The sequence below is a fragment of the Emticicia agri genome (genome assembly GCF_004168285.1).
GTDB classification, from domain to species: domain Bacteria; phylum Bacteroidota; class Bacteroidia; order Cytophagales; family Spirosomataceae; genus Emticicia; species Emticicia agri.
This window is the reverse complement of record NZ_SEWF01000011.1, coordinates 1-57,671: the sequence shown is the minus strand read 5'-3', so window position 1 is coordinate 57,671 and position 57,671 is coordinate 1. Positions and strand designations below refer to the sequence as shown.

The 57,671-nt window shown below is 38.6% G+C and carries 49 protein-coding genes and 2 pseudogenes (1 of these 51 running past the window's edge); 14 read left to right on the top strand and 37 right to left on the bottom strand.

All coding sequences use genetic code 11. The features are described 5' to 3' along the window. The 5 genes from EWM59_RS09565 to EWM59_RS09545 all read right to left on the bottom strand — a co-directional run. Nucleotides 1-548: the 5' portion of a TerD family protein gene (locus EWM59_RS09565; RefSeq protein WP_130020743.1), read on the bottom strand. 10 nt of this gene lie to the left of the window's left edge; 548 of the gene's 558 nt are visible here — the first part of the coding sequence; it begins with the start codon at nucleotides 546-548; its stop codon lies off the left edge, out of view. Between the two features lie 14 nt (nucleotides 549-562). Beyond that, the gene (locus tag EWM59_RS09560; protein WP_130020742.1) at nucleotides 563-1,372 is read right to left on the bottom strand and encodes a PspA/IM30 family protein; all 810 of its coding nucleotides are present in this window, start codon (nucleotides 1,370-1,372) and stop codon (nucleotides 563-565) included. 418 nt (nucleotides 1,373-1,790) lie between these two features. Next, a complete protein-coding gene (gene recA, locus EWM59_RS09555) occupies nucleotides 1,791-2,858 on the bottom strand; it encodes a recombinase RecA (protein ID WP_130020741.1) in 1,068 nt (355 codons plus the stop codon). Nucleotides 2,859-2,905: 47 nt separating this feature from the next. Next, the gene (locus EWM59_RS09550) at nucleotides 2,906-3,127 is read right to left on the bottom strand and encodes a hypothetical protein (RefSeq protein WP_130020740.1); all 222 of its coding nucleotides are present in this window, start codon (nucleotides 3,125-3,127) and stop codon (nucleotides 2,906-2,908) included. An 8-nt stretch (nucleotides 3,128-3,135) separates the two neighbouring features. Then, complete coding sequence (locus tag EWM59_RS09545; protein WP_130020739.1) at nucleotides 3,136-3,675, bottom strand: SRPBCC family protein; 540 nt, start codon at nucleotides 3,673-3,675, stop codon at nucleotides 3,136-3,138. Nucleotides 3,676-4,140: 465 nt separating this feature from the next. On the opposite strand from EWM59_RS09545, the gene EWM59_RS09540 reads away from it, so the two are divergent. Next, nucleotides 4,141-5,226, top strand: coding sequence for a lipid A deacylase (locus EWM59_RS09540; RefSeq protein ID WP_130020738.1), 1,086 nt, complete (start codon nucleotides 4,141-4,143; stop codon nucleotides 5,224-5,226). 159 nt (nucleotides 5,227-5,385) lie between these two features. On the opposite strand, the gene EWM59_RS09535 is transcribed toward EWM59_RS09540, so the two are convergent. Continuing rightward, a complete protein-coding gene (locus EWM59_RS09535) occupies nucleotides 5,386-6,696 on the bottom strand; it encodes an amidohydrolase family protein (RefSeq protein ID WP_130020737.1) in 1,311 nt (436 codons plus the stop codon). A gap of 137 nt (nucleotides 6,697-6,833) precedes the next feature. Continuing rightward, nucleotides 6,834-8,465, bottom strand: coding sequence for an alkaline phosphatase PafA (pafA, locus tag EWM59_RS09530; protein ID WP_130020736.1), 1,632 nt, complete (start codon nucleotides 8,463-8,465; stop codon nucleotides 6,834-6,836). A gap of 164 nt (nucleotides 8,466-8,629) precedes the next feature. Between pafA and EWM59_RS09525 the strand changes: the two genes are divergently transcribed. Then, nucleotides 8,630-9,085, top strand: a complete 456-nt coding sequence (locus EWM59_RS09525; protein ID WP_229239323.1) for a sterol desaturase family protein — start codon at nucleotides 8,630-8,632, stop codon at nucleotides 9,083-9,085. An 8-nt stretch (nucleotides 9,086-9,093) separates the two neighbouring features. On the opposite strand, the gene EWM59_RS09520 is transcribed toward EWM59_RS09525, so the two are convergent. After that, entirely contained in the window at nucleotides 9,094-9,942 is an 849-nt protein-coding gene (locus EWM59_RS09520) for a serine hydrolase (protein WP_130020735.1), read from the bottom strand. A gap of 172 nt (nucleotides 9,943-10,114) precedes the next feature. Beyond that, nucleotides 10,115-11,089: a polyprenyl synthetase family protein gene (locus EWM59_RS09515; protein ID WP_130020734.1), complete on the bottom strand. Its 975-nt coding sequence runs from the start codon at nucleotides 11,087-11,089 to the stop codon at nucleotides 10,115-10,117. A gap of 472 nt (nucleotides 11,090-11,561) precedes the next feature. Here EWM59_RS09515 and EWM59_RS09510 point away from each other — a divergent pair, with 472 nt between their 5' ends. Then, nucleotides 11,562-12,479: a patatin-like phospholipase family protein gene (locus EWM59_RS09510; RefSeq protein ID WP_130020733.1), complete on the top strand. Its 918-nt coding sequence runs from the start codon at nucleotides 11,562-11,564 to the stop codon at nucleotides 12,477-12,479. A gap of 74 nt (nucleotides 12,480-12,553) precedes the next feature. Here the strand turns inward: EWM59_RS09510 and EWM59_RS09505 are convergent, their stop codons facing one another. Continuing rightward, entirely contained in the window at nucleotides 12,554-13,813 is a 1,260-nt protein-coding gene (locus tag EWM59_RS09505; RefSeq protein ID WP_229239322.1) for a sterol desaturase family protein, read from the bottom strand. 245 nt (nucleotides 13,814-14,058) lie between these two features. Between EWM59_RS09505 and EWM59_RS09500 the strand changes: the two genes are divergently transcribed. Beyond that, the gene (locus tag EWM59_RS09500; protein WP_130020731.1) at nucleotides 14,059-14,715 is read left to right on the top strand and encodes a DUF1361 domain-containing protein; all 657 of its coding nucleotides are present in this window, start codon (nucleotides 14,059-14,061) and stop codon (nucleotides 14,713-14,715) included. Nucleotides 14,716-14,739: 24 nt separating this feature from the next. On the opposite strand, the gene EWM59_RS09495 is transcribed toward EWM59_RS09500, so the two are convergent. After that, complete coding sequence (locus tag EWM59_RS09495; RefSeq protein ID WP_130020730.1) at nucleotides 14,740-15,576, bottom strand: hypothetical protein; 837 nt, start codon at nucleotides 15,574-15,576, stop codon at nucleotides 14,740-14,742. A 138-nt stretch (nucleotides 15,577-15,714) separates the two neighbouring features. Between EWM59_RS09495 and EWM59_RS09490 the strand changes: the two genes are divergently transcribed. Beyond that, nucleotides 15,715-16,791 carry an AI-2E family transporter gene (locus tag EWM59_RS09490; protein WP_130020729.1) on the top strand — a complete coding sequence of 359 codons (1,077 nt, stop codon included), beginning with the start codon at nucleotides 15,715-15,717 and terminating at the stop codon, nucleotides 16,789-16,791. 97 nt (nucleotides 16,792-16,888) lie between these two features. Here EWM59_RS09490 and EWM59_RS09485 read toward each other — a convergent pair whose 3' ends face one another. The 4 genes from EWM59_RS09485 to EWM59_RS09470 form a co-directional block, all read right to left on the bottom strand. Further along, a complete protein-coding gene (locus EWM59_RS09485) occupies nucleotides 16,889-17,188 on the bottom strand; it encodes a hypothetical protein (RefSeq protein ID WP_130020728.1) in 300 nt (99 codons plus the stop codon). A 90-nt stretch (nucleotides 17,189-17,278) separates the two neighbouring features. After that, nucleotides 17,279-19,636: an ABC transporter permease gene (locus EWM59_RS09480; protein WP_130020727.1), complete on the bottom strand. Its 2,358-nt coding sequence runs from the start codon at nucleotides 19,634-19,636 to the stop codon at nucleotides 17,279-17,281. Between the two features lie 95 nt (nucleotides 19,637-19,731). Continuing rightward, nucleotides 19,732-22,089, bottom strand: a complete 2,358-nt coding sequence (locus tag EWM59_RS09475) for an ABC transporter permease (protein WP_130020726.1) — start codon at nucleotides 22,087-22,089, stop codon at nucleotides 19,732-19,734. A 731-nt stretch (nucleotides 22,090-22,820) separates the two neighbouring features. Further along, on the bottom strand, nucleotides 22,821-23,471 hold the full coding sequence (locus EWM59_RS09470) for a hypothetical protein (RefSeq protein ID WP_130020725.1): 651 nt from the start codon (nucleotides 23,469-23,471) through the stop codon (nucleotides 22,821-22,823). Nucleotides 23,472-23,622: 151 nt separating this feature from the next. Here EWM59_RS09470 and EWM59_RS09465 point away from each other — a divergent pair, with 151 nt between their 5' ends. Together EWM59_RS09465 and EWM59_RS09460 are read left to right on the top strand one after the other, a co-directional pair. Beyond that, nucleotides 23,623-23,856, top strand: a complete 234-nt coding sequence (locus EWM59_RS09465) for a 3-coathanger stack domain-containing protein (RefSeq protein ID WP_130020724.1) — start codon at nucleotides 23,623-23,625, stop codon at nucleotides 23,854-23,856. Between the two features lie 74 nt (nucleotides 23,857-23,930). Further along, complete coding sequence (locus EWM59_RS09460; RefSeq protein ID WP_130020723.1) at nucleotides 23,931-24,869, top strand: LysR substrate-binding domain-containing protein; 939 nt, start codon at nucleotides 23,931-23,933, stop codon at nucleotides 24,867-24,869. Nucleotides 24,870-24,976: 107 nt separating this feature from the next. Here the strand turns inward: EWM59_RS09460 and EWM59_RS09455 are convergent, their stop codons facing one another. The 11 genes and pseudogenes from EWM59_RS09455 to EWM59_RS09410 form a co-directional block, all read right to left on the bottom strand. Further along, nucleotides 24,977-26,878 (bottom strand): AAA domain-containing protein, encoded by a 1,902-nt coding sequence (locus EWM59_RS09455; protein WP_130020722.1) that lies wholly within the window; start codon nucleotides 26,876-26,878, stop codon nucleotides 24,977-24,979. 63 nt (nucleotides 26,879-26,941) lie between these two features. Beyond that, nucleotides 26,942-28,564 (bottom strand): S8 family serine peptidase, encoded by a 1,623-nt coding sequence (locus EWM59_RS09450; protein WP_130020721.1) that lies wholly within the window; start codon nucleotides 28,562-28,564, stop codon nucleotides 26,942-26,944. A gap of 67 nt (nucleotides 28,565-28,631) precedes the next feature. Next, nucleotides 28,632-29,411 carry a phage tail protein gene (locus EWM59_RS28375; RefSeq protein WP_229239321.1) on the bottom strand — a complete coding sequence of 260 codons (780 nt, stop codon included), beginning with the start codon at nucleotides 29,409-29,411 and terminating at the stop codon, nucleotides 28,632-28,634. Between the two features lie 52 nt (nucleotides 29,412-29,463). Next, nucleotides 29,464-30,249 (bottom strand): tail fiber protein, encoded by a 786-nt coding sequence (locus EWM59_RS28665; protein WP_130020720.1) that lies wholly within the window; start codon nucleotides 30,247-30,249, stop codon nucleotides 29,464-29,466. Nucleotides 30,250-30,399: 150 nt separating this feature from the next. Beyond that, nucleotides 30,400-30,669: pseudogene (locus EWM59_RS09435) on the bottom strand (phage tail protein); the annotation flags it as partial. Nucleotides 30,670-30,873: 204 nt separating this feature from the next. After that, nucleotides 30,874-31,152 (bottom strand): annotated as a pseudogene (locus tag EWM59_RS28880) (phage tail-like protein); the annotation flags it as partial. A 40-nt stretch (nucleotides 31,153-31,192) separates the two neighbouring features. Then, the gene (locus EWM59_RS28770; protein ID WP_374755940.1) at nucleotides 31,193-31,972 is read right to left on the bottom strand and encodes a phage tail protein; all 780 of its coding nucleotides are present in this window, start codon (nucleotides 31,970-31,972) and stop codon (nucleotides 31,193-31,195) included. Between the two features lie 30 nt (nucleotides 31,973-32,002). Next, nucleotides 32,003-32,785 carry a phage tail protein gene (locus tag EWM59_RS28660; RefSeq protein ID WP_310587844.1) on the bottom strand — a complete coding sequence of 261 codons (783 nt, stop codon included), beginning with the start codon at nucleotides 32,783-32,785 and terminating at the stop codon, nucleotides 32,003-32,005. A gap of 213 nt (nucleotides 32,786-32,998) precedes the next feature. After that, nucleotides 32,999-34,036, bottom strand: a complete 1,038-nt coding sequence (locus EWM59_RS09420) for a twin-arginine translocation signal domain-containing protein (protein WP_130020719.1) — start codon at nucleotides 34,034-34,036, stop codon at nucleotides 32,999-33,001. Between the two features lie 72 nt (nucleotides 34,037-34,108). Continuing rightward, nucleotides 34,109-35,293: a serine hydrolase domain-containing protein gene (locus EWM59_RS09415; protein WP_130020718.1), complete on the bottom strand. Its 1,185-nt coding sequence runs from the start codon at nucleotides 35,291-35,293 to the stop codon at nucleotides 34,109-34,111. 6 nt (nucleotides 35,294-35,299) lie between these two features. Beyond that, nucleotides 35,300-36,643, bottom strand: a complete 1,344-nt coding sequence (locus EWM59_RS09410) for a DEAD/DEAH box helicase (RefSeq protein ID WP_207219962.1) — start codon at nucleotides 36,641-36,643, stop codon at nucleotides 35,300-35,302. Between the two features lie 429 nt (nucleotides 36,644-37,072). Here EWM59_RS09410 and EWM59_RS09405 point away from each other — a divergent pair, with 429 nt between their 5' ends. Continuing rightward, the gene (locus EWM59_RS09405; RefSeq protein ID WP_130020716.1) at nucleotides 37,073-38,254 is read left to right on the top strand and encodes a TolB family protein; all 1,182 of its coding nucleotides are present in this window, start codon (nucleotides 37,073-37,075) and stop codon (nucleotides 38,252-38,254) included. Between the two features lie 10 nt (nucleotides 38,255-38,264). Here the strand turns inward: EWM59_RS09405 and EWM59_RS09400 are convergent, their stop codons facing one another. From EWM59_RS09400 to EWM59_RS09390, 3 genes are all read right to left on the bottom strand, one after another. After that, complete coding sequence (locus EWM59_RS09400; RefSeq protein ID WP_130020715.1) at nucleotides 38,265-40,214, bottom strand: hypothetical protein; 1,950 nt, start codon at nucleotides 40,212-40,214, stop codon at nucleotides 38,265-38,267. Nucleotides 40,215-40,293: 79 nt separating this feature from the next. Then, nucleotides 40,294-42,168: a beta-N-acetylhexosaminidase gene (locus EWM59_RS09395; RefSeq protein WP_130020714.1), complete on the bottom strand. Its 1,875-nt coding sequence runs from the start codon at nucleotides 42,166-42,168 to the stop codon at nucleotides 40,294-40,296. Between the two features lie 80 nt (nucleotides 42,169-42,248). Then, nucleotides 42,249-43,322, bottom strand: a complete 1,074-nt coding sequence (locus EWM59_RS09390) for a transglutaminase domain-containing protein (protein WP_130020713.1) — start codon at nucleotides 43,320-43,322, stop codon at nucleotides 42,249-42,251. 581 nt (nucleotides 43,323-43,903) lie between these two features. On the opposite strand from EWM59_RS09390, the gene EWM59_RS09385 reads away from it, so the two are divergent. Further along, complete coding sequence (locus EWM59_RS09385) at nucleotides 43,904-45,535, top strand: N-acyl-D-amino-acid deacylase family protein (RefSeq protein ID WP_130020712.1); 1,632 nt, start codon at nucleotides 43,904-43,906, stop codon at nucleotides 45,533-45,535. Here the strand turns inward: EWM59_RS09385 and EWM59_RS09380 are convergent. Continuing rightward, entirely contained in the window at nucleotides 45,513-46,058 is a 546-nt protein-coding gene (locus EWM59_RS09380) for a YqgE/AlgH family protein (protein ID WP_130020711.1), read from the bottom strand. The two genes, EWM59_RS09385 and EWM59_RS09380, sit on opposite strands and share 23 nt — an antisense overlap. 209 nt (nucleotides 46,059-46,267) lie before the next feature. On the opposite strand from EWM59_RS09380, the gene EWM59_RS09375 reads away from it, so the two are divergent. The 4 genes from EWM59_RS09375 (at nucleotide 46,268) to EWM59_RS09360 (ending at nucleotide 49,081) form a co-directional block, all read left to right on the top strand. Further along, complete coding sequence (locus tag EWM59_RS09375) at nucleotides 46,268-46,777, top strand: HNH endonuclease (RefSeq protein WP_130020710.1); 510 nt, start codon at nucleotides 46,268-46,270, stop codon at nucleotides 46,775-46,777. Between the two features lie 113 nt (nucleotides 46,778-46,890). After that, nucleotides 46,891-47,445 (top strand): YeeE/YedE family protein, encoded by a 555-nt coding sequence (locus EWM59_RS09370; RefSeq protein WP_130020709.1) that lies wholly within the window; start codon nucleotides 46,891-46,893, stop codon nucleotides 47,443-47,445. Nucleotides 47,446-47,455: 10 nt separating this feature from the next. Next, complete coding sequence (locus EWM59_RS09365; RefSeq protein ID WP_130020708.1) at nucleotides 47,456-47,947, top strand: DUF6691 family protein; 492 nt, start codon at nucleotides 47,456-47,458, stop codon at nucleotides 47,945-47,947. A 111-nt stretch (nucleotides 47,948-48,058) separates the two neighbouring features. Then, entirely contained in the window at nucleotides 48,059-49,081 is a 1,023-nt protein-coding gene (locus EWM59_RS09360) for a DUF6807 domain-containing protein (protein WP_130020707.1), read from the top strand. 254 nt (nucleotides 49,082-49,335) lie between these two features. Here the strand turns inward: EWM59_RS09360 and EWM59_RS09355 are convergent, their stop codons facing one another. Together EWM59_RS09355 and EWM59_RS09350 are read right to left on the bottom strand one after the other, a co-directional pair. Then, on the bottom strand, nucleotides 49,336-50,343 hold the full coding sequence (locus EWM59_RS09355) for a dipeptide epimerase (RefSeq protein ID WP_130020706.1): 1,008 nt from the start codon (nucleotides 50,341-50,343) through the stop codon (nucleotides 49,336-49,338). A 90-nt stretch (nucleotides 50,344-50,433) separates the two neighbouring features. Then, nucleotides 50,434-51,141, bottom strand: coding sequence for a 2-phosphosulfolactate phosphatase (locus EWM59_RS09350; RefSeq protein ID WP_130020705.1), 708 nt, complete (start codon nucleotides 51,139-51,141; stop codon nucleotides 50,434-50,436). 138 nt (nucleotides 51,142-51,279) lie between these two features. Between EWM59_RS09350 and EWM59_RS09345 the strand changes: the two genes are divergently transcribed. Next, complete coding sequence (locus EWM59_RS09345; protein WP_130020704.1) at nucleotides 51,280-51,774, top strand: dihydrofolate reductase; 495 nt, start codon at nucleotides 51,280-51,282, stop codon at nucleotides 51,772-51,774. Nucleotides 51,775-51,870: 96 nt separating this feature from the next. Here the strand turns inward: EWM59_RS09345 and hemB are convergent, their stop codons facing one another. From hemB to purD, 5 genes are all read right to left on the bottom strand, one after another. Continuing rightward, a complete protein-coding gene (hemB, locus tag EWM59_RS09340; RefSeq protein ID WP_207219961.1) occupies nucleotides 51,871-52,842 on the bottom strand; it encodes a porphobilinogen synthase in 972 nt (323 codons plus the stop codon). 27 nt (nucleotides 52,843-52,869) lie between these two features. Beyond that, nucleotides 52,870-53,499, bottom strand: a complete 630-nt coding sequence (locus EWM59_RS09335; protein ID WP_130020702.1) for an LON peptidase substrate-binding domain-containing protein — start codon at nucleotides 53,497-53,499, stop codon at nucleotides 52,870-52,872. A 100-nt stretch (nucleotides 53,500-53,599) separates the two neighbouring features. Further along, entirely contained in the window at nucleotides 53,600-54,079 is a 480-nt protein-coding gene (locus EWM59_RS09330; protein WP_130020701.1) for a gliding motility lipoprotein GldH, read from the bottom strand. A gap of 30 nt (nucleotides 54,080-54,109) precedes the next feature. Continuing rightward, entirely contained in the window at nucleotides 54,110-55,960 is a 1,851-nt protein-coding gene (locus tag EWM59_RS09325) for a PSP1 domain-containing protein (protein ID WP_130020700.1), read from the bottom strand. A gap of 293 nt (nucleotides 55,961-56,253) precedes the next feature. Further along, nucleotides 56,254-57,552, bottom strand: a complete 1,299-nt coding sequence (purD, locus tag EWM59_RS09320) for a phosphoribosylamine--glycine ligase (RefSeq protein ID WP_130020699.1) — start codon at nucleotides 57,550-57,552, stop codon at nucleotides 56,254-56,256. Nucleotides 57,553-57,671: the final 119 nt, after the last annotated feature.

Here is a 57,671-nt window from a genome sequence, read left to right as displayed (position 1 = left end):
ATATCCACTAAACCTTGTAACTCGGTCATAGAACCTTGCGAGGCAGCATGGAAATACCATTCATTACCCGATTTTCTGACCTTTGCGAATACCACAGCGTTTTCGATGAAGTGAGAAGCATCAAGGTCGTATCTGGTAATTTCTTTCTTGCTTTCTACATCTACAACTCTGATATAGGCATCTTTCAGTAAACCAAAATTATGACCTCTGTTTACGGCATCATGAATGGATACACAGATGGCTAATTCTTGCGCATTTGGCGTAATGCTTTCAAGGTTAGCCAAGATAATCTCATCATCATCTTCTGCTGAACCTGTACGGTTGTCGCCCATGTGCTCTACGGCTCTATCCGGCGATTTCAGGTTATTGTAGAATACAAAATATTCTTCGGCTAATAATCGGCCGTTAGCACCTAAAATAAATACTGAGGCGTCTAAGTCTACACTTCTACCTGTTTGTTCCCAGCCTAACCCAATCAGTACTTTGTTAAGCCTGGTCATTTCTTTGTTTAGGTTAATTGACCCTCCTTTTTTTAAATTAATTGACATTGTTTTCTATAATTTTAGGGTTTAAAAAAATCATTTAATAGTTTATCTATATCCGGTTTCGGATTACTTGTTGGGGGTAGTTGACTATCCGATTGATTCATTTCATTGAATTTTTTCTGAATCTCATTCAGACGCTCTTCTTTCTGCTTTTCCGATTCAACAGCTAATTGGTTTTTCAGTTTTTCCAAATCACTTTGCACACTCATATCATTTTCCATTTCCCGAAACTCCCGATTCAAATTACTGGTCATAGAGTTCAAGGCTGTCAGACTTTCGGCTTCGGCAGCCAATTGGTTAATTTTGTCTTCATATTTGCTCATATTCGCCAATGCACTCGAGTTTAATCCGCCCAGCGACTCCGAAATCTGTTTCTGAGCCTTGGCGCTTTCTGCCTTAGCGGCATAGATGCTTTGTTTGGTTTTGGCCTCCTCCAGTTTGAGTTTAAATTCATCTAATTGCTCGTTCAACTGTTGCACCATGTGCATAGAGTTTTCGGCTAATGCACCATACTCTGTTTCTTTCTTTTCGGCCAGTGCTTTTTGTGAAAGGGCTTTTTTTGCCAGTTCTTCATCGCTATTCTGCAAAGCGATGGCAGCTTTCTGGTACCATGAAATTCCCTCTAACCGGAACTGCCCGTGGTCTTTTTCGAGCCTTAGCTGGTTAGCCATCGCAATGGCTAAAGCCTTGGTTACTTTGGTAATAGCTTCTTCTAATTCAACCACTGCGAGCTTCATCATCTGAACAGGGTCTTCGATATGGTCGAGGGTGTCATTCGCTTTGGCTTTACTGATGTTTAGTATTCGTTTAAGTAGGTTTGTCCACATATTTCTGTGTTTGTTTTGTGAGGACAAAGCAAGAGAATAGGTTGACAGCCCTCAAGATACTTTTGATGACAGGATAGAAATCAGGACGGCGACATTTGAAAAATTGACGGTGTGGAGAAAGTAGAAAGGAAAACGGAGCAAGGAGTTATGGCTTGGCTTTTTAGTTTTTATATTGCTTTGCTTAAGTAGTTATTACGTTTTATAGTGATTAAAAGTGAAGAAATAGTTGTTTACAGATATAGCTTGGATGCTATACTTTCGATTCTATTAAGTATTAAAAAAGCCTGGCTCGGTGGCTGAGCGCAGCGACCGACGCCCGGTCGAAGCCCGTGCAGGGGAGGGGAGGGGAGCAACAAAAAAAAGACCACCCAATGGGCGGCCTTTTTTGAATCCAAACTTATATCCTAATGTATCTATTTTACTCGTCTTTGTCCACAACGCCATCCTGATCACCTGGTTTGGTATCCATTAAGGCATCTGCATTAGTAGCAACTGTGGCTTTGATTTTTTCTTCTAACTCTGACAATAATTCAGGATTATCTTTCAACATATCTCTCACACCATCACGTCCCTGACCTAATTTGCTGCCATTATAAGAAAACCATGAGCCTGCTTTTTTCACGATTTCAAGGTCAACGGCCAAATCAAGTACTTCACCTGATTTAGATACACCTTGTCCGTAAAGAATATCAAACTCTACTACTTTAAACGGAGGAGCCACTTTATTTTTTACTACTTTTACACGTGTGCGGTTACCTAATACATCGTCACCATCTTTGATAGCACCAATACGGCGTATATCAATTCTGACAGAAGCATAGAATTTCAAGGCATTACCACCCGTAGTAGTTTCAGGGCTACCAAACATCACACCAATTTTATCACGCAACTGGTTGATGAAAATACAGCAGCAACCGGTTTTATTGATAGTACCTGTTAGTTTACGCATGGCCTGCGACATCATACGTGCCTGAAGGCCCATTTTGCTATCGCCCATATCTCCCTCTAACTCTGCTTTAGGTACCAGGGCAGCTACTGAGTCAATGACACATATATCAACAGCGCCGGAGCTAATCAGGTGTTCGGCAATTTCTAAGGCCTGCTCACCATAATCAGGTTGAGAAATAAGTAAATTTTTAGTGTCTATTCCCAATTTCTGGGCATAGACACGGTCGAACGCATGCTCTGCATCAATGAAAGCTGCTATTCCACCACCTTTTTGTGCTTCTGCAATGGCTTGCATAGCCAAGGTTGTTTTACCAGAAGATTCAGGTCCATATATTTCAATGATACGTCCTTTCGGAAAACCGCCCACGCCTAACGCAAGGTCAAGCCCAAGTGAACCAGTAGAAATAGAAGGAATTTCTAAAACTTTGGTATCGCTCAATCTCATTACTGTACCCTTACCAAAAGTTTTGTCTAATTTCTCCATAGTTGTTTGGAGAATCTTCAATTTGTCGCTGGTATTGTCTTTTTCTGCTGCCATTTTTTATTTTTATTGGATTGTTTTGTTTAATTTTTATGACTGACTATTTATTTAACGTTGGCTGTCGAAATAAAATTTTCATGAATTAATCGTTGAAAATTTACTAATAGATTTGACACAACTAATACGTTTTCTATTTTTTTTTCTTTTTCCTGCTGACCTGCCATTTTCAGTAAGTCAAAGCAATCTAAACGTTTTTTTCTGGTTTCAGTAGTGTTCAGAACATCTTTAACACTTTTACCCTTATATTTTGTTTTAATTACAGCCATTTTCTTAATTATTTTTCAAGTAAACCTTTCAAATTAGTTAAACCTGTTGCAAAATCTTTCCCAACTGCTTCATTCATGTCCATAAATGCTAACATCAGATTAGTTGGATATGCCATTCTGCCTACAAAACCCCATTTTACTTTTGTATGGGTTGAGTCCACGCTTTCGGTAACCATATATGCATCGCTTGATGAATCAAATGGTTTAATAAAATGCAGGTTATAATCTACTCTTTCGCCGTCCACAATATTTTTTATTTCTTGTTCGCCTTTGCCTACATTGCCATCTTCGCTATCCCAGGCCGATACAAATCCAACCGTGCCATCAGTACCCTTATACTCTTTTTTCATAGCAGGATCCATTTTTGCCCATACACTGAAGTTGTCCTGATTTTTCAGCATTTTTATGTAATCAAATACTACTGCCTTGGGTTGGTTAATGATAACCTCTTTTTCAACGGCATAATCTTTTTTAATAAACAAGGCTGCTATCAGGCAAACAGCCACAATACCAAGAATAACAAACAGGATAGTTTTTAGAATTTTCATTGTTTTAAAAATTTAAGGTTAATTGCGAGGTGACCGCCTATATTTATTTTGACAATAGCTATCTTAATTCTCTCCATTAATTCACTCTTTATCAAATCTCTCAACCTCTCTACTCTATCACTTTCCCTGTTTATATGTTATCAGATATTCTTACCTTTTAATAATTTTACCATAAGCCAAATTACCTAATTCCGTTTTTTTTCTTTACTTTCCTGCCTTAAAGAAAAAGGCTCGGTTAAGGCATCTGAAAGTGTTTGGGTTTTTATAAGAAAAATACAATTGATATTTTAACCTTTCTATGCCTTGTTTTTACTCTTTTTATAAAATACATTTCTGAATGTTTTTATTAACTCTCGACCTTTAAGACAATACAAAGGTATATAAATTTAGAATACTATGTACAAAAAAAATGATGAACGGTTTTTTTTAATGATGAATGGATTTTTTAATTGTAAAATTTTTTGTATGGCGATTCTTACGGCCATTTTTACAAAAACGCAGGCTCAGACCAATACAAACTCGCTCGAAAGTGTCTATTCTTATAACAGATCTAAACTTGGAAAAGTTCAATTTAAATTCTCGTCATTAGCCTATGTGAGAAACAATGAATACTTTAATAATATAGCCGATGGATACACCCTGTTTGGCTATTATCTGAACCCTAAAGTAGCTTACCAACCTCATGAAAAAGTATCTATCGAATTAGGTGGTTTTGCCCGAAAAGAATTCGGCACTGCGGGTTTTAAGGAGATTCAGCCTACTTTTACCATTCAGGTAAAACAGAACGACTGGCGATTCTTATTCGGAAACATAGAGGGAAATATCAACCATCGGATGATTGAGCCGTTGATGAGTTTTGAGCGATTGGTAAGTGCGCCATTGGAGCATGGGGCGCAGATTAAATATCAAAAAACTACAACCCTGAAAAACAGTAATGTCAGCGACGAAGTTTTCTTTGATCTATGGCTTGACTGGCAGCGAAGTACAAGCCCGGGACAAACAAATCAGGAGAGTTTCTGGAATGGGCTATCTTTTTATAGCCCAGCCTTGTTAGTAAAAGGTTTTAAAGTGAAAGGATTAGTACAGGGGAGTATCTATCATGCAGGCGGACAGAACATTCAGAGTGCGCTTCCTGTTGTAACACGGGTAAATACTGCTTTGGGCGTAAGGATACAAAAAGATTTTCTGACTAATCAGAGCCTTGTAGCCGATAACTATTATGTAGGTTATTATGAATCACCCTATCGGGGAACTGCCTATTACTTGAATGGGTATTGGCAGCATCCGAAATTTCAGGTAGGGGTAAGCTACTGGTTCGGGCATTTCTTTTATGCACCTATGGGCAATGATTTATTTCAGTCATATTCCCGCAAATTCAATAGTCAGGGGTATTATGAACCCTACAGAAGTATTTTGATACTAAGATTGGTAAAAGACTGGAAAATAATAGACGGCTTGAATATCTCTCTGCGAGCAGAGCCACATTATGATGTACAAAACGGTAAATTTGAACATTCAGAAGGACTTTATGTAAAATATCAGTTGCATTAGAAGTCTTGCCTTGCTGCAACAAGGTTTATTTATGTGGAAGGGCAAGCAAGCCTTAAGGCAACATCATCAGGACTTGCATCATCTGATGATTGAGGCGTGTCTGTGAAACAACAGCAGCAGGTATTGATATAAACCTGCTGCTGTTTCAAATATAAACTGTTATTTATTAGCTTTTTCAGAAGTGCCTGACATAACTTTTGGATAGACAGGTAGCCCTGCTTTGAGTACCATTTGTACTTTAAATAAAGTTTGTGCAAAATCGTTTTCTAAATCTCCATTAAAAAAGACTATATCTGCTTTCATACCCTTTTTTATATTACCTGTACTTTCTGCTATCCCTAAGGCTTTAGCAGCATTATAGGTAGCATATTGTAATACATCTTTAACCGGAATACCTGCTTCATGGTAAGATAATATTACACCTACAGCACCTTTACCACGAGGTATGCCAACTACATCATTATAAAAATCTGAACCTGATACAATTGTTACACCTTTAGTTACTGCTCGTCTCAATCGGTCATGAACGCTATCTAAGAAACTCTTGGCATAGTCTTCAGCTTCTTTGCCTTTCATGCCAATTCCTTCTACTAAAATTTTTGCCTGTTCTTTGGTTACATCAGTTGGTACCAAATAAGTGCCACGTTGTGCCATCAGAATCAGGGTGCTGTCTGATAAGTCATAGCCATGTTCAATACCATCTACGCCAGCCATAACGGCTGCTCTTGCCGATTTATCATAAGTAGCGTGGGCTGTTACAGATATACCATTTTCATGAGCTGTTTTTACAATTGCTTCAATCTCATCAATTGTCAGCATTCTATTATCAGTATTCATACATACTTTAATAATATCTACCCCATGCTTAACATGTTCTAAAACGGCTAACCGGGCATCTTCAGCACTCATAATAACTCTGTATTCCTGATTTATTACAAAACTGTCGGCAGGTGCCATTTTGCCAAACTGTCCTCCTGGCGGACTCAGGATAGGACCTGATACATACATTGTAGGGCCAAGGTCTTTGCTTTTAGCTAATGTTTTTTTTAGTTCAACATCAAGATACTGACCTGAATTACCAAGATCCCGAACAGTAGTGAGACCAGATTCTAAATTTTCTCTGGCAAAGACCATACCTTGTTTGATTCTTTCCTTAGCAGGTACTTTAGATGCCAGTATCATTCCATCACTGGTTTGTTTCTGATGCAGAAGTAAATGCGTGTGCATATCAATCAAGCCGGGGGTAGCAGTGCATTGGCTCAAATCAACAAATTTAACCCCCGCTATTTGGTTAAGGTGAGGGCCTACATCTACTATAACTCCATTTTTAATTAAAATCCTTTGATTGCTAAGAAAAATCTTTTGCTCAGAGTCATATAATTTCCCTACTTGAATAAGCAAGTGACGAGAAGGTTGAGCAGATAGAATAGTAGCGTATAATAGAAGTAGAGTAGTCAATAACAGTTTCATTACGGGTAACTTTAAGTGGATATGAATAGGATTGCTTTTAGCGTATTCAAAGATAATAGACTTTGCTATGTAAAAAAATGTTCTTTCAGAAACTGAAAGAACATTTTTTTAAGGAGATTAAATTTAGTTCCTGCCTGTTATTTCTTAAATATCGGCTCAATTGGTGTACCTACACAGCCACTTGGCTCCTGTATTTTAAGTAAGGCAGCCAGAGTAGCGGCAATATCAGCAATGTAGGTTTGTTGGGTTGTTTCACCTACCGGAATATTCCAGCCATACCATAATAATGGCACGTGGCGGTCATATTGCCACATAGTGCCGTGAGTAGTACCTTTTTTGCTTCCGCCATGAAACCAGCCCGGCTCCAGTAATACCATAAAATCACCACTACGTTTCGGATTATATACATTTTCAACCAGAGTTTTGTAGAAAGGAGGAATCACGGTATTAGCCATATCATGGAAATTAACTACCTGATATACCGGAGAACCCATAGAAAGCAGTTCTTCCTGTACCAGCTTGAATACTTCGTTCATTTCTACCTTGTTTTTCTTCATCAGTTCACGGTTCATTGTAATCTGGTAATTATCAGTTGATAATATCCATTTGCCTGCACCATATTTCTCTACTAACTGACCATTCAGGTAGTTTACTTCTTTGGCACCCATCCACACACCACCCGGTAACTTGTTTTTATTTAAAAAGGCAGGTATATCAGCCGCAGCGTGGTCGGCAGTTAAGAACACTGTATAAGTGCCTTTGCCAAGCGTAGCATCGAGATAGTTCAGAATTTCTTCAATATCTTTGTCAAGACGTAAATAAGTATCTTCTACCTCAATGGAATGTGTTCCGGTAGCATGGCCTACATAATCAGGCGATGAGAAACTTACGCATAGAAAATCGGTAAAAGCACCTTGTCCCATCTTCTCATTTTTCAAAGCTGCCAGGGCAATTTCCTTAGTCATATTATTACCAAAAGGAGAGGTAAGAATGGCGTTATTATTAGCGATAGTGTGAGGAAATACCGGTAGTTTTTCGCCAGACATCACATTTTCGTATTCCTGATTATCTTCATCACTTTCAGTATATTGCGCAATTGGCAAAAGGGTTTCCCATTTCTGTGTTTTATAATAATCAGGCAGTTTTCTGGCATTGAAGTCTTTCATCCATTGCGGTAGCTCCTGCATATAATAAGTGCTCGAAATCCAGTTACCCGATTTGCCATCGAACCAGTAAGCCGCATTGGCCGAATGACCAGCCGGTAAAATACCCCCACGGTCTTTAGCAGCAATACCAATTACTTTAGATTTAAATTGAGTAGCTAATCTTAACTGGTCGGTAATGGTAGTAGTTTTCATATTTACAGGTGAGCGTTTTCCCTCCGTGCCTGCTATATCGGTTCCTACCGCAGTTACGGTTGTATCTTCAGCTACATAAACTGTTCTGCCCAGAAAACGGTCAAACCAGTCGTTACCGATAATACCATTTACTGCCGGAACAGAACCAGAATAAACCGCAGCATGGCCCGGGCCTGTAATAGTACTGGCATAGTGATAATGGTTGTTACGACAGTTGAATCCCTGATTCATCAATCTCTTGAAACCACCTGCGCCATACTTGTCATAGTATCGGTATAAGTAATCATAACGCATCTGGTCGACCATGATTCCTAAAACCAGTTTAGGTTTTGCAGGAGCAGTAGTCTTTTGCGTTTTTTGTGCAAAAATCGGGAGGCTCAATAAGAGTAATAGATAGGTAAGGCGTTTCATTGTGAATAATTAATTATGTATAAAATTGTATTGGTGTTACGAACAAAATTGAAGTCAAAATTAGGAATCTTATTCACGCAAAATCAAACAATCCATGCTAATTTTGTGTTAAGAAGACAAGTTAGACGATTTCATAGATTTAATCCTCATATTACAGCATTAAAATGTTCTTAATTAAAGCGTTAATTGTAGTAGGTACCTTCTGTTTTATGGAATTTATGGCGTGGTTTGCCCATAAATACATTATGCACGGTTTTGGCTGGAACTGGCATAAAGACCATCATCAGCACCATAAAGGCTTTTTTGAAAAGAATGATTATTATGCTGTGGTTTTTAGTATTGTTGCCGCTTCAAGTATTATTTATGGGAATATAAACCCGGAATTCTGGTATCTGACATGGATTGGTGCCGGAGTTACCTGCTATGGGGTGGCTTATTTTATTTTTCATGATATTATTGTGCATCGCAGGGTTAAAATAAAGTTTGTGGCTAAAAGCAAATACCTGAGACGAATCATGAATGCCCATTATATTCACCATCGGGTGCATACCAAAGATGGGGCCGAGGCATTCGGGTTTCTTTATGCTCCCGAGAAATACGAACCTAAAAAAAGAGAATAAAGCATACCTCATTTCAGATTCTCCCAGCAGATTTCTGCTAAATCACCAATGATTCTTTCGGCAGTACTTTCTTCTTTAAATCCCTCAATAAAGATAGAGATTATAAAAGGTTCTTTGGTATAGACAATAGCCGCATCACCACGTACATAAGCCAGCCCTCCTGTTTTATGCGCAATCACTACATCTTTTGGTAAATTGCGAGGTATAGTGGTTGTATCGCCACAGTTTTTCAGTATTTCAATCATTTCCTCACACAGGGCAGGCGTAGCCACTTCTTTCTTATAAATTTTCCTTAGTAAATCGTTGATTTCTAAAGTATTTACATAGTTTTCACGCCCTTGTTTCACTGCCATTGTGTCCATCATAATACGGTTCAGGCGGGTTTGTGTACTACCTAAGCGCATTAAATTTTGATTGACCGCCTCCATACCCACTTCTCTGATTAAGATATTAGTAGCTGTATTATCGCTTGAGCGTATCATTTCCTGTGCTAATTCGCGGATAGTAAATTTTTTGCCGTCCGGCATATTGGCAATTACTCCCGACCCTCCGGTCTTGTCAGATGCCTGTAAAATATAAACCTTGTTTAAGTCTATCTGTTTTGCCTTTACTTTCTCCATCAGTTCCATCAGAATAGGAATTTTTATAACACTTGCTGAGGGTACTATTACAGTGGGACGATAACTGAAGAATTCTTCCCCTGACATACCCTCAACAGACATAGAAACCTTAAATGCCGTTGGGAGCCGGGATATATAATCAGTTATTCTTAAAGCATCTATTCTTCGGTAAGGTTTTTGTGCAAAAGAAAGTGTAGCATAGATAGTGAGTAGGAGAGGGAGTAAATATATTTTCATTTTATTCTGAAAATTTAGAATATATTGTATGTATGGTTTTATTTGTATAAATTGAATTGTGGAAATATATTGAATATACAATATATATACTCTCAATTGTTTTTTCTGTAAGAATTGCACGTATTGTTTTAGTTGGATAAATAGAATAAATAGTTGATACTGAATATTCTGTTTATTTAGTTCGTTCAATTGTAAATTGAATCAAGTCATGTAAAGATTGGCGGAAAATGGAGTCGGGGAATGTAAAAAGAATTTCTTTGGCTTCTTCTACATAGCGTTTCATTACTTCGGTTGTATATTGAATACCACCTGAGCGTTTTACAAAGCTAATCACTTCTTCTACCTTCTTGGGGTTTTCTGAGTGATTTTTTACTAAATTAATAATATTTCTTTTCTCAGACCACGTGGCATGATTTAACGCATATATCAGTGGTAAGGTCATTTTTTTCTCCTTAATGTCAATTCCTGTGGGTTTCCCTATTTCGGCATCGCCATAGTCAAACAAATCATCTTTTATCTGAAATGCCATGCCTATTTTCTCACCCAATAGTTTGCATTTTGTAACGGTTGCTTCATCGGCATTTACCGAAGCTGCACCTACGGCACAACAGGAGGCAATTAATGAAGCCGTTTTCTGTCGGATTACCTCATAATAAAGGTCTTCGGTTATATCAAGCCTGCGTGCTTTCTCCATCTGCAATAGCTCCCCTTCACTCATTTCTTTCACAGCCGTTGACATAATTTCAAGCAGATGAAATTCCTTGTTATTAACACTCAGTAGTAATCCACGTGATAAAAGATAATCACCTACCAATACGGCTATTTTATTTTTCCAGAGGGCATTGATTGAGAAGAAACCACGACGGTAATTGGAGTCATCAACCACATCGTCATGTACCAGAGTGGCTGTGTGCAGGAGTTCTATCATGGCTGCACCTCTGTGTGTCGATTCACTGATAGTCCCTATTGTACCGGCCATCAGAAAAACAAACATGGGTCGTACCTGTTTTCCTTTCCGGTGTACGATATAGCTCATAATCTGGTCGAGAAGCATCACGTCGGTTTTCATTGACTGACGGAATTTTTTCTCAAAAACCTTCAATTCCTCCTCAATAGGAGCCTGTATTTGCTTTATATTTAAAGACATGAAGACATGAGTAAGTAGATAGCTTACTCTAATGGTACAATGTTACGACCGAAATCTGATTTTTAATGCAGAATTAAGCAAATTGTGTAAATTTTAGTGTTTTTATCCTAAAAAAACTAATAATTATCTTAATTTTTAATTACTGACATCAAGAAATAAAACTTATTTTAGCCGATGTATTTTGTTGTTTTTAAATTTACTTCAAATATAAAACTCATTAAATGGATAGCCAAATTTAATTTTGAACGATGTAGTGAACCTGTTTAAACTTATTTCTTTCGACTGCAAATGGCGCTTTTTTGTTTAGATTTCATAGAAAAATTTCGTACGTAGTTCTACTACGCACTCATTTTTTCTATTCATCTAATCAAAAAAATCGCACATTTTCGTCATGAAATAAAAAGTTTAACAGGTTCATTTGAAAATTTATGAATTATTCCCTAATTCGCTAATTCAATTTTAACCATTATACATGAAGGCATTAGTTTTGGGCGGCGGCTCACTCAAAGGAGCATGGCAAGTTGGCGCTATTCAGGCAGTTTTAGAAACAGGATTCAGACCCGAAATGATTTATGGTATTTCTGCAGGGGCATTAAATGCAAGTTTTATGGTAAACGAAGCAGGCATACAATATGTAGAGAATGGAGAAATTAACTGGGATTTGGTCAATAAAAAACTGTTAAGATTCTGGATTGAAAATATTACCCGACCTTCTGATATTGGTATTCTGAAATCAAGGTTTTCTTTAGGGATTGATACCCTGATGAGCCGCTTCGATGGCTTGATAGATACTAACCCCTTACATGATAAGTTAAAAAAATACCTCAATGCCAATATGCTTCGCCGGAGCCCTATTTATCTGAAAGTAGGTGCTGTAAATATCAATACCGGAGAGATGAAGTACGTTGACCCTTTAGAGCAATACTTTCTGGATTATCTGCGGGCAAGTAGTTCTCTTCCTTTTATTATGCCTGCCATTCAGATTGGAGGAGACCACAGAGAGGCTTATATGGACGGAGGGCTGAGAGAGGTTGTACCTGTAAAAAAAGCCATTGAAGATGGTGCCACAGAAATATACTGTATTGCTACTCACCCGAAGCACCGCCCGATGGAGCATTTTAATTACAGAAGTTTTCTGAGCCTGATAGAGCGTGTAAAAGACATTACTGTCAATCAGTTCGAGAATAGTGACATCGATTGGGCAGAGAATTATGCAGAAAGTTATATGAGTATAGGTTCATTTAAATTAGCCAGAAAAATTAACCTGACCATTATACGCCCTGATGAACCTGTTCATTTAGAATTAACGGATTTTACCTCAAATGATATAAGAGAAGTAATTAAGCAAGGGTATGAACACGCATATAAAAAATTGTTTGAAAGAGTATAGATATTAGCTGAAACATAAACAAGCATAGCCGCAGATACAGATTTGCGGCTATTCTTGTTATAATAGAGTATATTTTACGACTGCGCTATTTCAGAAAAAGCAATTTCGTTCACAATGCTATCTTTCCGAATATCGAACCACACAAAATAGGCTGTTACGAGTGTAGAAAGAATAAAATAGGCAGCAATAGCTGTAGTTGCCCACGGCAATTTCGCATCAATACCAAACCAGTCACCCATCTGATAAATAATAACTAACCCTATGATATTCTTCAATGTTTCATAAAGCAAGGCATACGGGTTTCTGTCCATCAATTCGGTATAACTGAACACTATCAGGAAGATAAAACCGCCATAGATAAATATATTGGGGCTACCGATACTTGCCAGATTGGCAAAGAAATAACTAACCAGTACAAAAGTAGAAAGAAACTGTATCCATATCCATACCTGCATCAGCAAAGAGGATTTGGGTGCATATTTCTCGAAATGATAAGGGTCGTCTATTTTATGTACCGGGTATTTATCAATTACATCGGCAGGGCGCCAGCCTGTAGGCATAAACCAGATACGCAATTTATCACGCCAATTATTGGTACGGTAAGCATCCTGTATCAACAACCACAAGTGCTGGAAATTAATCTTGATAGGGTTCCATGTACTGGCCGGACGGGTAATACCATATACAGGTGGAACATTCGGTAGTTCGTCCTGAAAAGTACCAAAAAGTTTATCCCAGATAATGAATATCTGTGAGTGATTTTTATCTAAATATTCAGGATTGATGGCGTGATGAACCCGATGATGCGCAGGAGTAACTATGATTTTTTCAAGAAATCCCATGCGACGGATATACACAGTATGATACCAGAACTGGGCAAATAAATGCAAAGGGGCTACGGTAGCAATTACTTTGCTATCAACGCCTAATAAAGCGGCAGGCAATAAGAAAACCGTAAAAAGATTGACAAACGTAGAAATACTCTGCCGCAGGGCACAGGCTAGATTAAACTCTTCGCTGCTATGATGAATGGCGTGTTTGTTCCAGAAAAAATTAATCTGATGGCTGAGGCGATGTACCCAATAGCCTGAAAAATCTAAAGCAATAAAGGCAATGATATATACCCAGATGGTTGACTCTACTTTATAGATAGCCCAATGCTTCACCATGTAGTCGTAGGTAAGTAAAGAGATACTCAAACCCAATACATCTTTGATGATATTGGTATAACCCGAGGTCATGCTCGAAAGCATATCCATTGTTTTAAAAGGTTCTTTTTTTGTGAACCACCCATAAAGTTTTTCTAACAATACTAAACCTAAAAATATAGGCATAGCAATGTTAAGGATTTTGCCGTAGGTTTCCATTAAAGTATGCTTGCATAATATTTATTAATGCAAGTTAGTAATATTCTAAGAAATTTTAAAGTTTTTTAATGAAACGAATCATTATCAGTTTTTAGTGTTAGATTAGGTGCTGAATACAAGCAGACTAAAAAATCTGTATATTAAATAATCGAAGAGGAGACCACGAGAGCTCAAGGAAATAAACGAAAAAATCTTTATTGCAAAATATTACTATGTCAACCATCACTATCAATCGCACAACCAAGGGGCTGGTTTTTCTTTCAGTTTTATGCAGCATCTTCATTACGGTACGTATGGTGCTGAAAGCTGATATGAAGTACAGTTTTTTGCTATGGAATCTCTTTCTGGCATGGATTCCTTTCATATTGGCACAGTTGAGTTACAGAGCAGTCAGGCAGCATTATCTGCCTTCAGCGTATGTTATGCTATTTGTATGGTTATTATTTTTTCCGAATGCCCCTTATATTATCACAGATTTGCTGCATCTGAAAGGCTATTCTCAGAATATCCTCTGGTTTGATAGTTTGCTGATTTTTTCTTTTGCTATTACAGGTTTACTGATTGGTCTAAGTTCTTTAAGCATAGTGCACCAGAGCCTTGAACTATTATTTGGTCAAATTCAGTCATGGGCCGTTGTAGTAGGAAGTCTTATTTTATTAGGTTTTGGCATTTATCTCGGCAGGTACTGCCGCCTGAATAGCTGGGATTTATTCAGCCAACCGCTCTGGTTTGCAGGTAGAGTACTGCACCAATTCAAGAACCCTATGGCATTTAAACTGACCTTTACTTATGCCTCTGTTATTTTAGGTTTTTATATTGCCTTTCGTACTTTTGGGGCTCCGCAAAATGCTGAATTGAAACATACATAGGATTTGAAACATCATATAAACAGACTATTTATTTCGCACTACCGTATAAATCTTCCTTTGCTCATTGGTCATGATAAAGTCTGTGTTACTTGTATAATTCAAGGCTTCCATCTGGGCACGACCAATTTTAATACAAGATTTTGGTTTTGAGAAATCAATTTTATCGCCTGAAATCTCAAAAGTGAAAATCTTGCCATAAGATAATAAGGCAAATTCTTTTCCGTCAGGACTTATATCAGCGGCCGTTACAGGGCTTTTCAGAAAAATACTGTCCTTAGGGCTTATACTATAATCTCCGGCTTTATCGGGTATTACATATAATTTGGTCTGATGTTTATTCGACCAGTCTTTTGAAAACAGGTATAAATTACCCTTATACCAGAAAAACGCTTCGCAATCAAAAACACGTTTTTGTGCCGGAAATTCCGTCTGGTCTGCATAGCGGAAAGTAATTTTTTCGGTATTATTATTTTTATGTTTATAAATGCAAAGATCTTGACGAGCCTGACTATTATTGCCAAAATCGCCAATGTAGATATGCCCCTGGTCGTCTTTGGTCAGTTCTTCCCAATCAATATTTTGCGAGTCTTTTACAAATAATGTATCAAAAATATACCCTCTTTGGTCAATCATATAGAGTTCGGTATTGCCCCCACCATCGTTGTGAGTCCAGTAATAGTTTTCCTGCCAGGCCGATGTAAGGCCGGAATTTTCATTGATACAAATAGGCAGGCGACCCGTTTTAGTGATAGTGTACTGGGTTTTGGCAGCCTGAAAACTACTCTTATTTATTTCGGAATGACAATTGCATACCGCAATTTTCATCGAAAACAACAGCATATAAAATTTATAAAGAAACATGAAATTGTAAGCGGTACGCCGCCCGGAGTATTGTAAATGTTTTCTAAAAGTTTGAATTTAGACAACAAGTTAACTAATTTTGGAAAGTTTGAAAACAGGTATTTATAAATAGCATCTAAATATTTCTAACCTATTGTTATGCTACCACGCCAACAACCCTTTTATGCCCGTCTGGCATACATTCTTATTTCTTTAGTAATCGTCATTTACGGAATGTATATTCTGAAAGATTTGCTCATTCCACTTACTTTTTCAGGAATCATTGCCTTATTGCTGGTGCCTGTTTCTCAGTTTTTAGAAAAATATGGTTGCCCCCGTTGGTTGGCTATTACAGTAGCTATTTTACTGACTTTAGGGTTCATGACATTATTCTTTTATATTATCTATATTCAGATAATGGATTTAGAAGAAGTGTTGCCCCAACTGACAGAAAAAGCTGAAAAATGGTATCGCAATTTTCAATTTATGATTCGGGATAATTTTCATATCAGTCGTACCAAACAACGTATAGAGGGGCAAAAGTATCTGACCGAATTTTTGAAAAACAATGGTGATATTATCACCAATACTCTTTCTACTACTACCGGATTATTGGGCAATCTTACTTTGATTCCTCTATACGTTTTTTTACTGTTACTCTATCGTGATTTTATCAGAGTATTCTTTTACAAGGCATTGAAACCTGTAAGTAATCACAGGGTAGATGTAGTGCTGAAAAAAGTAAAGGATGTAGTCGTGAATTATGTAGTAGGGCTGATTATTGTGATAGGTATTATCGGGATTCTCAATACTTTAGGACTACTTATTCTGGGTATCGACCATGCTTTTTTCTTTGGCTTTTTTGCAGCTTTCCTGGTGCTTATTCCTTATATTGGTGTAGCTATCGGGTCATTATTGCCTATTCTGTTTGCGCTTATTACAAAAGACTCTGCCTGGTATGCTTTTGGGGTAGGGGCTTTGTTCGGAGGTGTTCAGTTTTTAGAGGGCAATTTTATTACGCCTTATGTGGTAGGTTCTAAGGTAAGTATCAATTCAATGTCGGCCATTATTGCCCTCATCATTTTCGGTAATCTGTGGGGACTTTCAGGGTTGGTATTAGCTTTACCTATTACAGCTATAATTAAAGTAATTTTTGATTCGATAGAAGGGTTGAGACCTTACGGCTTTTTGATAGGAGATGCCGACCATGTGGACGTGCAAAAACGAAGGGTATAGAAAAAATAAAATTCAGCTTCCTTTTATAACATTATAAAAGGAAGCTTTAATGGCATTTCAGTTATAATTAAGGTTAATTGACTTTAGTAAAGTTGTATCATAGCTCTACCCCTTTGGTTAGTTTTCGCTGCAATGGTAAATCTGCTCTTTTTACAAAAGTAATTGGCACAAAGGTATCGGTAGGCGAACCGATATAATACAGTGTCCAGTCCTGGTCATATCTCGACAACATATTTCTGATACACTCGGCACGGTCAACTGTCGGGAACTCACATTCGTCCCAATAGAAAAGCTCAACACGGTAGTGGAGCTGTTGTTTTAACCCATTGATGGTAACTTCGATTTCGATTTCCTGCTTTCCTGGAAGCGAGGGAATCGGGATAGCTATATGTGCCATGTTTTGTTGGTTTTAGAGCAAAGGGTAGAGGGGTAAGGGCATGGGGCAAAAGGTATCAACCCTATGCCCCATGATCCATGCCCTCTGCTTTTACTCCGTTTTAAGAGATTTTATTGGATTCATTAATGCTGCTTTGATGGCTTGATAGCTTACGGTTAATAAGGCAATCAAACAGGCTAATACTCCGGCAATCAGGAAAAACCACCACTGGATTTCGATACGATAAGCGTATTTCTGTAACCAGTTACTCATCAGATACCACGCTAATGGGAATGCTATTACTGCTGACATCAAAACTAATTTCAGAAAGTCTTTTGAGAGCATGGCTGTAATATTTACTACACTGGCGCCTAATACTTTTCTTACCCCGATTTCTTTGGTACGTTGTTCGGCTGTAAACATGGCTAAACCAAACAGACCTAAACAAGAGATAAAAATGGCTAAGAAAGCAAAGTAATTGGCCAGTTTACTCACTACGTTTTCACCTTTATACTGAGCGGCAAATTCCTGGTCGGTGAATTTGTAAGAGAACGGAAAACGAGGATTAAATTTTTTGAAAGCTTTGTCCATACTGGCAATAGCTTCTTTGGTTTGTCCGGCTTGTGTGCGTACAATCACTTGCCCCAGATTTTGTTTACCTCGCTGGAAGTGAAGAATCAGTGGCGATATACCTTCATGCAAAGAATTAATGTGAAAATTCTTTACGATGCCAATAATAGTCCCTTTCCTACCCCACATAGTCATTTCTTTGCCTACAGGGTCTTTCATTCCCATTTTCTTGGCTGCTTCTTCGTTGATTACATAGTTAGTGGTATCTGTACTAAAAGCAGGAGAGAAGTCTCTGCCATCTTTTAGTTTGATACCCATTGTAGTGAGGTAGTCGTAAGAAGTAGCATTCTGAGAGAACAAAATTGTTTTGGTTGTATCTTTTCCACTCCATCTGACGCCCCCGGTTGAACTTGCTACCTGTAACGGGTCAGCCTCAGAACATGACACGGATTTAATACCTGGCATATTCATCAACTCCTGCTTAAATGACATGAAATTGGTTGATAAATTACCTTCTAATGGCATATATAACAGGTTTTCACGATTGAAACCTAAATTTTTACTTTGAATATATTCTATCTGACGATAAATCACTATCATGCCAATAATCAGCATAATAGAAAGTCCAAACTGAAATATAACCAGACCCTTACGGAAGAATGTGGCACTTGGTTTGAATTTCAAGGCGCCTTTTAATACAACTACTGGTCTTAAAGAAGACATGAACAGCGCCGGATAACTACCCGAAACTAAACCTGTGATAATAGTCAATCCAAATAAGGTTAATAAAAACAAAGGGTCTTTGAAGTCTAAACTTAGATGCTTTTCTGTTAATAAATTAAATGAAGGTAAAGAGAGAAAAACAATAAGAATAGCGAATAGTAAACCAATAAAAGCAATGATGAGTGATTCACCTAAAAATTGCCCTACCAAAGAATAACGCACAGCACCTACCACTTTTCTGACACCTACTTCTTTCGCTCTCTTGATTGAGCGTGCAGTAGCCAGATTCATAAAGTTAATGCAGGCAATCACCAAAATGAAAATAGCAATAAGGGCAAACATTTTTACATAATCAATTCTACCGCCATCCTGTACTCCGGCTTTATAATTTGAATAGAGGTATACATCTTCGTGGGCTTGTAAAAACAATTCCACATTGCTGTCATTATCTTTACTCTTGATATAGTCTTTTATTTTTGACTGAACTTTATCAATAGAAGCATTTGAATTTAGCATTACATAACACCACGGACCATTGTTACCCCATTGGTTTGCCCAATTATTAGTTTTTAACCAACGCTCATAACTCATCAGAAAATCAAATTTGAGTGAAGACCGGTCTGAAATTTCTTTCAACACACCAGTTACCATCACATCAGTTTTGTTATCTATTCTGATGATTTTTCCAAGAGGGTCTTGATCAGGGAAATATTTAGCAGCTAATTTTTTAGAAATCACCACTCCGTCAGGACGTTTGAGCGCAGTTTTGGCATCGCCTTTTTCTAGGTCAAACGTAAACATGTTTAAAAAATCACTGTTAACATACCAGCCTTTTTCTTTCTCAAAATTGTCGCCTACCGTAAATAATGGCATTTCTTCCCACTGTACCTGGGTTGCCATTTCAATTTCAGGAATATCATTGGTAATATGCTGTGACAAAATACCGGGTGTGTAGGCAAAAGTTACGGCTTCACCATCATACAACTGATTTTCCATTACCCGATAAAGCCTGTGGCCATTTTTATGGAATTTATCTCTTTGGAGTTCGTCTTGTAGCCAAAGCATAATCAGAAGGCTACATGCCATCCCCAATGCAAGACCCAAAATATTCAGAAGACTGAAGGTTTTGTTCCTCCACAAATTACGCCAGGCTATTTTTAGATAATTGCGAATCATATTGCCCCTAACCCCTAAAGGGGGATTTAGATTAAAAATATATATTACTTTTTCCCTCACTCCCCTTTAGGGACGGTCCGCCGCGCGGTTGGGAGTTACTCCGTCTTCAAACTTTTTATTGGATTCATTAATGCTGCTTTGATGGCTTGATAGCTTACGGTTAATAAGGCAATCAAACAGGCTAATACTCCGGCAATCAGAAAAAACCACCACTGGATTTCGATACGATACGCGTATTTCTGTAACCAGTTACTCATCAGATACCAGGCTAACGGGAATGCTATTACTGCTGACATCAAAACTAATTTCAGAAAGTCTTTTGAGAGCATGGCTGTAATATTTACTACACTGGCGCCTAACACTTTTCTTACCCCGATTTCTTTGGTACGTTGTTCGGCTGTAAACATGGCTAAACCAAACAAACCTAAGCAAGAAATAAAAATGGCTAAGAAAGCAAAGTAATTGGCCAGTTTACTCACTACGTTTTCACCTTTATACTGAGCGGCAAATTCCTGGTCGGTGAATTTGTAAGAGAATGGAAAACGAGGATTAAACTTCTTGAAAGCTTTTTCCATACTGGCAATAGCTTCTTTGGTTTGTCCGGCTTGTGTACGTACAATCACTTGCCCCCAGTTGTTTTGCCCTCTCTGCATATTAAGAATCAATGGAGGAATGCTCTCATGCAAAGAATTGATATGGAAGCTTTTTACCAGACCAACTATGGTTCCTTTTCTCCCCCACATAGTCATTTCTTTGCCTACAGGGTCTTTCATTCCCATTTTTTTGGCTGCTTCTTCGTTGATTACATAGTTAGTGGTATCTGTGCTAAAAGCAGGAGAGAAGTCTCTGCCATCTTTCAGTTTAATACCCATGGTAGTCAGGTAATCGTAAGAAACAGGATTCTGGGAAAACAGAATTATCTTGGTTGTATCTTTTCCAGGCCACATAACACCCTGCGTTGAGCTTCCTACCTCTAAAGGGTCAGCCTGTGAGCAGGTTACCGATTTAATGCCCGGCATATTAGTCAGTTCTTGTTTAAACGAAATAAATGTTTTTGACAAGTCGCCTTCTAATGGCATATATAACATATTTTCACGCTCAAAACCCAGGTTTTTACTCTGAATATATTCTATCTGACGATACACTACCATCATGCCCACAATAAGCATAATAGAAAGCCCAAACTGAAAAACTACCAGCCCTTTACGGAAAAAAGTAGCACTTGGTTTAAACTTCAGGGCGCCTTTCAAAACAACCACAGGTCTCAATGAAGACATAAACAGTGCAGGATAACTACCAGCCACCAATCCTGTTACTATGGTTAAGCCCAATAATATCAACAGGAATGTAGGGTCGGTAAAATCAAGGCTTAAATGTTTTTCTGTCAGTGTATTGAAAGCAGGCAGCATCAAGAAAACTATGAAAATCGCAAAAATGAGGCTTAAAAAAGCAATAATCAGCGACTCACCCAGGAATTGTGCTACCAACGAATAACGTACTGCGCCTACTACTTTTCTTACACCCACTTCTTTGGCTCTTTTAATAGAACGTGCCGTTGCCAGATTCATAAAGTTGATACAAGCAATCACTAAAATGAAAATAGCGATGATAGTAAACATTTTTACATAATCAATTCTACCACCATCCTGTATTCCAGCCTTGTAGTTAGAATACAGATATACGTCTTCGTAAGGTTGTAAGAATATCTCAACGTTACTGTCTTTATTTTTACTCTTGATGTAACCCTTTATTTTGGCATTGACTTTGTCTAAAGAAGCATTTTTGTTGAGCATTACGTAGCATCTTGGCCCATTGTTACCCCACTCTTTTGCCCATTCATTGGTTTTCAGCCAACGCTCATAGCTCATCAGAAAATCGAATTTGAGCGATGATTGTTCGGTAATTTCTTTTAAAACTCCTGTTACCATCACATCATCCCGGTTATCTACTCTGATGATTTTTCCGAGAGGGTCTTGATTCGGGAAATATTTTTCAGCTAATTTTTTAGAGATTACCACCCCATCAGGACGTTTAAGAGCCGTGCGGGCATCGCCTTTTTCCAACTCAAACGTAAACATGTTCAGGAAATCGCCATTTACATAGCGGCCTTTCTCTTTCTCAAAATTATTACCAACCGTAAACAAAGGGTATTCTTCCCAAAGCATCTGGCTGGCCATTTCAATTTCCGGAATATCCTTGGTAATGTGCTGGGATAAAATTCCGGGTGTTGAGGCATAAGTAACAGTTTCACCGGCATAAAACTGGTTTTCCATTACTCTGTACAATTGTTTCCCATTCTTATGGAATTTATCTTTGTTGATTTCGTCTTGCAGCCAAAGCATAATTAAAAGGCTGCAAGCCATACCTAAAGCTAAACCCATAATGTTGAGCAGGCTGAAAGTTTTGTTTTTCCACAAATTCCGCCATGCAATTTTCAAGTAGTTACTTATCATAATTTTGTATAAAGAAATAGGTCTTTATTTATATTTGACAAACCCTGTGCCAAAAAATGTAAGAAATTGATTGTGAGTTGTTTATGTGATTTTTGTAAATAAAAAGGTGTCCAAAAACGGACAACATTTGTTCAATTATGGACAAACGTTTTATTGGCGTATAGCTTTATTTTCCTGCAACCGTCAGCATGTAAACTTCATACTTACACTATGTTTCTATTAACTGTAATTGTCAGGACAGAAGTACAAATTGTATTGGAATGAATAGTTGAATCTTTGTTTTGGAACATACACATTGTGAAGAATGAGGATGAAAATAGGGAGGTTGAAAATGAATATTTTTGGTAGAAAATTTAAGCAAGAACAAGAAATTTTGAGAGAAGTCAGGATGAAGTAGTATGTAACATTCTTTCTTATAATAATTCCAGACAGTTTTCCAGCACCTGAAAAATCAATCGTTTCTGTTTTAATAGCTGTGTTTTTTAACAGACGCTATCAGTTTATGCAAAATAAAAATAAGCAATTACAGCTGCCACAACCGCAATTATCAAAAACAAAATACATCCGGTTTTTGATTTTGAAGATGATTGGGGTACATAGTCATTAGGCGGGACCGGCACATGGCTATCTATCAAAACTCTGTTCTTGGGCGGTTGAGGAGCTTCGGGTCTTTCGGAAATATTTTCTAAATCGTTCTCAGCCATTTATCGGATGGGTAATTGGAATAATGATTATTTTAAAAGTAATGTCAGTGAATCATCGTCAGCCAGAATGGTTGTATCAATTTTATTCAGAGAACTTTCTATCTTTAAATTAATGTAAAACTTTTGCTTTTCTTCATTCTCACTTCTATTGGCAATCAAATTCTGGATAAATAATATTCCACATAAAAATAAAGCGATTAATCCATAAAAAAAATACTTCTTAAACTGAAAAAAATGATTTGCTTTCAGGTCATTATTGACCTGATAATTTGTCGTTGACATGATATATTGTTCTATCAGCCAGTCATTGAAAACTTCTTCTACTTCCGATGCTTTTTTATGATAATTCAATAAACTTTTCCGGTAATCTTCAATCTCATTGGGTCTGGGTAACTCAATAGTCTGGAACCCTGCATCAATATTTGAGTAGAATCTTATAGTATGAAAGGCACATATAATGAAAATGAGGGAAGATGCAGCTAATAAAATGACAAAACCATAAGATAATACCCCCCAATATGAAAACTTATATGCAGAAATCAGATAGAAAATAATCGAAAATACACCTGTTAATAAGGTTATAGGAATAATAATGGCATTATTAAAGTCTTTTCTTCTATCTACTTCTTTGTAAAACAGCTCTTTATAAAAGTCAAGCCTTTGTTCAGAAGTTCGCATTTAGTACAATATTATGGTATAAATCAATGAGAATCATTTGTATAAACAAATATATTTATTTTAAGATACCAGCCTACAAGATAAGCTTCGAAAATTTATGTTCAGCAGCAATATTCATCTATATGGGTATAGAAACTTGAAAATAACAGTAATGAAAGTTACGATTGGCATTACGCATGAAGCATGTCCTGTCACGCTACTAATAACTGAGCCAATTACGAGTGGAACAGTCGTAAAGAAAGCAATTCAGATTACAGCCACCAATAAGGTTTCGGGAGCCTTGGTAACCTACCGGGCTGTTGAGTCAGTTACACTACAACCGGGCTTTAGTGCCACTGCAGGAGGAAAAAGATTCTTTCAGGCTATTATTGCAGGGTTTCCTTAACGAATATGGTATATTGAATAATGCTTCCTTCTCCAATAAAACCTGTACCTTTGCATAGATAAAATCTATGAGTTTTGAATTTACAACAATTAGAATATATAGTGGCTGTTGATAAACACCGCCATTTTCTGAAAGCTGCTGATGCCTGCTTTATCACACAAGCTACGCTAAGTATGATGATAAAGAAATTAGAAGAAGAACTGGAAGTAATCATCTTCGACAGAAGTAAACAGCCGGTGGTGCCCACTGATATTGGCAGGAAAATTATAGCCCAGGCACAAGTGGTTTTAAGAGAAACCGGGCATCTGAAAGAAGTAGCCAAGGCTGTTAAAAACGAAGTACAAGGGCAGCTGCGCATAGGTATTATTCCTACTTTAGCTCCTTATCTGTTGCCTTTGTTTCTTTATGATTTATTGAAAAAATACCCTCAGATAAAAATCAGAATCAGCGAGTTGAATACCAATCAGATTATTGAGCAATTGAGTAATGATTTGATAGATGTGGGTATTTTGGCTACCCCAATAGCGGCCGAGGGCATGAAAGAACACCCTTTATTTTATGAAAAATTAGTAGCCTTTGTATCGGGTAGTGAAGAGACGCTGAATAAGAAGTATATTCTGCCGGAAGAAATTGATGTAAACCGCTTATGGCTTTTGGAAGAGGGGCATTGTCTGCGTTCACAAATGATGAATTTATGTGAATTACGCAAGAAAAATACGGATTTGGGCAACCTGGAATACGAGGCCGGAAGTATAGAGTCACTATTAAAAATAGTAGAAATCAATAACGGAATTACCGTGATTCCCGAATTAGCGATGATTAATTTTGATGAAAAAAGAAAAACTCAGATAAGGGAATTTATGTCGCCTGTACCTGTGCGAGAAATCAGTCTGGTTACTTATCGTCATTTCATTAAAATTAAATTGCTCGAAGTACTGAAACACGAAATAAAAGACGCCGTAGCGAAGTTTATACCCGAGAATACTACCGGGCAAGTTGTAGTTGAGATATAGGGAGAAATTGAGTGATTGAGTAAATGTGTGATTGAGTGATTAGTCGATGAATAAAACCTAAATCACTCAATCGCTAATTCAGCAAACGTTGCCCGCTCAATAATTACTCACTCCATAAATTCCCAGGCACTCTGATAAGTATTTAGTTGCTCGGCATAGGCAATGAAATCGGCATAGAAAGGAAAAGAGGCAAGTGTAGCACTATCGCCAATAATAACCAACTTCTTTCTGGCACGGGTCATCGCTACATTCATGCGTCTTATATCTGCAAGGAAACCAATATTGCCCTCGCTATTACTCCGGGTCATGCTGATATAGACAATATCACGCTCTTGTCCCTGAAAACTGTCAATAGTATTTACCGATATTTTAGCCAGATAATCCTGCAAATCAGGTGATTGAGCTAAGGCCGATTGAAGCAGGTTGATTTGCTCTTTATAAGGCGAAATAATAGCCATAGTCGGGAAATTTTCAGGCTTATAATGTTTCTTTAGTTCATACACCAATAGATTCAGGTGTTTAAATAAAAACACAGCTTCTTCGGGGTTTGTGGTGCTTGTGCCTTCCAGTTTTTCATCAAAACTGCAACCCGCAGTGTCTATAAAAGCAATAGGAGTGTCATTATCAAACAGCAGATGTTTAGCTACTGATGCATGGGCTTTCAATCGGTTTTCGTAAAAGATTTTTGAAGAAAACCCCATAATCTGCTCGTTCATGCGGTATTGTTCTTCTAATAATACCACTGCTTCGGGGTGTAAAGAAACCAGTTTTTCGAGTAGTGTATGGGCAAGCCCTTGTTTAGCTGCCTCGTTTGATTTGATAGTAGGAGAGAGCTGGCAATGGTCGCCCGCTAAAACAACTTTCTGTGCTTTCAGCATAGGTATCCAACAGGCAGGCTCTAATGCTTGTCCGGCTTCGTCAATAATAACGGTCTGAAATTTCAGATTTTTAATCGTATAGTTATTCGCACCTACCAACGTAGCTGTAATTACCTGCGCCTTTGCTACAATATCATCTATGATATACTGTTCTGAATTACCCACTTCTTTCATAATTTTATGGGCTTCATCAAATAGTAATTTACGTTGGTCGCGCTCCGATTTTCCGAAATTGCGCTTATATTTATGCGCCATGTTTTTGTATTCCTGCGCCTGTTTTTTTAGTCTTTTTATATCTTTCATCTGGCTGTGTTCAGCCATTCGGCTATCCAATGTCAGAGACATCAAACGCTCAGTTACTTTAGCCGGATTACCCACTCTTACCACATTCAATCCTTCCATGTGTAGTTTTTCACTCAGCAAATCTACAGCAGTATTGCTCGGAGCTACTACTAATACCTGTTTATTGTTCTGCTTACTCAGGGCTTTAATGGCTTGTACCAAAGTAGTAGTTTTACCAGTGCCCGGCGGCCCGTGTACAATCGTTAATTCATTGGCTTGTAAGATTTTCTCAACTGCCAGTTTCTGAGATTCGTTCAGGTTTCTGGCAAAAAACTGAGGTTTTTCAAGATGAAAAGTAGGGGCTTTATCACCAATCAGTATATCAATTAGTTGGCTTTCATTCTTTTCTGCGATGACTGATGCCTGTTTAAGGGCATTCTGCATTTCGTCATAACTATTGTCATCAAAAAGCACATCAATACCCAGTTTCCCGTCACGGCTCCATTCCGGGAGTTCATCGGTACGCAAGGTTATTTTCAGGCGGTTATTGTTTTGAAAAGAGATAGTGCCCTCAACTCTGTCGTTTTTCGCATCATGATTACTGAAAAGCACAGCAGGCATTCCGGTTCTTAGTTGATGGGCAATATCCTGATGAGTTGTACGCTCTACCTCTACTGTCAGGTAGTCACCTCTGCTCATTTCCATACCCCTGATAGCAATCGGATACCAGGTTAAACCGTTTGCTCTGCGTTCGGCTACCGAACTTTGTTCTGTAAGTCTTTTATATTGATTGTGGTCTTCTTCCCGCTCAATTCTGAGTAAGTCAAGTAGTTTTTTGAAGTAATTCATGCCACAAAGGTAACACTAAAAATATGCTTTGTGTAGAAAGATGCCATGATGTCTCTGAAAAACCTATTTATCATCAATGGCTTCATAATGAAGTTTCCAGCCTTTTCCGGTGGTAGATTCGTTGGTAACAAACCATATCAATACCTTATTATACCAGGAGGTAATAATCGGAGGAATATCAGGACCACTAAAAATAGCAAGTATCGGATGGTGGGTGCCATCGTCGGCAAAAAAATAAACCTGGTCTATTTTGGCTTCGGTGTCAAATTCTTCAAAATTGATTTTAATTCTCTTTCCGGCAGGTACTTCAATCAGCCATTTACAACTGCTACGGTTGGCATAATTTCCAGTACCGCTGCCATCTACAACATAGCCTTCTGTCCCTTTTACCAAGACCTGGTCCTGACAATACAAACCGCTTGAGTCAATAGGCTGTGCTTCATAATAGAGATAAGTGTTTTTATCTTTGAATGCTTTTGTAGCTACATTTACTCTGAATGAATCGGCCTGAAAAATAAAAGGTTGTGACAATTGCGTGGCTGTCAATACTGTGTCTCTGGTACGGTCATTCTGAAAAAGAGAGAGGTTTAACGTGTTTTTTCCTACTAAAGGTTGGGATAATAAAAGTTTATAGGTAGGATATTTCCCCAATGGAGCTACTGCTAAACTTAACTCTTTGGTGCCTTTTCTCCAAAGAGGCAGATAGCCCTTGGTCTGTAAAAAACGGGTAGGAAAATAATTATTGTCTATATAGTTTTTAAGATTATTTACATGAATTAATCCTGCCCCTAATTTGCCATGAAAGAGAGAATTATACTGGTCAATAGGTTGGGCACTGTTTTTGAGCAGGCGGTCAATATCCTGTGGTTTTAATTCAGGATATGTAGCCATAAAAGCCGCCACAACACCACCTACGATGGGTGTAGCAGCCGAAGTAGCCGATATATATTTGTTAAGACCTGGTTCAAGAGGGTAAGTAGTAGCAATAGAGTCAGCTGGAGCAGCTATATCAACAAAATTACCGTAGTTTGATACAGAATATTTACGTTTGTCTCTGCCGGTAGCGGCTACTGCAATTGCCCAAGGATATGCCGCAGGCATCTGTGCTTTATCTGCATAAAAATTACCTGCCGAACCAACAATAATCACGCCCTGCTCCTGTGCTTTTTTAAGGATATTCTCTTTTTCAAGGTCAAATGTGCCACCACTCCAGCAGGTAATGATGATGTCTGCTTTCAGTTCCAGTGCATAGTTTATACCGCTGTATCCGTCCACAATATAATTGCTCTGGCGTGAGTCGGAAGAACTTTTGATAGGAATAATCTTAAACGCTGTGCCGGAAGTACAGAGCTTCTGAATGGTTTGCACAAGAATACCGCTTACTCTGGTGCCATGTGAAAAACGGCTGATGTTCTGAATCGGTGGATTCACATCTGCATCATTGTCTGAAAAATCCCAACCGATTACATCGTCTGTCTTACCATTTTTATCATCATCTAAGCCATTTCCCGGAATTTCTTTAGGGTTTTTATGAAAATAGGGTTTCAGGTAGGGATTGCTAAGGTCGAAAGCATCGTCAACTACAGCAATAACCAGTTCTTTTCTGGTATTCATCAGCTTAAAATCTGTTGGAATACCTATCTGCTCCCAAACCCAGTCGTTTTTGTCGGATTGGGAAAAGGCCAAGAAACATGTCCCGAAAAAAGCCAGTAATGTAAGACCGGCTTTATGAATGTGATAGCTAACCAATGGATTAATATTTATTATCGACAGTATATTTTTCTTCCCCGTTCTGTTCTCCTAATGAATAGTTAGTTAATCCCGGGCCCTGACCCATCTGCATAGGTACTCTGCCACGCAAATCTGGTAATGCAAAATTTGACTGGCCATTTCCGCCATAATAAGTGCCTAATAAGGCAAACAAGGCGGTATTCTGCGCAACAGATATTAACTGTCCATTGCAAGACATCCAGTTTTTAGGTGCAAAATTATAAGGATAAATGGTTATTTCTCCAATAAAGGCATTTATATCATTTCTTGAAGGAAATATTCCAGTCATACAAATACAGAAATTAAGTGCCAGATAAGGCTGAAGATTATCTAATTCGACAATCGGTTTCGGATTAGTATTTATCCAGTTATTACCATCCCAGGTTAATAATTGCCCCACTTCAGTCCCTGCATTAAGTTTAATATTATTAGAGGTAATACCGATAGGGTCGCTGGCATTAAGTTGAGAAACCGTACCCAAAGATTGCCAGATATAGCCTGTCCAATAGTAAAAGCCTTCAGGCTGGTTGTTGCCTTTGTTGTAAATAACAAGACCTTCCGAAGGGCTTACCACAGGGCTTGTAGCACTTAAATCGGCAGTCAGGATAATCTTTGGTATAATTACCCCATTGTTGGTAGAGGTAGCTGCTATGCTTGGCGCATTATATCCCGGAGTAATGGTAACAGATTGGGCTTTTGCCGGGCTAATCAGGTACACAAACCCTACAATACCAAGGTGAATAAAGTGAATATATTTTTTCATAAGTATAAGCATTCAATGGTGTATATACTATATTTATAATGCCGAATAAGACTTAGTATTTATTTGAAAAACTGTGCATTTCTACTCCTCCGGTTTGCCCCAACGTATAATTGCTTAAACCAGGTCCCTGACCCTTATGAATAGGTACTCTGCTTCGTAAATCGGGTAAACCAAATGTTGATATACCATTGCCGCCATAGGTAGTGCCAAGTAGTTGATAGAGTGGGTCATTCTGTTCGATAGACAATAATTGACCGTTGCATAGTGCCCAGCCTTTGGGAGGGAAACTAAACCCATACATGGCAATTTCGCCTAAAAAAGGTTCGTCGGCATTTTGTGATGGATAAATACCCTGCAAAGCAATAGAGAAATTAATAGCCAGATAGGGTTGCAGGTTATTCAACTGAACATTCGGATAAGGGTTAGGATTGGTATTTACCCAATTGTTACCATCCCAGGTCAGTAATTGGCCTGCTTGCGTACCGGCATTCAGTTTAACAGTATTAGACTCAATAACTATGGGGGCTGTGGCATTAAGAGGGGTACCATTGCCTAATAATTGCCAGGCTGTGCCTGTCCAGTAGTAAAAGCCTTTAACCTGATTGCCCCCTGTATTATAAATCAGAAGACCAGCAGCGGGGTTATTTACCGGGCTTGCAGAATTTAAATTATTTGTCAGTGTTACTTTTGATATAAGTACACCATTATCAGTTGAATTGGCTTCAATACTTGGCTGACCATTGCCGGGCGTAATAGTAACAGACTGAGCAATTGCCTGGCAGTTGCTACACAGATAAGCTACTATACAAGCAGTTAATAATAATAGGTATCTTTTCATTGAATGAATTTTTAAAATTTCATCAAATCTATCTGCTTTCTAAAAGAAGAACCTAAAATTACAATGAGAATCAGCCGGTTTTTTTATTTAATGAGTTAAGGATAGGATAAGGGAGCTATTTTCTCAGTATCTATTGTCTACCACATGAGCTTCTGTTCCGGTTTTTTGCCCCTGTTGATAATTCAGTAAGCCAGGACCCTGACCCATACCCTGTGCCGCTCTTCCCCTTAAATCAGGAAGCGCAAAGGTTGTCTGACCATTTCCACCGTAAGTAGTACCAAGTAAGGCGAAAAGTGCCTGATTCTGGTTAATAGGTAAAAGCTGTCCATTGCATAATGCCCATCCTTTGGGAGCAAAAACAAAACTAAACAGGGCTATTTCTCCTATAAACGGCTCATATCCATTTTGTGAAGGAAATATGCCAGCCAGAGCTATACAAAAATTAATGGTTATGTAAGGCTGACGGTTGTCGAGATTTTGAACAGGTTTAGGATTCGTATTTACCCAGTTATTGCCATTCCATGTCAGTAACTGGTTTACTGCTGTACCTGCATTGAGGCGGACATTATTAGAAGCAATACTAATAGGTGCAGTAGTAGAGAAGGGAATAGCCGTGGTAAGAAACTGCCATGCAGTACCTGTCCAGTAATAAAAGCCTTTAGTCTGATTGTTGCCTGAATTGTATATCAGAAGACCTGACGCAGGATTTGTAACCGGACTTGCCGAATTGAGGTTATTAGTTAAAGTAATTTTGGGTACTATAACTCCATTGTTAGTAGAAGTAGCTGCCAGACTGGGCTGGTTATTGCCCGGTGTAATAGTTGTAGACTGTGCCGTAGCCAGCGTATGGATATGTAGAATGATAGCCAAGCTAAGGCAAAAAATATAGGTAAAATTTTTCATAATAAGAGTTACATCTGATTGAAGTAAGAAAAGCTCTGTCTCAATACTTGTTATCTATGGTATGTTTTTCTACCCCACCCTGTTGGCCCAGATCATAGTTGCTTAAGCCACTCCCTTGTCCCATACCTATGCCTATTCTTCCACGAAAATCAGGCAGGGCAAAAGTAGAACTGCCATTTCCGCCATAAGTAGTGCCTAATAATGAAAAAAGAGCTGTATTCTGTGAGAGAGGCAGAAGTTGCCCGTTGCAAAAGGCCCAGCCATTGGGTGCAAAATTAAATCCAAAGACAGCTATTTCTGCTACATAAGGCTCCAGACCACTTCTTGGAGGAAATACTCCTTGTAAAGCTATACAGTAATTAAGTGTAAGAGAGGGTTGCAGGTTGTCCAGCGTCTGAATTGGTTTAGGATTGGTATTTACCCAATTGTTTCCGTTCCAGGTAAGTAACTGGCCTGCTGCGGTACCAGGATTCAGGCGGACATTGTTAGAAACAATCGTTATTGGCGATGTAGACGGAAGTGTAATAAGTGCTGCCATATATTGCCAGGCAGTGCCTGTCCAGTAATAGAACCCGTTTACATGATTGTTGCCGATATTGTAAATTAACAGACCTGCTGCAGGGTTTATTACAGGGCTTGCTGATGCCAGATTGGCAGTGAGTGCTACTTTAGGTACAATCATGCCATTGGTGGTAGAGGTAGCCGTCAGACTGGGTTGATTATTGCCCGGTGTAATGGTTGTTGACTGGGCGATAATCTGATGATTTAAGCCAAAGAATATGGTTAAACCAATGCAAACAGAATATATGAATTTTTTCATAGTGTGTGATTTCCTTTTAATGAGTATTTCTTAATACTTATTACTAATAGTATGGGCTTCTGTCCCTCCAGATTGTCCGATAGTATAATTATATATATTCCCGACTCCCTGCCCCTGATGTATAGGTACTCTGCCCCTGAAATCGGGTACAGCAAATGTTGACTGTCCGTCTCCGCCATAAGTTGTTCCAATCAACTGAAAAAGGGCTTCGTTTTCAGCTATTGGTATTAATTGCCCGTTACAAAAAGCCCATCCAGACGGTGCAAAACCAAAGCCGAACTGCGCTATTTCTCCGATATAGGGTGAACTATCAGTTGGTGATGGAAATATGCCATATAATGAAATACAATAATTGATAGCCAGATAGGGCTGCATATTATCTAAATATTGATCGGGTTTAGGATTGGTGTTTACCCAATTGTTGCCATTCCACGTCAGTAATTGCCCTGCTGCTGTGCCCGGATTCAATCTGATATTATTAGATACAATACTTATGGGAGCATTGGCTGTAAGGGTTGTAACACTTCCTAATAGTTGCCATCTGGTGCCAGACCAGTAATAGAATCCTTTGGTCTGATTATTACCTGTATTGTATATCAAAAGACCTGCTGCCGGGTTTGCTACGGGGCTTGCTGAGGTCAGGCTGGCAGTCAGGCTGATTTTGGGTACAATCATGCCATTGTTAGTAGAAGTGGCTGTCAGACCGGGTTGATTATTGCCCGGTGTAATGGTGGTTGACTGAGCATATATTGATGCAATTGAACAGATATAAATGGCTAAGCCAGCACTCAGATTCTGCAGGTATCTTTTCATAACACAGAGATTCAGTTAGTACTTCTAAATTAGCAGGATTTCAATGAAAAAAACCATTATAAGCCGAATATGTTTTGAATTTTTACTGAGTGGTTTTATATCAATCTCAAAAAAATCTTTTAAATAATAGTCATTTGTCCATCACATGTATTTAAGGCATAAAAAAACGATGCAGATTTTCACCTGCATCATTTTAATAAAAAATATCTCTTTTTAAACTCTCTCCAACTTAATCGGATAGGTCTTTTTAGACGCCCATTGGGGTACATAAATACTATCGTCTGAGTCCATATACACATCGTGTGGGTGCATAAACACGTTGAATGGGTCTTGTTTACGTTGTTCACCTAATTTGCCATCAGTATAAATAGGTTCGCTTCCGCCCGGCGTAGAAATCACACGGTCGTTTTTATCAAGAATGGTGATATACCCCGAATTAGCATTGTCGCCGGAAGTAGAACGATAAGCCGCTCCTAAAAGCGTTTCACCTTTAATAACCGGACGACAGATAAAAGTACCCGGTAAAGAAATAGTAGCTAAATGATTGCCATCTAAAGTAAATCTTTTCCAGCAGTTTTCTACACGTGAAGTAACCAATAACGTAGGTTTTTGCTTGTTGCGGGTATCTACAATTACACCATGATTACATTTAAACATATCTTTACCTCCCCAGTGGCGAATCAATTTGCCCTTTGCATCATATTGCATTACGTAGTTTAAACCATAGCCATCTACTACATAAATATCGCCGTTGGCAGGATTAACAGCCGTTTCGGTAGGGTTAAACTGGGTTGGATAATCATAGACCCCTGTTTCTTTCGGATAATCTATCTTGAAAATTACTTTTCCGGTCAGGTCAGTTTTAATTACCTGATGACGGCTGGTATCACAAATCAATAAATACTGGTCGCTGCCTTGTCCGGCAATGGTTAAACCATGCCCACCCGGATACGAATTACCCCAGGTTTCAAGCAATTTGCCCGATTTGTCGTATATCAATACATTGTTTTTGGTCTCGTTAGTCAGTAGAATCAGTCTGCCTTTCGAGTCTTCTACCATTTCATGGCAATCGTTTACAGGGTTTTTAGCGGCGTCTAATATACCCCAACCAGTTTTAACACGGTACTTATGAGAATTATGACCGATAATTATTTCATCGTTTTTTCCGAAACTCAATCCGGGTAGTAAGGTCGCAGCAGTAGCTAAGCCTCCGAGCTTAATAAAGTTACGACGGTTCAGGTATTGGTTCATTTGATAAGGTTGAATAGGTTCAATAAAATTCTATCAAATATGGTCAAACTTTGGCAGAATATTATGCGTGTGCTAATCTTTTTTGTCATAAGGGATATAATTTTCCCATTGCCAGGGCGTAAATACATCGCCAATCGAATAGGCCAGTAATTCTTTAAAAATGCTTTCGCCATTGTCATTATTAGTCATAATAAAGACAGCAATTTTTTTGTCAGGATAACAGATACTATAATGTCCCCAGCCATCATCGTGCCCTTCTTTAAAAAACGCTCTGCCATAAGGGCTTTTTAATACGCCTACTCCAAATCCATAGCCCAACTGAATGTTGTCATTATCTGTTCCATCTTCTCTGGAAAGAGGCCCGAACTGCCTTTTAGATTTAATACGTATCTGTTGGCTGGTCATGGCTTCAAAACTCTTTTTAGAAAGCCCTTTATGATTCACTAAGGCAGTATAGAATTTAGTGAAATCTTGCAGTGTAGTGCTCATAGAGCCTCCTGCACTCGCTTCATTCCATTTCATTAATTCATAAGGTTTGCCATCGCTGCTGTGTCCATAGCATATATTGTTGTCAAATTCTTTCTGCCATACCTGGCTGGTGGTAGCCATGCCCAAAGGTTTAAAGACTCTTTCCTGCGAGATGGTTTCATAGTCTTTACCTGTCACTTGTTCTATAACAAATTGAAGCAGATATAAGCCTTCGCCCGAATAGCTGTAACGTGAGCCCGGCTCAAAATTTATTTTCAGTTTTCTGTCCGCTTCAAACCAGCGCCAGTTCGGGAAACCTGTGGTATGCGTCAGGCACATACGAGCAGTAATTTTTTCGTAACGCTTATCATTTTTTAAATCGTGGTAACCACGGTTCCAGCCTTTTATCTTATAATCGGGCAAAGGTTGAGAGAGATACTGCACCAGAGGTTTATCTAAGTCAATCACTTTTTCATCTACAAACTGCATCACGATATAAGCAAACACCATTTTAGCAAAAGAAGCCGCATACATTACAGAAGTAGGCTTAAAAGGTATTTTCTCAGGCACATTTGCCAGACCAAAAGTTTTGCTGAAAACAGGCTTATTGTCATTAAAGACTGAAATGGCAACCCCTGATACATTAGCCGCTTGCATAAGATGCTCAATTTTGTGTTGCAAACTATCAACGGTAATTGTTGAGCCGTCAATTCTTTTAATAGACTGCCCGAAGCTCACGGCATGGCTGATAGTAAAAACAAAGAAGACAAAGGCTGTTTTTCGTATCATGATAGGTTATCTGCGTTTAGATTTAGTGGTTCCTCTGGTTTTATCAGGCTTATACGTTTTTTTTGCCGGAGACAAAGATTTACTTTTCTTAATCTCGGGTTTTCTGTTTTTCTTTTCGTGAAATGCCCCTTTAAATGTCGGGTCTTCTTTTTTGCGCTGGTCATCAATTTCGCGAAGATAGTTCTGGCGTTCTTCAAAAGGGGTATCTGCTGTTTCTACCTCTGCCGGAATTTCTTCTCTTGGAATTTCCATGCGAATGATTTTCTCAATTTTCTTGATATGGTAATCTTCGGCAATAGTTAAAAAAGTAATGGCTTCACCTACCTGATTCGCCCTTCCGGTTCGCCCTATCCGATGCACATAGTCTTCGTAGATAAGCGGGACATCAAAATTGATTACGTGTGATACCTGCTGAATATCAATACCCCGTGAGGCCACATCTGTAGCTACCAGTACATTCACTTCTCCATGACGAAAAGCATCCATTGAATTGATACGTGTATTTTGCCCCTTATTGGCATGGATGACCCGTATTTTGCTGAAAGGTACAATTTTTTGTACCATTGAGTTATATACATAGTCGGCTACTTCTTTCGACCTTGTAAAAATCATGGCTTTTTCTACACCCTCTTTCTCAAAAAGATATTTGAGAAGATTGATTTTTGTCTGAGTATTGGGTACTTCAAACATACGTTGCTTTACTGTCTCGGCTGTAGTGGCTTGTGGGGTTACCTCTACCCGGGTAGGAAATTCCAGAAACTCTTCTGATAATTTTTCAACTTTTTCCGGGAAAGTAGCTGAAAACAATAAGTTTTGTCTTTTGCGTGGAATCACCTCTAAAATCTTGCGTATTTGTGGCATAAAACCCATATCCATCATTTTATCGGCTTCGTCCAGTACCATGATTTTAAGGTCTTTTACCTTGATTTCTTCACGCAGATACAAATCCATAAATCTGCCCGGTGTAGCTACAATAATATCTATCCCTTTCTGAATAGTCTCAATCTGTGTTTTAGGGCCAAGACCCCCATAAATAGCTGTATGGCGTAAATCGGTATATTTAGCCAGTTCGGCTATGGCCTTATCAATCTGTATTACTAACTCTCGGGTAGGTGCAAAAATAATGCAACGGGGCATGCTACCCTGTGCATATTTGATTTTCATAAGTATCGGCAACAGATAGGCTGCTGTTTTACCGGTACCCGTTTGAGCAATACCCAGTACATCTTGCCCTTTCAGAATCAGCGGGATAGCTTTGTCCTGAATAGGAGTAGGCTCTGAGTATCCGCTATCTGCCACGGCATTTAATAACTGGCGATTCAACTCAAATTTTTCAAAAGAATTTTCCATGTGTTTTATTTAGAACGAACAGAAAATCTGTTACATTCCTTATTAATTTGGTGCAAAATTAGTTAAATATTAAAACTTAGCCTAATTTGTAATTTTGATAGCCCTTTTTCTCCAACCATTCCGATAGTATTTGTGTCATAGTTAATAAAGACTATTACCTCATGCAAAAACCTTCCTTGGTAATCGTATGTATTGCTCCTTATTCAAAAGTACTTGTTGGGAAAAACGTATTCCAACATCCGATGACAGTATTTCAAATATGACGGTATCGGCTAAAAAAGTAAAAATAGTGAGTTTACTCTGATTATTACAACCTATATAATGTCTTGCGTAGGTTGGGAATAAAGGTTTTTAAAGAAAACTTGTCCTGATTTATATTTTTCCCAACCTTTTTTCCGAAATTTAGGTCATAGTTTTAAACATATTCTTATGCAAAGGTTATTGGTTATTATTGGTTTTGTTAGTTTTTTTATGAATGCCTGTAGTAAAAAACAGGAGCCTTCACCATCGGGTGGCGACGAGATTGCATCTATGAGTGTATCTGCCAGAAAGATAAATACTGAGGTTACGTTAGATATTGCTGCCGTTACATTCAAGGGTACGAATCCTGTGGCAACAACTTTCGAACAGGCAGAAGTGTGGATTTCAGAAGAGGTATCGGGGTATTCCAATATGAAGTTATTGTCAACTACTACTTCAAGAGCGGTAAAATTAGAGAATCTGAAAGCAGATAAAACTTACTATGTGGCTGTAAAAGGGCTGAAAAATGGTGTTAAAACAGAATTTTCTAAGCCAATTATGTTTACTACCCGTTCATTGAAACCACTTGAGACGCTGTTTGACCTACCTAATGGCTGGTTTATGAGTAGCTCTTATAAAAGCCCCTTTGTAGCTTATGTTGATGCCGGTACTGGTGAAGTAATTATTCAGAACTGGATGGATAAATCAAAAAAAGTGATTTTCAAGAACTCGGCAGCTAAAAGTTATCAGATAAAGGGTTTTTATACAGAAGGAACCCGCTTGTATCTGGAAACCACCAAAAACCAGGCACGTGCTTTTGACTTTTATGATTTAATTGATAACAAGATTGTTGAAATGAAAATGCCTATAGGATCAAGAATCTGGAATTGTGCTTTTTCTCCTAATGGATACAGAATGGCTTTCACCGATTATAATAGCCCGGGATTGTTTATCTATGATTTAGCTATAGAAAATGTCAGGCTCTATTCAAATGATACCTTTCAGGATTTCGACTGGACAGTTGACGGGAAAAGTCTTATTCAGGTAAGAAATAAAGCTAATTCTACTACCGAAGCCCGTGAAGTAGTAAAATGGAATCTGGCTGATAGCAAGGAAACTCCTGCAAAATTATTTGAATGGCCCGATGCTATTCAATGGATGTCATTCTCACCTACAAATGAGTATGTTTTGTTTGCCAGCTATGTATCTAATAATGCCGACTTATGGATATATGAATTGAAAAGCGGTAAAACCTGGCAGATATCAGATGTAGCTAATTTCGGGTGGTTGTCTGAGAAAGAGTTTTTTGTAAACGCTAATAAAACTGGCAATGAAACAAGCTGGAAAACCTATAAATATACAATGCCTTAGTCAGGCACCCTTAGTCAGGCATTGTATATTCCTGAAATTGCCCTTTGAAATTATCGCTAAATCCTCCACCGTATTTTGCCCAAAAACGTATTTTGGTAACTTTCAGATCGGTTTTACCACCATTTAAGAAGAATCGGGCGGCTTCTGCATGTGTCGTAACTTTTTGATTAATAAATATGCCTCCTCTCAGAATTTTATCAATTACTCTGAAGTTCTCCTGCTTGCCATTTTCATACGTTACCTGACAATGTAGGTAAGGTGGCTGAAAAAATAACCTGGCCAGTTTCCCTTTTAAACTATAATTGATATCAGCCGAAAAAACAACAGGGTTGTCGCTAACAGGTAGATTAATATCTTCATCAAGTTTAAAAGTAATGGCTTTTGTACTAACAGTTTTTAAGGTTTTAGATACTTGCTGATGCTGGAAAACAAAGAAAGTATCTTTGGCTATTAATGTAGTATCTGTCAGTTGATAGTTTTTTAGTAAAGCCTTTGCTAAGTCTGTTTCTACCCAGAAAGGATTTTGCTCCCGAAAAGATTCTACACGATAAATTACATATTGTGGGGCAGTTTTAGAAAGATATTTCTCTCCGTTTTTTTGCATTAACCAGTCGCTATTAGCCTGATAAGACTGAATGACAGGACGAGGGTTATAATTCAATCGGTTAAAAAACAGATAGGTAATCTGGTGCGGAACAATATCTACTGAGGCATTTCCTATTTTATCTGATAGGTCTTGTGGTAACTTTACCGGAATATTTTTGAAATTGTCTTCGTAATCATAAGTAAAAAGCCTTTGCAGATAATTTATGGGGTTTTTCTCCTGAATGATTCTGAATATTTGAACAGGTTTAAAATCTTCTTTCATTTCTTGAGCCACGTCAGCAGGCGGATAGGTAAGGGCATAGCCTTTAATCGTATGCTCACCCATATAGTAGCGTATCATTTGCGTAGCCACTATTTGCAAAACTAAGATAATAACAAAAGCCCTGCCTGCCCAAACCTTATATTTCTCTGCCGTAAATAAATATAGAAGTACCGCCAACGGAGACATAAACAAGAAGAACCCAAATACATTGTAATGCCCTACGGCTGTATGTGCCTGTTTAAAACTCAAAAACCAGGTAAGGGATACGAGTATATATAAATAGAGCGATTGCCATTGAAAGCGTAAGATAATGAATAATCCGGCTACGGCTAAAATTAATGCCTCAAATAACAAAAGAGGCAGAAACTCTTCTTTGGTCAGAAGCATGATTGCCATACCATCCTGATAAGAGTCAATGATTTTCATACTTGCTCCCAGGTATGCCGGAATATCTACATTCAGTATAAATGAAAGCGAGTAAGTAAGCAGGATTTGTAAAACAGCAATGATAATGATTGTGCGAAGTGTGAAATACCGAGCCACATAAAAGTAAATAAGCGAGGCATACAAAATTATATATACAACAATGCTTAGATTAACTTTTATATAGAAAATCAAGACTGACAGAATAAATGCCAATAGCAAACCTATCGAATTGCGGGTTTGTTGGGCATGCAAAAGCCAGAATAAAAAGAAATAGAATAGCGTAAACGAAGTATCAGCAATAAAACCCCAGGGCATAAAAATAAGCAAGGCCGAAATAGCTACCACCCACCGTTTGGTGCCTGCTTTGGCAAACGCCAGTCTGATAATAATGAGATAATTGAATAAGGTAAAAAGCTCTACGGCAACCAGTAAAAGATGGGAAACAGTTTTAGGTAAAAGACCTGTATTGAGATAACCCAATGGACCATAATTGAAGATAAAGTCTCTGCCAAATACAAAATTTTTCTCAATTGCCATCACTAATGCCTCGTGCCATGAGGCGTCAATATCTGCGCCTGCATATCCGGCAGGTAATGATAAAGAGAAGAAAACAAGACTAAAAAAAACAAGAAAGAGGTTTTGCTTTGTGATTTTTGCTGAAGCCATCGAAAAAAATAAAGTCTTTTACTCTGATTGCAAAAGTAGAGTAAAAGACTTCTATTTTAGGTATATAAACCCGAAAATTTTACCTGCCTACACGTTTTTTCAAGTCTTCTCTTTTTAGTGTAATCAAATGCCCGATAGGTTTGCCATTGCGGTAAGTAGCTACTCTTAATGTGATTTGGGCATCCGGCACCTCGAAAGGTTGGGTATATTTAGTAGAGAAATTATCAGGCATGGTATCGTCCATCGTATAATAAACATCCACATCAGCTAATTCAGAGCCTAATTCTGCTATCAGTTTACCATCTTTCTCACTTGCTTTTACAATGGCATCGTACACTGCTTTTGAGTATCCCATTTCTGCTGCATCGGCTCTTTCAAAATGGGCTTCCATGCGTTTGGTAAAATTGTTCCAGTCCTTACTGTCTTTGGGCGACCAGAAAATATCAGCCAATGCCCATGCTCTCGGAAAAGTCATATATTCGGCATAACGAATGGTCGGAATCTGCTCTGTCCATAAGTTTCCCTGTCCACCTAAAATATATTTAGGGTCAACCCCTTCTTGCACAGGGTCAAAGCTATAAGTTTTGCTCAAACGTAACGTGGCATAAATAGGAGGGTCGATGGTGGCTTCGCCCTGGTTATAATCCAGATAAGCAAAGGTACTTGGGGTCATTACTACATCATGTCCCATTTTAGCCGCTTCAATGCCGCCTTTTACTCCTCTCCAACTCATAAGCGTAGCAGTAGGGGAGATACCACCTTCCAGAATTTCGTCCCAGCCCAATAGTTTTTTGCCTTTGGCATTCAGAATAGTTTCTACACGTTTCATGAAATAGCCCTGCAGTTGTTCTACCTCGTGCATATTCATCTTTTTCATCAAAGCCTGACAGCCAGGGTCTTTTTCCCAGAAACCCTTGTAACACTCATCACCACCCACATGAATATATTTATTTGGAAACAAGGCTGCTAACTCGGTAAATACTTTGTCTAAAAACTCATATACTTTTTCGTCTGATGGATTCAGCGTATTATCAATAAACATTCTGAATTTACCGCCGCCATACCATTCTGCAAAGTTTGTACCCGGATTTACCTTGGTTTTAGGGTCTTTGGTACAAGAGAGATAGGGATAAGCCGCAATAGCGGCCATACTATGTCCGGGCACGTCAACCTCTGGTATAATCGTTACCCCTCTTTCGTCAGCATATTTAATGATTTCTCTTACATCATCTTGCGTGTAAAATCCACCATAGGATGTAGGCTCGCCGTCTTGTGGGTCTTTTCTGTCGCCAAAATGGCCGTCTCTTGCTACACGCCATGCGCCTACTTCGGTTAGTTTAGGTAAAGATTTTATCTCTACTCTCCATCCGTTGTCATCTGTCAGATGCCAGTGAAGGGTATTGAATTTATAGCGAACCATATCATCAATATAGCGTTTTACATCAGCTTTTGAGAAGAAATGGCGGCTTACATCCAACATCAATCCTCTCCAGCCAAAGCGTGGATAATCAACCACCTTTACACCCGGCACATTCCATTTTACACCCTTACTTACCGATTTACTTTCAATTTCTTTAGGTAATAATTGTAAAAGAGACTGAAAGCCATAAAACAGACCAGCAGGTTTGTTTGCGGCAATTTTTACGCCTGCATTGGTAGCCTCTAAGGTATAACCTTCATTGCCAATGATAGTGTTGGGGGTAGCATTAATAGTAAACTGGATAGCTCCGGTTTTCTGAATTTTTGGGGTAAGCCCGGCTGCCTTTTGAAGTTTAGCGGCAAACATTTCAGCAATTTTCTGGCTTTCGGCATTGTTGGCGCCAATAGTAGTTGCTGCAGTTATGTTGTAAGCGCCTGCTATATTCTTAATTTCTACGGGTTTCGGAATAATATTTTGTGCAAAAACATCTAAGGTAAGAATGCTTAATACAAGCAAAAAGAGCGTTTTTTTCATGAGCGAATGTTTAGGTTTTGAATAGAATCAGAGCTCAAAACTACGTAAAAAAGTGGTAGAGTTCGCGAATATTTTCTGATTCAGTGTTTCATCTTTTTCAGCGCATCGTAGTATTTGTTGAGGTTTTCCCTGTTCTGGTCTATATAATTCAGGTAATTATCGGCATTGCGCATATTGTTAAGCGCCATCCGGCTTAATTGTGAATTTGGGGGAACTAACGAATAATAGTACCGTGCCTGACTCATGTCTTTTTCAATATTTGCCAGTAAGCTATATACTTTTTCTTTTTCTTCTCTGGCTCTTCTATACGAATCACCCGTATTTTTATTCATAAAAGACATCACCAGGTCGTGCCATGCCTTCGAGTCAACTTCAGCTTTTTTGGCAAAATAATAGCCAATGCCTGATTTGGCTTCATCATTACTGGCATCAAAACGCAGACTTCTGAAATCAGCGTTGAGTTTTTGCTGGTCAAAAGATAAACTCTCAAATACTCTTAAGGTATCGAGATAATTGAATCTTAATGATTTAGCCGGTTTTTGCCCATAACGAAACTCCTGCAAGCTGATAGGATTGTCAGACAATTGCCAGAGTGGGTCTAAAGGTATATGTCTTTTAATAAAAGCTTTTCCTTCAGCCAGGTAAAACTCTTCATTCAGTTGTTTCCTAAACAATCCGGTTTGCATATTAATTGCTCCTGCACTCCAGGTAGGGTCGCATAAATACCATTTACTATTGATTTTAACCGCATTCCAGGAATGTCGTTCTGATGAGAAAGTCAGAGTATTGGTACGAGAATCAAGATTTTTACAATAGCCCGCTATACTATAAGCCTTGATGCCAGAAGCGGTACATAAATCCTGAAACAGATTCGTATAACCCATACAAACTGCCTTTTTGCGATGTATCACTTTATCAGACTTCTGGGCTTCTGCATATTGTTCAATAGTCTTGATATTCATCTCGTTGAACAAATCAACATCATAGGCAATATTGCCTGTAACCCACTCATAAATCGCTCGTACCTTCAATGAATCAGTATAGATTCCATTGGTTATTTGTGAAGCCAGACGTTTTACCTGTGGTGAAACAGTTTGGGCAGAAACAGAAAGGCAAAAAAAAGAAAATAGCAGCAAGTAAATTTCTTTTTTCATAATTGTCAGTCAATCGGATAATGTGTGCTATGAGTTAAGGAATTACCTTTATCTGATAGCTAAAAAGGTTAATATCAACAAATAAACGGTAAAATATAGCAAATATTTTACCAAATGAAACGGCTCGTTGTCTAAAGTAATAAAGGACTTATTTTAGTATGTACGGCCGACTATCAAGATTCAAGAAAAAAACATTCTTTGAAATTTATATTCGGAAACAGTTTTGGCTAAAGCCAATTAGGGTGATTAATTTACTGTTACCCCATTTGAAAATGGGGGCTATTAAATGAAAAAGCTCGCTAATTCAATTGCCTCCAGCTTTAGCTGGGGGTAAAATAAATTATATTACCTAATTGGCTTTAGCCAAAACTGTTTCCGAATATAAATTTTAAAGAATGCTTATTGCGTGATTCCTAATAAGTCGTCCTAAGTAAAGAAAATACGGTTATTTTCTTAGATAGCGACCGCAGACCGTTTCTATTCGCTGTCATGTGAAATTTGTTAACTTGATATAGGCTAAAGATAGTAATTAATCTCCGAATTTGTATCTTAGTAGCACTAAACCAAATACCTGAAACTGTATGAACTTCATCAATCAACTAAAATCATTTTCTTCTCAATTACAACAAGCAGGCTTACTGCTAATAGCTCTTTTTCTTTATTCCGAAGCAAATGCCCAGCAATACGATGTCATTATCAAAAACGGAAGAATTGTAGATGGTTCGGGAAATCCCTGGTACATTGCTGATATAGCTATTAAAGGTGGAAAAATAGCAGGTATAGGCATGTTTCAGGCCAATGAAGCAAAGCAGATAATTGATGCAAAAAACCAGATTGTTTGTCCGGGTTTTATTGATGTACATACGCACGTAGAAGACGGCATCAGGACTGTATCAACGGCTGATAATTTTATACATGATGGCGTTACGAGTGTAATTACAGGTAACTGTGGTTCATCAGAGGTTAATCTTGCCAGGTTTTTTGACGAATTGAAACAAATGCAGATAAGTGTCAATTTAGGTTCATTGATTGGGCATAATTCTGTGAGAAGATATGTGATGATGAATGTTTTTCGTGACCCTACTACACAGGAACAACAAAAAATGGAAGCTCTGGTAGAACAGGCCATGAAAGATGGGGCAGTGGGACTGGCAACCGGATTGATTTATATACCGGGCACTTACTCTAAAACTCCCGAAGTAGTAGGATTAGCCAAAGCCGCATCAAAATTCGGAGGGATTTATGCTTCACATATTCGTGATGAAGGAGTGAAGGTAAAAGATGCCATCGAAGAAGCTATTAATATTGGGCGGGAAGCGCATATTCCGGTAGAGATTTCTCATTTCAAGATTTCGAGCAAGCCACTTTGGGGACAGAGTGATATGACAATCGGGATTGTAGAAAAAGCCCGGCTAGAAGGCATTGACGTAAATGTTGACCAGTATCCCTATACAGCCAGTAGCACCAATATGGGAACGATGCTTCCCTCATGGGCATTGGCAGACGGTGATTCGATGGTACACGTTCGCCTGACAAACCCCGAAACAAGGAAGAAAATCAGAGAAGAAATGATAAAAGGTGTAAAAGCCGACAAAAGAAAAAATTACGATTATGCCTTTGTAGCCAGATACAGAGCCGATTCGACCTTGAATGGCAAGAATGTAAGCGAAATAAACAAATTGCTGGGCAGAAAGAGCAATTTAGCCACAGAAGCAGATTTGATTATGGATATGGTTGATAAGGGCGGCGCACAAATGGTATTTCATAAAATGAGTGAAGACGATGTAGCTAAAATATTACGATACCCCAATACCATGATAGCCTCAGACGCAGGGGTGATTCAGTTTAACAGAAATATGCCACATCCTCGTGGCTATGGTTCTAATGCCCGTGTATTAGGCAGATACGTACGTGAGAAACAAGTGCTTACGCTGGAAGATGCCGTACGCCGTATGACCTCTTTGCCTGCGCAAAGATTCAAGATAGAAGACAGAGGCTTAATCAGAACCGGATTTGCCGCCGATATAGTTATTTTTGATGAAAATAAAATAACAGATAAGGCCACTTACGAAAAACCTCATGCGTATTCAGAAGGGATTGATTACGTATTGGTCAATGGCACACCCGTATTAGAAAACGGCAAACACACAGGCAAAAAGCCCGGTGCAATTATCTATGGTAAAGGGAAACTTAGTTCAACCGAGGGTCAGTAGGGTAGTTGGATAATACCTTGTATTCGCCGCCCATTCTTTTTAATATAGCTCGCCAGAACTGGTCGGCAGGAGTATCGAAAATAAAATGAGCATCGGTTTCTGAAACTATCCACGAATTACGGTTCATTTCATCAGCTAATTGCCCTGCCGACCAGCCTGAATAGCCAATAAACAGCCGAATATCTTTTTCGGAAACCTTGCCTATATTTATCAGGGTTTTTATATTTTCAAAATCCCCCGACCAATAAATACCATTGCCAATATCTACGGCTCCTTCAATCTGATTGCCTAAGCGATGGATAAAATGTAGTGTATTCTGTTCAACAGGGCCGCCAATAAACAATGGAAGCTCGCCGTACACATTTTCTATTACATCATCTAAATGCAGGTTGGTTGTCTGATTCAGTACTAATCCGAACGAACCCTGTGCATTATGCTCACACAACAGCACAACACTTCGCTCAAAATTAGGGTCACCTAAAAAAGGTTCAGCAATTAATAATTTCCCTTTTCCCGCCTTCATATTTTTCAGATATTTTTAATGTTTTAGCTCCGTTTTCTTCATTAACGGCTATTGTATCAACGATGTTTCAGCCCTTATATAATGGCTCTACAAAATAGAGGTTTTCAAAATAATGAAAAAACAATTTCTTAAAAAACTTCTGTTGGAAATGTAAAAGTTTTCAATTAAATTGCCTTGCAAATATGTAAACCGCTAATCTTAAATGTTTTATGGGCAGGAAAGTTTTAGTTTTAAATGCCGATTATAGTGCATTAAGTATTTGTACCGTTCCGAAAGCTTTTGCATTAGTTTATCTCGACAAAGCCGAGTTAGTATCTGACTCCCAGAAAGGCTATCTCCGAACAATAGACACTACTTACCCGCTCCCCTCAGTAATACGTCTCCATCGCTATGTAAGTTTACCTTTTAAAGGTGTCATGCTCAGTAGGCAGAATGTATTCAGGCGGGACGGGAACAAATGTGTATATTGCGGAAGCCACGAAGACCTCACACTTGACCACCTCACCCCGAAATCTAAGGGAGGAAAAACAAACTGGGATAATTTAGTAACTGCTTGTCGCCGCTGCAACTCCAAAAAAGGCGACCTATCCCCCGAAGAAGCAAAACTCTCTCTCTCTCGAAAACCTTACAAACCATCTTTTATTATGTTCCTACGGGATTTTGCAGGCTCTATAGAAGAGAACTGGGTGCCGTTTCTGGGAATAAAAGAGCGAACGTAATGGTTAGAATAGATAGCTGCGAGCAAGCAAGGAATTTATTTCCTGAAACTTACGTTAGATAGTCTATAAATTTAGTAGATTATTTGTAGGTTTGTAAATAAACACTTGATAACATGCTCGAACTTCTCAAACAACCTTGGCATTGGTCAGTAGCCGGTGTCATTATTGGCCTCTTCGTCCCTTTACTATTAATAGTGGGCAACAAAACGTTCGGAATTTCTTCATCTATGCGGCATATCTGTGCGGCTATTTTTCCGGCAAATATTTCATACTTTAAATACAACTGGAAAGCAGAAAGCTGGAATTTAGTTTTTGTAGCAGGAGTACTTATAGGGGGTTGGGTAGGCGCTCATGTATTCAAAAATCCCGAACCTATTGCCATAGCTGATAGCACAAAATCCTACCTGCAATCTATCGGTATTCAGGAGTTTGGAGCATTAGTCCCTACCGACTTATTCAGTTGGGAAAATCTCTTTACCTTTCGTGGGTTCATCTTTATTGTATTCGGGGGATTTCTGGTAGGCTTTGGCACACGCTATGCCGGAGGGTGCACTTCAGGGCATTCTATCATGGGTTTATCCAATCTGCAATTGCCATCGTTAATTGCCACTATCTGTTTTATGGCAGGTGGCTCTATTGTTACCTGGTTAGTAATTCCTTACTTATAATTAAAAAAACATGAAAGCGATAAAAGACATAGATGTATTAGATTTTGAAACCCAGAATTTAGCCGATTCGCCGACAGAACAAAGAACAGCAGGCGGTTTGCTGAAATACCTGATCTTAGGTATCGGATTCGGAATCGTATTAGTAAAAGCAGAGGTTATTTCTTGGTTCCGTATTCAGGAAATGTTTCGTTTAGAATCTTTTCACATGTACGGAGTTATTGGTACAGCCGTAGTAGTAGGAGTTATTTCAGTGCAAATCATCAAGCGTTTCAAAATTAAAAGCCTGGGAGGCGAACCAATTAGGTTAGATGATAAGCCATTCAGTAAAGGGCAGATTTTTGGCGGCTTACTATTCGGATTCGGCTGGGCATTAACAGGGGCGTGTCCGGGCCCTATTTATGCGCAGATAGGCATAGGCGTTACGGTTTTTATTGTAACACTATTAAGCGCATTAGCCGGAACATGGTTTTATGGCTTAATCAGGAATAAATTGCCTCATTAACAATTGTTCTTATTTAAAGTCAAAAAAATATAATAAAAAGCTAATATATCGGTAGAGAGATTATAAAATCATGCTTTACTTTGCTTATTCATTTTTCAATCCGATAAACTCATGAAAAAATTAGTTCTGTTATTATTATTATGTCCTGCGATAATTTTCGCACAAAACAAAGAAGTGAAATTAGTCAGAGACGATGCCAATAAAAAAGTAAATGTATTAATAGACGGCAAGCCTTTTACTTCTTACTTTTATCCGGGGCCTGATGTGCTTAAAAAAGCTGTATTATATCCTGTTTACACGTCTAAAGGCACACTTATTACCCGTGGCTGGCCGCTTGACCCACGTCCGGGTGAAAGAGTTGACCATCCGCACCATGTGGGTATCTGGTTGAATTATGAAGATGTAAACGGCCATGATTTCTGGAATAACTCTCTTACTCCGCCAAGTGCGAAAGGAACTTACGGTACAATTGTACATACAGGTATCAAATCGGTGAAATCAGGCAAAAAAGGTTTATTGGTAGTTACTGCCGATTGGCTGGATAAAGAGGGCAAACTGATGTTGACAGAAGAAACTACCTATACTTTTCAGGGTTCAGCTAACCAACGTATCATTGACAGAACTACTACTTTGACTGCTGCCGATAAAGAAGTGGTATTTAAAGACGTGAAAGATGGTCTTTTTGCCATTCGTTTAGCCAGAGAGTTAGAACACCCGTCTAACAAGCCCGAAGTATTTACAGATGCCAGTGGTGTTGCCACAAAAGTACCTGTTTTAGACAATAAGGGTATTGTAGGGAGCTACCGCAACAAAGAAGGTATAGAAGGTGAAGATACCTGGGCCAAACGCTCGGAGTGGATAAACCTGAGAGGACAGATAGGTGATGAGAAAATCTCGGTAGCGATAATTGACCACCCTAAAAACCCTGGTTATCCTGCTTACTGGCATTCACGTGGCTATGGTCTTTTTTCGGTAAATCCATTGGGTCAGAAAGTTTTCTCTAATGGTAAAGAGACTTTGAATCTGACTTTAGCACCTAAGCAATCCACTACTTTCCGTTACCGTGTAGTAGTAACCTCAGGCGAAGTTTCAGACGATACCATGAACAAGTTGACGACTGATTTTGGGAAGTGATGAATTTATCGGGCATTGTAATACCAAATTTTTCCTGAATAAATTCGGGGACTAATGTAACAAAGTGGACGCCGTGCGGGTAATGTCATCATACATAAGCGGACTTAAGCGACCGACGCCCGGTCCGCATCACAATTAAAATTATTCCTTTGTTTTCTTAGACGGCGACTTCAGTCGCTGTTACTCGAAGAGTTCAATAAAAAAGGTGCACTGGAATCTTTCAGAGCACCTTCTCTATTTATGCCAAAGCCTTATTACAACAAAGCCCCGGTACCATTCACATTCGGAAAGATGGGTTTGCCTTTGTCTAAATAAACTCCGGTAGCAGGGTCGTTAGAGATAAGAATAGAACCGTCCATATCTACATAATCTAATAACGGCAATAATTGCCCGATGGCCGAAATACCAATGCTTGTTTCGGTCATACAACCGCACATCACTTTCATGCCCAGGGTTCTTGCTTCGACAATCATTCTGCGGGCAGGAGTCAAACCTCCACATTTCGCTAACTTCACATTTACGCCGTGGAATCTTCCGAAACATTTTTTTACATCTTCTTCAATAATACAACTTTCATCGGCTATCAGAGGCAGTACCGAGTGTTTCATTACCTCTTCCATCTGGGCATAAGCACCTTTTTCCATCGGTTGCTCAATAAACTCTACATTTAGTTTGCTGAATTCAATTGAGTTTTTAATGGTTTCTTCTACACCCCAGGCACAATTGGCATCTACTCTGAAAAGCGCATCTGTATGTTTACGCAATTCCTTAACAATCTCTACATCGTGGTCGGTACCTAATTTAATTTTATAGATAGGAAAATCAAATTCCTGCATTTTCGATACCATTTTTTCGATGGTATCAATACCGATGGTATAATTAGAATAAGGAATTTTGTCTATGGAAAGACCCCATAGCTTATATAAGGGTTGTCCCTGTTTCTTGCCCCATAAGTCCCATGCGGCCATATCTAAGGCACAATGGGCAAAAGGATTCTCTTTCAGATATGGATACATTAAAGCCCAGAAATCTTCAGGGTTTTGCAGGTCGTAGTTTTCAATGATTGACTGGTATTCGGCTAACTTATCTCTCATTCCCTCGGCTGTTACACCATAGTAGGGGATAGGCGTAGCTTCGCCATAGCCGCTGTGCTCACCGTCTTGTAGCTCTACAATAAACGCATCAATATCGTCACGTGAGCCATGTGCAATGGTAAAAGTGTGCCGCATTTGCAGCTTCAGGATATGAAATTTTAGTTTCATTGATGAGTGTTTTAAAGAAATTAGTGATTGAGTGAATGTGTGATTGAGTGATTAACGTAGTATTTAAATCTTCATTCATTTCAATCAAATCTATAAATTTACTAATTCGTTGCCACGTAGAATGGGTACTACGTCGTATAAGTCTTTTTGTAAGCAATAGGCAATATCTTTGTGGATACCTAAGTTTTGCAGGCGACGAATGTGCGACGAATTAGCCAGATAACCAATTAAATCGTCTTTGGCTTGTTTATAAAGGCGTAGCGACATAATGGCGCTATCTTCCGGTACGAAATATTCATCTTCCAATGCTTCTATTAATGCTCCTGCAAATAAGGTGTCTTCAATGTTTACACGTCCTTTCCAGCCTGCACATAGTACCAACACATCATAAGGTTGTGTTTTCAGGTAATTTACGATGGCATTCAGGTTTAAAAATGCACCTGCCAGAACTTTTACCGCTGAGGCCTTTGCTTTGGCAATAGAATAAGTACCATTGGTAGTAGTCATGGCAATTTTTTCACCAATCAAGCTTTCGCTCATATAGCTGAATGGTGAGTTGTCTAATTCAAAGCCTTCTACTTTTCTGGCATTTCTTTCAGCAGCAGCAATATAGCCCATTTCCTGAAGTTTCTTACATTCTTCTACTGTCTCAACAGGAATAATGCTTTTTACGCCATAAGCAAAACCTGTAATCATACACGAAGTAGCACGGAAAATATCTGCTATAATAACTATTGAATTGTCGATACTATGGAGATGTAATAAATCGGGTGTCAGGCAAACGTCAATATTTTTCATTCAATGGTTGAGAAAAAAAATCAGATGAACTCTATGGGTTATCTGAATAATCTTTGAGACTAAATTTTGGCAAAGATGCCAAAAAATGCTGTAAAAGCCTATTAAAAACGCTAAATTGCGGCCATAAAAAACAGGAAAATGATTTCGATAATAGTAGCAGTAGCTGAAAATGGTGCCATTGGAAAAGACAACCGATTACTATGGAGACTTTCGGACGATTTGAAGCAGTTTAAGGCTTTGACAAGCAACCATGCGGTACTCATGGGTAGAAAAACTTTTGAGTCGATTGGTAAGCCTTTGCCTAACCGAATCAATATTGTGATTACAAGACAGGAGAAAATTTCTGATGATGCATCTGTATTAATAGCTGATTCTATTGAAAAAGCCATTGAAATAGCTAAAGAAGTAAAAGGAAAGGAAGAGATTTTTATTATTGGTGGCGGAAATATCTATGAACAATCTTTAGCTATCACAGATAAAATTTATCTGACAGAAGTAAAGGTAAATATAAACGGTGATACATTTTTTCCGAAACTGGGTGAAGATGAATGGAAAGAGATTTCTCGCAAATCATACCAGAAAAATGAGAAGAATGACCACGATTTTGATATTGTGGAGTTGGTGAGGAGATAATAAAAAATGTAGGGGAACTCCATTCGGGGGTCAAATTTTGACCCCCGAATGGAGTTCCCCTACCGAGAAATATAAATGTCTAAAGTGCCAATAGTTTTACGCCTTTAATTGCGCAAATTCCTTGGCAAAATAGCTTAATATCACTTTAGCACCTGCCCGTTTGATACTTAGCAATAACTCGTACATAGCTTTTTGTCCGTCAATCCAGCCGTTCTGAGAGGCCGCTTTAATCATAGCATATTCACCCGAAACGTTGTAGGCAGCTATGGGCAGTGGAAAATTATCAGACAAAGTTTTGATAACATCGAGGTATGAAAATGCCGGTTTTACCATCAGGAAATCTGCCCCTTCTTCCATGTCTAATTGCCCTTCTATCAAAGCCTCTTTTACATTCGCAGGATTCATCTGATAAGTTTTTTTATCGCCAAATTTAGGAGCGGAATCTAATGCATCACGGAAGGGGCCATAGAAGGCGCTGGCGTATTTAGCCGAATAAGACATGATGCTTATTTCGCTAAAGCCTTCATCATCTAATAATTCACGAATATAACCAACACGTCCATCCATCATATCTGACGGCCCTAAGATGTCTGCTCCGGCACGGGCTTGTGCTAAGGCCATTTTGCCCAATACATCAAGGGTTTCATCATTCAGAATTTTCCCGTTTTCTACAATCCCATCATGCCCGTCGCTGCTATAAGGGTCTAAGGCAATATCGGTCATCAGGGCTAAATCGGGGAATTTATTTTTAATTTCGCTGAGTGCTTTCAGGTAAAGTGTACCTGATTTATAGCTTTCAGTGGCATATTTATCCTTTTTTGATTCAGGATAATTCGGGAATAAGCAGATAGATTTAATACCTAAGTCGGTTACTTCTTTGAGTTCTTCTAAAAGGGTATCTAAAGAAAAACGATAGATATTAGGCATTGATTTAATTTCACTTCTGATGTGGGTGCCTTCCATCACAAACATCGGAAAGATAAAGTCATTGACCGAAAGTGTGGTTTCCTGTACTAAATCTCTGATAGCAGCACTTTTGCGGTTTCTTCGTGGGCGGTGAATAAGCATGATTTATGTAGTAAAATTGTACTTCTGTTAAAAATTTAAGGCGTCGAACTCCTTGAAATGACCATTCATAGCAATACGGTCTTTGGTGCGTTCTACTTCTGAAACAATAGGCAGGATTCGCTCCAGATGAGCAATCAGGATTTTCTGGCGTTGTATTTCAGAAGCTACAGTCAATAATTCATATTCTTCATTGACTGAAAGACCAATTTTATGAGCTACCCGATAACTAAAAGGCTGGTAATCGGGTTTGTTATAATCTACTTTTATTTTCAACAATACATAAAGCCTGTCAATAAGGCTCAACAAAAACGGATTTACTGCCTCATTCAAATCGTCATTGTCAATAAATTCTACCTCACCCCCTGCATAGAGTTTGTTATCTATCGGGTTCTGAAAGTCTGTAATTCTGAAAATCCTTAATCCTTTGGTCTTTATATCCATCCGGCCATCACCATACCGCTTAGAAAGCTGAGTAATGTGTACCTCTGTTCCATAGCCTGCCAGTTTATTGTTTACAAAGGTAGGAATACCAAAAGTTGTCTGATTATCAAGGCACTCATTAATAAGTTCTTTGTAACGAGGCTCAAAGATATGGAGATTCAGATCTTCATGAGGAAAGACTACCAGATTCAGCGGAAAAAGAGGTAAAAAACTCATAGAAATCCAGGTTTGGTATGTATAGTATACATTTAAGAGTATATTCAGATTAGCTCACACAGTTTCTTGAATATACTCTTAAATAACCCGGATTTTGGCCTTATTGTTTCGGTGGCAAAGGTTTTTCAACGCTTAAACCAATCGACATAATGAAAGGTAGAGGGTCTTGCCGCATATATTGTTGTAGCTTTATGGTATATTTTCCTTTTTTAGGGAATTTATATCCACGGCTCGAAAGTACCTTGCTATCCCATATATCTCCTAAGCCTTTGCCTAAGGGTTTTCCTGTTTTGGGTTCAAATAAAATAATCTGCTTCAGTTCTTTATTGATTAGTTTATTATCAGGTCCGTAAATGTAACGGGTAACATACAGATTATTATAAGGGTATTGCGAGGCATTTCTGACTAACAGGTAAATGTCATAAGGAATAGTTTCGTCTTTTACCTCAAATGTAAAAGCCGGAACATCTTTGACATACCAGTTGGTATCTTTAAAGTCTATAAACGACTTGTAAATAGCATTGCTATCGCAAGCCAGCACAGTGAAACAAAGAAAGATGCCTGAAATAAGTTTTTTCATTAAGCAAATATATTTTCAAATTCAAACTTATCAGCCGGGCTGATTTGATTCATTGTTTTTATTGTTATTCTGAGGGTTATTCTTTGGCTGACTTGGCTTATTTCCTCCCTGGTTTTGTTGTTTATTGGGATTATTGCCCTGATTATTTTGTTGAGGCTTATTCCCACCGTTACCCTGATTACTCGGATTATTCTGCTGTTTATTCGGATTACCGCCCTGATTATTCTGTTGAGGCTTATTCCCACCATTCCCCTGATTATTCGGGTTATTCTGTTGCTTATTCTGATTACCCTTCTGATTACCGCCCTGATTCGGTTGATTTCCTTTCTGGTTATTCGCCTGATTATTGGGGTTTCCTCCTGGATTCGGTTGATTCCCCTTCTGGTTATTTCCTTGGTTATTCGGATTCCCTCCCTGATTCGGTTGATTTACCTTCTGGGTATTTTGGTTTCCGCCTTGATTATTCGGGTTGTTCTGCTGCTGTTTGTTCGGATTCCCCCCTTGATTGTTCTGTTGAGGTTTAACCTGATTATTTGGGTTATTATTCTGCTGTTTGTTAGGGTTACCTCCCTGATTATTGCTTTGTTGTTTAGCTTGTTGCTGATTGTTTTTATTCTGTCCCTGATTTGCCTGCTTCTGATTAGCGTTTTGACTGTTTTGGTTATTCTGAACAGCATTAGCAGGCTTCGGATTATTATTCTGGTTTTTTGCCTCTGATTTCTGCTCTTTATTTGAAAACTGTTGAGGCTTTTTACCTTTATCGGTATATTTTTTATCCAGACGATCTAAATCTGAATTTCTTGGCGTGTTTTTATCGGAAACAGTAGTATCAAGCAGATTCAAATCATCGAGCGAAGTAGGCATAATACCTTTTTCATTCATTTTCATGATTTCAACCACTTTATGAATCGGCAACGAATGCCAGTTAATATCATTATTGTAGCTGAACCACATAATACGACGGAAGATGTCGGTCTTCTGTAGAATAGCAATCCCTTTTTCGGTTTTCAAGGGTTTTTCAACCGTTGGAATATCACTTAAGGCATCAAGATACGTCTCTAATTCGTAGTTAAGACAGCATTTCAGACGGCCGCATTGCCCTGAAAGCTTGGCAGGATTCAAAGAAAGATTCTGATAACGAGCCGCAGAAGTAGGAATGGCTCTGAAATCAGTCAACCAGGTTGAGCAGCATAATTCTCTGCCGCAAGAACCTATACCGCCTATACGGGCAGCTTCCTGACGAAGACTGATTTGCTTCATTTCAACCCGAATTTTAAATTCGGCCGCCAGTAATTTAATTAATTCACGGAAGTCAACTCTATCATCTGCCGAGTAGTAGAAAGTAGCTTTTGTATTATCTGACTGAAACTCTACATCAGATACTTTCATCTGCAATTTTAATTCTTTCGAAATCTCACGTACCCTATACATGGTAGGTAAGTCGCGGGCAATGGCTTGCTGATGCTTTTCAAGGTCTTTCTCGTGAGTTACCCGTAAAATTTTTTTAATGGTATCGTCATCCTGAATGCCTTTTTTTATCATCTGCAAACGAACTAACTCGCCCTGCAAAGAAACACTACCAATATGGAAACCTGTCTGCATTTCGCAAACCACAAAGTCGCCTGTATAAAGTTCAAGGTTATTGGTATTCCTGAAATACTCTTTTCTACCTCCTTTAAACTTTACTTCTACCATATTGTAACGCATACTTGTTGGCACTTCCATGTTAGAAAGCCAATCGTAAGCGTTCATTTTATTACATCCGCCTGTCGAACAGCCGCCCGATGAGCAACCTGCCACAGTTTTATGATTCGATTTTTCGGTTCTATCTAAGGCCTTTACTGCACCGCAGCCACCTGATGAACATTGTCCACAGCCCATATCCTCTGTATATATAGTTTATAGTTGGTTAAGAGTGATGGAAGTAAATGGTGAATTAGCGAATTGCGAATTAGTGAATTATTTGTTGCAGTGCATTAAATCTGCTCAATCAATAATCCTATCTTAATCAAAAACTAATTCAAATCATCATTTACAAACATCTTTTATTTATACAGATACAGGCAAAAGGCTTAGAGTAATACTATTTCTTTAACTCATTAAGAGGTGCTATTGTTATTGCTGAGGGACAACCCAATTCAAATATCATCTATATATAATAAGTCTGAAATCTCTTACTCTTCTTCTTTCAAAAACTTTAAAAGGTCTTTGCCTATATCTTTTCTGTAATATCTGCCGTCAAATATAATATTTTTTGCTAATCGTTGCGATTTCTGACGGGCAGAATTTAAGGTGCGAGCCATACCTACAGATACAATTACTCGTCCACCATTAGTTAATACACTATTGTCATCACCCGGTTTTGTGCCGGCATGAAAAATAATCGTGTCTTTTTCAGCTTCCGGTATCTGCATCAAATCACCTTTTCTGTAATCTTCAGGATACCCCTTTGCTACCACTACGGTTGCAATAGCTGCCTTCGGACTCAGCGAAAGTTTAATTTTATCAAGTTTACCTTCGGCGGTTGCTTTCATCAGTTTTACCATATCAGTTTTTATTCTTGGTAAAACTACTTCCGTTTCAGGGTCTCCCATACGTGCGTTGTACTCAATCACATAAGGTTCTCCGTTTACATTCATTAGTCCAACGAAAATAAAACCTACATATTTGATTCCTTCGGCCTGTAAGCCTGTTAAAGTAGGTTTCACTACACGTTCTTCTACTTTTTGTAAAAAGGCTTCATCGGCAAATGGTACAGGAGAAACAGCCCCCATACCTCCGGTATTAAGCCCTTTATCACCCTCGCCAATACGTTTGTAATCTTTTGCTTCGGGTAAAATTTTGTAGTTTTTACCGTCTGATAACACAAATACCGATAACTCAATGCCACTCAGGTATTGCTCTATCAGTACTTTGCTGCTTGCATCACCAAATTTGGCTTCGGCCAGCATTTCGTGCAGGCTTTGTTGGGCCTCTTTCAAGCTCTCGGCAATAATTACCCCTTTACCTGCGGCTAAACCGTCGGCTTTTAATACAATGGGTAACGATTGTTTTTCTAAATAGGCCAGTCCTTCGGCAAGCGTATCTTTTGTGAAAGTCTGAGAAGCCGCTGTCGGAATACCATATTTTTGCATAAAGTTCTTGGAGAAATCTTTGCTGCCTTCTAATTGGGCACCTGCCGCATCAGGCCCTACAATTTTTATTTTTTTAAGACTTTTATCTTTTTTGAAAAAATCAACAATGCCTTTTACAAGCGGGTCTTCCGGCCCAACAATCACCATTTCGATACTATGCTCTTTTACGGCTTGGGCAATTCCTGCAAAATCGCTTACGGCAATCGGTAAATTGGTGGCTAATGTTGCGGTACCTGCATTACCCGGTGCAACAAAAAGCTGCGTACAGTTTTTAGATTGAGAAATCTTCCAGGCAAATGCGTGCTCACGACCACCAGAGCCAATAATCAAAATGTTCATTTAGTCTAAAATTAGCGTTTCAAAGGGGCAAAGGTCGGAAGTTTTTTGGAAAAGAAAAAAATGCTTGCAGAAAATGGTAAATCTATCTGCTAAAATTCAAACTTATTGTCCTGTTTTAC

What these genes read in the sequence shown, in the direction of transcription:
- EWM59_RS09550 (WP_130020740.1), bottom strand. Translation starts at nt 3,127, where the DNA reads ATGGCTGTAATTAAAACAAAATATAAGGGTAAAAGTGTTAAAGATGTT.
- EWM59_RS09520 (WP_130020735.1), bottom strand. Translation starts at nt 9,942, where the DNA reads ATGAAAATATATTTACTCCCTCTCCTACTCACTATCTATGCTACACTT.
- EWM59_RS09390 (WP_130020713.1), bottom strand. Translation starts at nt 43,322, where the DNA reads ATGAAAAAAGAAATTTACTTGCTGCTATTTTCTTTTTTTTGCCTTTCT.
- EWM59_RS09360 (WP_130020707.1), top strand. Translation starts at nt 48,059, where the DNA reads ATGAAAAAATTAGTTCTGTTATTATTATTATGTCCTGCGATAATTTTC.
- EWM59_RS09540 (WP_130020738.1), top strand. Translation starts at nt 4,141, where the DNA reads ATGGCGATTCTTACGGCCATTTTTACAAAAACGCAGGCTCAGACCAAT.
- EWM59_RS09505 (WP_229239322.1), bottom strand. Translation starts at nt 13,813, where the DNA reads ATGCCTATATTTTTAGGTTTAGTATTGTTAGAAAAACTTTATGGGTGG.
- EWM59_RS09410 (WP_207219962.1), bottom strand. Translation starts at nt 36,643, where the DNA reads ATGGAAAATTCTTTTGAAAAATTTGAGTTGAATCGCCAGTTATTAAAT.
- EWM59_RS28660 (WP_310587844.1), bottom strand. Translation starts at nt 32,785, where the DNA reads ATGAAAAGATACCTGCAGAATCTGAGTGCTGGCTTAGCCATTTATATC.
- EWM59_RS28375 (WP_229239321.1), bottom strand. Translation starts at nt 29,411, where the DNA reads ATGAAAAAATATATTCACTTTATTCACCTTGGTATTGTAGGGTTTGTG.
- EWM59_RS09500 (WP_130020731.1), top strand. Translation starts at nt 14,059, where the DNA reads ATGTCAACCATCACTATCAATCGCACAACCAAGGGGCTGGTTTTTCTT.
- EWM59_RS09510 (WP_130020733.1), top strand. Translation starts at nt 11,562, where the DNA reads ATGAAGGCATTAGTTTTGGGCGGCGGCTCACTCAAAGGAGCATGGCAA.
- recA (WP_130020741.1), bottom strand. Translation starts at nt 2,858, where the DNA reads ATGGCAGCAGAAAAAGACAATACCAGCGACAAATTGAAGATTCTCCAA.
- EWM59_RS09560 (WP_130020742.1), bottom strand. Translation starts at nt 1,372, where the DNA reads ATGTGGACAAACCTACTTAAACGAATACTAAACATCAGTAAAGCCAAA.
- EWM59_RS09545 (WP_130020739.1), bottom strand. Translation starts at nt 3,675, where the DNA reads ATGAAAATTCTAAAAACTATCCTGTTTGTTATTCTTGGTATTGTGGCT.
- EWM59_RS09325 (WP_130020700.1), bottom strand. Translation starts at nt 55,960, where the DNA reads ATGGGCTGTGGACAATGTTCATCAGGTGGCTGCGGTGCAGTAAAGGCC.
- purD (WP_130020699.1), bottom strand. Translation starts at nt 57,552, where the DNA reads ATGAACATTTTGATTATTGGCTCTGGTGGTCGTGAGCACGCATTTGCC.
- EWM59_RS09415 (WP_130020718.1), bottom strand. Translation starts at nt 35,293, where the DNA reads ATGATACGAAAAACAGCCTTTGTCTTCTTTGTTTTTACTATCAGCCAT.
- EWM59_RS09485 (WP_130020728.1), bottom strand. Translation starts at nt 17,188, where the DNA reads ATGGCACATATAGCTATCCCGATTCCCTCGCTTCCAGGAAAGCAGGAA.
- pafA (WP_130020736.1), bottom strand. Translation starts at nt 8,465, where the DNA reads ATGAAACGCCTTACCTATCTATTACTCTTATTGAGCCTCCCGATTTTT.
- EWM59_RS09475 (WP_130020726.1), bottom strand. Translation starts at nt 22,089, where the DNA reads ATGATAAGTAACTACTTGAAAATTGCATGGCGGAATTTGTGGAAAAAC.
- EWM59_RS09330 (WP_130020701.1), bottom strand. Translation starts at nt 54,079, where the DNA reads ATGAAAAAACTTATTTCAGGCATCTTTCTTTGTTTCACTGTGCTGGCT.
- EWM59_RS09345 (WP_130020704.1), top strand. Translation starts at nt 51,280, where the DNA reads ATGATTTCGATAATAGTAGCAGTAGCTGAAAATGGTGCCATTGGAAAA.
- EWM59_RS09455 (WP_130020722.1), bottom strand. Translation starts at nt 26,878, where the DNA reads ATGAATTACTTCAAAAAACTACTTGACTTACTCAGAATTGAGCGGGAA.
- EWM59_RS09365 (WP_130020708.1), top strand. Translation starts at nt 47,456, where the DNA reads ATGAAAGCGATAAAAGACATAGATGTATTAGATTTTGAAACCCAGAAT.
- EWM59_RS09495 (WP_130020730.1), bottom strand. Translation starts at nt 15,576, where the DNA reads ATGTTTCTTTATAAATTTTATATGCTGTTGTTTTCGATGAAAATTGCG.
- hemB (WP_207219961.1), bottom strand. Translation starts at nt 52,842, where the DNA reads ATGCTTATTCACCGCCCACGAAGAAACCGCAAAAGTGCTGCTATCAGA.
- EWM59_RS09465 (WP_130020724.1), top strand. Translation starts at nt 23,623, where the DNA reads ATGAAAGTTACGATTGGCATTACGCATGAAGCATGTCCTGTCACGCTA.
- EWM59_RS09400 (WP_130020715.1), bottom strand. Translation starts at nt 40,214, where the DNA reads ATGGCTTCAGCAAAAATCACAAAGCAAAACCTCTTTCTTGTTTTTTTT.
- EWM59_RS09490 (WP_130020729.1), top strand. Translation starts at nt 15,715, where the DNA reads ATGCTACCACGCCAACAACCCTTTTATGCCCGTCTGGCATACATTCTT.
- EWM59_RS09335 (WP_130020702.1), bottom strand. Translation starts at nt 53,499, where the DNA reads ATGAGTTTTTTACCTCTTTTTCCGCTGAATCTGGTAGTCTTTCCTCAT.
- EWM59_RS09350 (WP_130020705.1), bottom strand. Translation starts at nt 51,141, where the DNA reads ATGAAAAATATTGACGTTTGCCTGACACCCGATTTATTACATCTCCAT.
- EWM59_RS09355 (WP_130020706.1), bottom strand. Translation starts at nt 50,343, where the DNA reads ATGAAACTAAAATTTCATATCCTGAAGCTGCAAATGCGGCACACTTTT.
- EWM59_RS09385 (WP_130020712.1), top strand. Translation starts at nt 43,904, where the DNA reads ATGAACTTCATCAATCAACTAAAATCATTTTCTTCTCAATTACAACAA.
- EWM59_RS09405 (WP_130020716.1), top strand. Translation starts at nt 37,073, where the DNA reads ATGCAAAGGTTATTGGTTATTATTGGTTTTGTTAGTTTTTTTATGAAT.
- EWM59_RS09515 (WP_130020734.1), bottom strand. Translation starts at nt 11,089, where the DNA reads ATGTCTTTAAATATAAAGCAAATACAGGCTCCTATTGAGGAGGAATTG.
- EWM59_RS09525 (WP_229239323.1), top strand. Translation starts at nt 8,630, where the DNA reads ATGTTCTTAATTAAAGCGTTAATTGTAGTAGGTACCTTCTGTTTTATG.
- EWM59_RS09470 (WP_130020725.1), bottom strand. Translation starts at nt 23,471, where the DNA reads ATGCGAACTTCTGAACAAAGGCTTGACTTTTATAAAGAGCTGTTTTAC.
- EWM59_RS09380 (WP_130020711.1), bottom strand. Translation starts at nt 46,058, where the DNA reads ATGAAGGCGGGAAAAGGGAAATTATTAATTGCTGAACCTTTTTTAGGT.
- EWM59_RS09420 (WP_130020719.1), bottom strand. Translation starts at nt 34,036, where the DNA reads ATGAACCAATACCTGAACCGTCGTAACTTTATTAAGCTCGGAGGCTTA.
- EWM59_RS09395 (WP_130020714.1), bottom strand. Translation starts at nt 42,168, where the DNA reads ATGAAAAAAACGCTCTTTTTGCTTGTATTAAGCATTCTTACCTTAGAT.
- EWM59_RS09535 (WP_130020737.1), bottom strand. Translation starts at nt 6,696, where the DNA reads ATGAAACTGTTATTGACTACTCTACTTCTATTATACGCTACTATTCTA.
- EWM59_RS09370 (WP_130020709.1), top strand. Translation starts at nt 46,891, where the DNA reads ATGCTCGAACTTCTCAAACAACCTTGGCATTGGTCAGTAGCCGGTGTC.
- EWM59_RS09375 (WP_130020710.1), top strand. Translation starts at nt 46,268, where the DNA reads ATGGGCAGGAAAGTTTTAGTTTTAAATGCCGATTATAGTGCATTAAGT.
- EWM59_RS28665 (WP_130020720.1), bottom strand. Translation starts at nt 30,249, where the DNA reads ATGAAAAGATACCTATTATTATTAACTGCTTGTATAGTAGCTTATCTG.
- EWM59_RS09480 (WP_130020727.1), bottom strand. Translation starts at nt 19,636, where the DNA reads ATGATTCGCAATTATCTAAAAATAGCCTGGCGTAATTTGTGGAGGAAC.
- EWM59_RS28770 (WP_374755940.1), bottom strand. Translation starts at nt 31,972, where the DNA reads ATGAAAAAATTCATATATTCTGTTTGCATTGGTTTAACCATATTCTTT.